The organism is Pantoea phytobeneficialis, assembly GCF_009728735.1.
GTDB classification, from domain to species: Bacteria; Pseudomonadota; Gammaproteobacteria; order Enterobacterales; family Enterobacteriaceae; genus Pantoea; species Pantoea phytobeneficialis.
Window position 1 is genome coordinate 212,051 of sequence record NZ_CP024637.1, and the last position, 47,968, is coordinate 260,018.

A 47,968-nucleotide genomic window follows, 5' to 3' on the forward strand; every position below is an offset into this window, starting at 1 on the left:
TACAGATCGGGCTGCGCCACAGGCCGCGACGACCTTTGAATTTTTCGGCGTTCCAGAAATCAACCCAGTTCTGCGGGCCATTGTTGCTGGCGAAGGTATCCGTGCGGTAGCCGAGCGCCAGCGCGAAGATGCTGACGCCGCCAAATTGTTTGGTGATGGAACCCGGCACATAGTCCTGCGGATTGCTCACCGTCACATTGATATCTTCCAGATAAGTTTTTGGCTCTTTATTGAGACGCACCAGATGTTCCGGATTAAGCAGTGCCACATCAAACAGATAATTTTTGGTATCGACCATCATCTGGAACTGCGGCACCGGATCGGGGCCGAGCACGGTATTGATGATTTTGATACCGGTGGCTTCCTCGAACGGTTGGTAAAATGCCTTGCTGAAGCCGGTGCCGTAAGCACCGCCCACGTCGGCCACCGTCAGGGTTTTCACCTCAGCAGCTCGCGCCGGACGGGTGATGATCATCGGTGCCAGCGATGCGACGGCCGCGGCCCCCAGACCCAGTTTCAGCGCGTCACGCCGGGTGTACTGACCTTTCTCTGCCATCTTTTTCATTAGTACCCTCTGCATAGCTTGTTGTTATGTTTATTGCCCGCGCCAGGCGGGCCTTTTTCCTGGTGCTGACCGGTTATTCCTGTTCTGCCTGAAGCATTGCCTCGTTCACTTGTGCGACCAGCGCATCCATCGCTGCTGCATCAAAACGCTGACGGAAGCGGCGATCAAAGGTGGTGAAGAGACCAAAGAAAGAGTTGGCGCAATGCTCCAGCATCCTCTCGGCATCCGGCTGAGAGATGCTGAGTTGCTGTTGTAAAAAGCGATTGAAGTAGCTTCGCGCCAACGGGTTTTCCAGTATGAATACGGGCTGGGTATCGCGGGCAATCAGACGGTAGCGTGCCACCTTGTTCAGTGCGGTGACATTGGCCTGCAACGGCAGGTCGCGCGAATGTGGACCGACGCACAACTGCATCGCACCTTCTTCCAGAATCCACTGCTGACGGGCGGTGTCGTAGTAGCGCAAATCATCCACCGGGACGGTAAGGCTGATACGGCGCGACTCACCGGGTTGCAGCTCCACTTTGCTGAAGGCGCGCAGCTCCTGCAACGGACGTTTCTGACGTGAGTGCAGGTAACGGCTGTAAAGCTGGCACACTTCTTTGCCGCTGCGTTCGCCGGTGTTGGTTAAGGTAAAACTTACCGTGACGTTGTCACCGGTTTTGAGGTTGTCGCGATCAACCGCGATATCGCTGTAAGCGAAGCAGGTGTAGCTCAGACCGAAACCGAACGGGAACAACGGCGCAATACCGCGAACGTCATACCAGCGATAGCCAACAAATACCCCTTCGCTATACAGATGACGACCATTCTCTCCCGGATAGCTGTGCCAGCCAGGAATGTCTTCAATCTGCTGCGGGAAAGTTACGGTCAGTTTGCCGCTGGGATTGACCACGCCAAACAGCACATCAGCCAACCCGCCGCCCATCGCCTGACCGGCGTAGAAGGTTTCCACCACGGCGGCAACCTCGTTTAGCCACGGCATCACCACCGCGTCCGGGTTCGCCAGCACCACAATCACCTTGTTATTCACCGCCGCGAGGGCGCTGATTAAGGCATCCTGGCCGGCCTGTAAGTTAAGGGTGCGCCGATCGGATCCTTCACCGTCATAACCATCTTCGCTGTTGGCAAACACGATAACGCGATCGGCCTCGCGTGCTGCCGCACAGGCTTCATCACGCAGTGCAACGGCCTGTTGTTGATCCAGTGAATCGCCCTGGCACCAGCTCAATGTCACGCCACCCGCAGCAAGCTTTTCCATTTCATCCCACGGGATATCAACCCGAGTAGGTAGCGTGGTGGCACAGCCCGACCCCTGAATCACCGGGGTTTTGGCACCGCTGCCGACCACCAGCAGACGCTCACCGCTGCGGCCATCGAGCGGCAACGCCTGGTGGTCGTTTTTCAGCAGCACGATGGATTCTGCCACCATGCGACGCGCAAGCAGATGGTGCTCCGCGTGATCAACCTGGGTGGCACGTTGTTCGCTGTGCAGCGCGCGGTGCACCATCTCCAGCACGCGCACGGCTGAGGTTTCGGCCTCGGCACGCGGTACGCGCTGTTCTTCAATGGCGGCCACCAGGGCGGCTTTACGCGTTTCGCTCTCTGGCATATCGAGGTCGTTCCCCGCCAGCAGGGATTGGGGGCGATCTTTCACGCCGTGCCAGTCAGCCACTACCACACCCTTAAAGCCCCACTCATGACGCAATACATCGGTCAGCAACCAGCGATGTTCGGCGGTCTGGATACCATTAAGGCGGTTATACGAACTCATCACCGTCCAGGGTTGCGCTTGTTTAATCGCACGTTCAAAACCCCGCAGGTAGATTTCGCGCAGCGCACGTTCATCGACCACCGAGTCCATGCTGGTGCGTTCAATTTCGGAGTTGTTACAGGCGAAGTGTTTCAGCGAAGCACCGACACCGCGCTGTTGCAGGCCATTGATCACGCCGCTGGCGATTTCACCGGAGATCAGCGGATCTTCCGAATAGTATTCATAGCTACGGCCACCCAGCGGGGTACGACGGATGTTAATACCAGGACCCAGTAACAGGTGGACGCCCATCTGCTGGCACTCTTTACCCAAGGCATCACCCAGTGTCTGGGCCAGTGCGCTATCCCAGCTACAGGCGAAGCTGGAACCATTGGGAAAGCAGGTAGCGGGTTTCATGGTGCCCCACGCCACTTCAACATCTTTGGCGCGCTGGTTGACGACGTTGAGAAAACCGGCGAAGTCCTGGCCGCCTTTCTCGTCCTGATCAATCTGTTGGATCGAATAGCGCACGCCGTAGGTACCATCCGTCATCACCATGCGTGGGATGCCCAGTCGTTCATTGGCTTCTGTTTTCCACATCCCGTGTCCACTGAGAATATCGCCCAACTCTGCCGGGGTCATGGCGTGGACCAGAGAGATAAAGTCTCCATTTTCGAACCGTTCTGAACGCATAGTGTTATTCCAAAGTTAGAGGAGGGTGACTGCCTGTTATCAAATTGTCAGACACTATGGCGGCAGGCTAAGGCATGAGGCAATTATTAAATTTGTGGCCTTTAAATTGAAAAAAACTATTTAGTCGCTGGCGGGAAGTGAAGCCGATGAAATAGCGGAAAAGCATAACTGGCCTGCACTATTCAGGAGCGTTAAGCGCTTTAATCTGGCGCAGGATGCTAAATAATGGTGCGGTCGGCTGCATTAATTTCCCCCCGGGCTCGTTACTGAACAAATTATTCCTGCCCCCCCAGGTTGTTAAGCTAACCAATGATTGCTGCGCAGATCGCATTTTAATGGCATGGAGTTTGCTTTATATACCCTGGATAGTTTAAAACTATTCAACACCTGCATCAGTAAATATTATTTAAATGGTTTTGATATGACGCATTTCACGCTTAAGCAACTCAAATACTTTGTCACCGTGGTGGAAACCGAAAGCATCGCCGAGGCCTCACGGCAGTTACATATCGCCCAGCCTTCGATTTCGGTTGCGATTAAAAATCTCGAAGATGCCTTTGAACAACAGCTATTTATTCGCCACCATGCCCAGGGGGTTTCCCTCACTTCCAGTGGCCGGCGTTTTTACGATAAGGCGAAGGAGTTGTTGCGGTTATCCTATGAATTTGAACAAAGTTCGCGCGCAGAAAATGAATTAGTGAGCGGAACCATCGCCGTTGGCTGTTTTGAGTCCGCCGCACCGTTATACATGCCGAAATTGATCGCCGGTTTCAAAAAACTCTACCCTGAGATCAATATTCAACTCTATGACGGTGAACAACATGAGTTGATGCATGGTCTGCATCGCGGTCGCTTTGACATGGCCTTTCTGTATGATCTGGATCTGGATAATGTGATTAAAAAAGAACCCCTTAACGCCCCGCATAAGCCCTATGCGTTGCTGCCTGCGGCACATCCGCTGGCGCAGAAAAGTGCGGTAACGTTACAGGAACTGGCGCGTGAACCCATGATTTTGCTGGATGCCGTCCCCAGTAAAAATTACTTCATTAATATTTTCAAAGAGAATGGCTATCATCCTGAAGTCGCCTACAGTTCACCTTCTATCGAAATGGTACGCTGCATGGTGGGGCAAGGATTGGGTTTTTCAGTACTGGTAACACGTCCCTGTTCTGATATTACTTACGACGGGGAACGGTTGGTACAACTGGATATTATTGATGAAATGGCCGATTCAACGCTGATTATGGCGTATCTGCAAAATAATGAACCGACACGACCCACGCGTTTATTTATGGACTATTGCCGGAGTGTGGAGTTAACTCCAGTAAGCCATGCGCATTAATAACGTGTTTATACCCGACAGGCTGATCGGGTATAAACAGCACTGAAGATTAGCGTAATTCGATCCAGGTGGTTTTTAGTTGCGTGAATTTATCAAAAGCATGCAAAGATAAATCGCGACCAAAACCTGACTGTCGATTGCCACCAAAAGGAACGGTCACATCCAGCGCATCAACGGTATTTATCGATACGGTGCCGGCATGCAGTTTTCGGGCAACCCGATGCGCCTGGTTGAGATCATCGGTCCACACCGAGGCAGCAAGGGCATAAATATGATTATTTGCCAACGCGATAGCCTCTGACTCGTCATCAAACACCTTCACCGCCAGAACCGGGCCAAATACTTCATCGCGCCACAGCGAAATATTTTCTCCTGCCACTTCAATCACCGTCGGCTGAATGTAATTAGCCACCTGTTCAATAGTGAGCGATGCTCCGCCAGCGCGTAATATGCCACCATCATCAAGTGCGGCCTGAATAAAACGCTGCACTTTCTCTTTATGTGCTGCTGAAACCATTGCGCCCATTTTGGCGTCTGGATTCAGTGGGTGATCCGGTTGCCAGTCAGAGAGTTTATCGAGCAACTTTGCCATAAACTGGGGATAGATGGCACGTTCAACCAATAAGCGGGAGTTGGCAGAACAGACTTCGCCCTGATTAAAACAGATGCCAAAAGCCGCTTTTTCCGCCGCTAAGTCGAGATCTTTGCAATCGGCGAAGATGATATTGGCGCTCTTGCCCCCGCACTCCAGCCAGACCTGCTTCAGATTCGATTCCCCGGCGTAGGACATAAACGCTTTCCCGACCGTGGTTGAACCGGTAAAGGTGATGACATCGACATCCCTATGTTTTCCCAGTGCCGCGCCAGCGTCTACGCCCAAACCGGTGACCACATTCAACACCCCCGCAGGCAGACCCGCTTCCAGCGCCAGCTCAGCTAAGCGGATAGCGGTAAAAGGGGCATTCTCGGACGGCTTAAGAATCACGCTGTTACCCGCCGCCAATGCCGGGCCAATTTTCCACGCGGCGATATCCAGCGGGAAGTTCCACGGCACAATTGCGGCGACAACCCCGATCGGTTCACGGGTGATGGTTGCCAGCGTGCCCGGTCGGGTAGGGGCGACCTCATCATAGATTTTATCGATGCTTTCAGCGTACCAGGCGATGACATGCGCCGCGCCAGGAATATCGATGTTGTAGGCATCCAGTACCGGTTTACCCATGCTGGCGCTCTCCAGCAGGGCCAGTTCTTCACGATGTTCCAGTATCAAGGCGGATAACTTCAGCAACACCGCCTTGCGTTCCTGCAAAGGACGTTCTGACCAGATGCCAGAGCTGAAGGCCTGACGGGCCGACTGCACGGCAATGTCGATGTCCTCGGTCTGACAGGCTGTCACTTCGGCAAGGGCGGTGTCGGTGGCGGGATTTATCACGCCATAGGTGTTTGCGCTGCGCGCAACATAGCGTTTGCCATCAATAAGCGCGTAGTCACAAAAAGCCTGCCGTTGCAGCAGCGTTTCCCAATATTGTCGGTTATGCATACGCACGTTCCTTGTTTGACGTTGTACTGGCGAGCGTGCCACCGCGCAGGATCATCTCTGCGGCACGTTCACCGATCATAATGGAAGGGGCATTGGTGTTGCCGCTAATCAAGGTCGGCATGATTGAGGCATCGGCAACGCGCAGATTATCAATACCATGCACCTTCAGCGTATCCGGGGCGACCACGCTCATCGCATCCCGCCCCATTTTGCAGGTACCGACCGGATGGAACACCGTGGCGCAATACTCCTTCACGTATTGGTGCAACTGTTCGTCGCTCTGCACCTGTTTACCCGGCAGCATCTCCTCACCGCGAAGTGCTGCGAATTCAGGCTGGGCCAAAATTTTTCTGGCCGTTTTTATCCCTTCGACCAGCACCCTGGCGTCATACGGGTCAGCAAGAAAATTGAAATCAATCTCCAGTTGTTTTCCTGCTCCGAGGCGCAGACTGCCAATCGATTTGGGACGCAACACGCAGGTATGGATGGCATAACCGTGCCCCCATTCGAACAGGCGTCCACGGTGGCTGCGATAACCTGGCACGAAATGGAACTGGATATCCGGCTCCCCGGTCGCGAGTGGGGTTGAGGCAAAACCACCGGCTTCGACATAGTTGGTGGTCAACCATCCTTTGCGTGCGAACAGATACCTGAAGGGTGCCGTCAGAATCGGTTTCCAGGCCGCCAGAGAGAACCCCAGCGTCAGCGCAGATTTGCTGCGCACCGTCACCAGTCCATCCAGGTGATCCTGAAGGTTTTGTCCGACGCCAGGCAGGTCATGCACCACGGCAACGTCTGCCGCGGCCAGTGCTGCGCGGGGACCAACCCCGGATTTCATCAGGATATGCGGCGAGCCAATCGACCCGGCAGCCAGAATCACTTCTTTACGGCATCGCAGGGCGGTCGCGTGGGTTTCTCCAGCTGCGATCACCCGCACCCCTTGCACCGTTTTCCCGTCCATGATTAAGGTTTCCACCTGGCAATCGGTCATGACGGTCAGGTTGCTTCTGCCAAGATGAGGGTGCAGAAAAGCGCGGTAACTCGACAGGCGCTGACCCTCCTTCTGCGTCACGTTGTAGATCCCCACGCCGGAGAGCGCAGGACCATTGAAATCGTGGTTTTCAGGCAGACCAGCCCGGACGCCTGCGGCGACAAACAGGGCAGATACCGGATTAGGATCGCGCGGTTTATCGACCAACAGCTCACCCTCAACGCCATGATAAGCCGCATCCTGTTGCAGAAGATTTTTCTCCGAGCGTTTGAACCAGGGCAAGACATCTTGCCATCCCCAGCCTTCGCAACCTGCCTGCTCCCAGAGATCATAATCCGAAGGTAAGCCACGGATATAAATCATGCTGTTCATTGAAGAGGAGCCGCCCAGCGCTTTGCCGCGCGGAACATGTATGTGTCGATTGCCCAGCCGTGGTTGCGGGGTGGAGTAATAATTCCAGCTAAACTTCTGACTTTTATACAGCGTGATGGTCCCGGCGGGTGTCTGAATGCGGGGTGTCTCGTCACTACTGCCAGCCTCAATCAGACAAACCTGGATATTTTCCTGTTCAGACAGACGCGCGGCCAGCACGGAACCCGCCGATCCCCCGCCAATAACGATGTAGTCGAATGCGTTGGTGTTATTCATGGTTGTCTCACTTAACCATTGAGGTTTGGGCAACCGGCTGGCTACGACTCAGCAGATAATAAACCGGCGAGACGATGGCTAAACCAACAATCCAGGAGATGTCGGCTCCGCCTAACATATTCGCCGCCGGACCGGTATAAATGGCGGTCGACATAAACGGAATCTCCACCACAATTCCCAGCAGATAACAGAAAATGGCTTTGGTATTGAAGTAACCATAAATACCGCCGTCACGACGGAAAAATGACGCCACATCATAATTACCGTGCGCAACCAGGTAATAATCCACCAGGTTGATGGCAGTCCAGGGAACTAATACATACAACAGCATCAGAATGAAGTTGGTGTAATTCACCAGGAAGTTTTCCTGACCGTACACGGCAATCGCCACTTCGATAAGGATGGTGATAATCGAGACAACAATACGCGCACCGGAAAGGGGTGACCATTTCGGCAGGAATGTTTGCCCCAGCGTCAGGGTACAGAGCACGCCACAATAAAGATTCATGGCATTGGTCGCCGCGATACCGATGGCAAAAACAATAATGACGGTTGAGGAGAGCCCGCCGGTCATATTCACAATCCCGGCAATTAAATCGCCATCCACAATACAAACCGACACCAGAATGCCGAGAATCATCGGAAACAGTGAACCAAGCACGCAACCGAGATAACTGCACCAGAAAACACTTTTTTCGCTGATATCTTTCGGCATGTAGCGCGAATAATCGGACACATAAGGGGCATAGGCCAATTGCCATAAAGCTGCAATTGAGATGGCACCGAGGAAGCCACTCAGGTTAAAGCCATTGCGAGCGAGAAAATCGCCTGGCAGGCCATGCACAAAAACAATCCAGACAAAGGCGGCGATCAGTACAATCCCCGATACCCAGGACATGATTTTGGTATAGGCATGAATCAGGTTGTAACCAAAGGCACAGGCAATCAGGCTGAGAATGGCCGAAACCAGAATCCCGGTATTGGTTGAAACCGGGGCGTAAATCGCATGCAGCGATTGGCCACCCAGTACCAGGTTAGAGGCGAGAAAGCCGATATACATAATGACCACCAGCGCGACAACCAGCACGGAACCATAAGAACCGAACTGACCACGCGTCTGTACCATTTGCGGCACACCGAGTTGTGGCCCTTGTGCTGAATGCAGTGCCATAAACAAGCCACCGGCAAGGTTACCAATCAATACGGCGAGGGTGGCCCACATAAATGACAGGTGGAAAATGCTGACCGCCAGCGCCCCGGTGATCACCGTGAGTAACATGATGTTGGAACCAAACCAGATAGTAAAAAGATCCCGTGGTTTGCCGTGACGCTCATTTAGGGGAATGGGCTGAATGGTGCTCAACTCAATGGATGCTGCATTCGCATTATCTTTAGGATTGTTTGTCATCATCGTTATCTCAACAATTTTATCCGCAGGTTTTGGCTCCACCCGAAAATCCGGGTCGAAGTAACAGTAAGGTTGACTGGATGTTGCAACAGGAGGCTATTGAGAGAAATGACGAAAAACCGAGGCAAACCCTATAAAAAAAAGAGGCAACGTTGTCCGGCGATGTATTGCACCATAAAGCGTCAAATGGGGCTGGCTGAATAAAAACGATTTTAGCGAAATAAATTAATGATTGTTATCAGATAATTTACCAGAGGGTATTGGCGTGCACCAACAGGGTGTGATGTGTGCCTGTCAATGGTGCATTGAGGCGATTAAAAATATTTGCAAAATAATCCACCGATAAGTTTTTTCCTGCCTGTTATCGACTGGTTAAATATTTTCTATTCAGACACTCACTTTATAATATTTTACCGTCATCATCCGCTCCCCTAGTCTTGGGTCCTTCTTAAGTAGTTAATTCCCGTCACCATGCGGGACGAAGGACATCAAAATGACGCCATTAAAAACTGAGATAGACACGCTTATTATTGGTGCGGGTCAGGCCGGGGTTGCCATGAGCGAGCACCTGACGCGCCTCGATATTCCGCATCTGGTACTGGAGAAAAATCGTATTGCTGAATCCTGGCGCAGCCGCCGCTGGGATTCGCTGGTTGCCAATGGTCCGGCATGGCATGACCGCTTTCCGGGCATGGAGTTTCCCGGTTGCTCGCCAGACAGTTTTGTGGCGAAAGAACAGGTCGCCGATTATTTTGTCAGCTATGCCGCTATGAATCAGTCACCGATTCGCACTGGTGTTGAAGTGCTGAGCGTAGAACGTAATCAGGGGCAGGCCGGTTTCACCGTGACCACTTCTGAAGGCGTGATTAATGCACAACGTGTGGTGGCTGCCACCGGCCCGTTCCAGCGCCCGGTGATCCCGGCGATTGCGCCGCAGCTCAGCCGGGTGCAGCAGTTGCATTCAGCCGATTACAAAAATCCGCAGCAACTACCGGAAGGTGGGGTGTTGGTCATTGGTGCCGGATCGTCCGGGGTGCAGATCGCGGATGAACTGCAACGTGCCGGAAAACCGGTGTGGCTGTCGGTTGGGCCGCACGATCGTCCACCGCGTGCCTATCGTGGCCGCGATTTCTGCTGGTGGCTGGGGGTGTTGGGATTGTGGGACGCCGCAGCCAGCCAGCCGGGTAAAGAGCACGTCACCATCGCAGTCAGCGGGGCGCGCGGTGGTCATACCGTGGATTTCCGCCGTCTGGCGGCGCAGGGTGTTAACCTGGTTGGTCTGACCGAAAGTTTTGACGATGAGACGGTACGTTTCCAGAACGATCTTGCTGTGAACATCCAACGCGGTGATGAAAACTATCTGGCGCTGCTTGACGCCGCTGATGCGTACATCGCCCGTAACGGCCTGGATTTACCGCCAGAACCGGCAGCGCGTGAGTTCCTCGCAGATCCCGCCTGCGTCACGCATCCTCAGTTATCGCTGAATCTTACTGACGCCGGGATCACCAGCATTATCTGGGCCACGGGCTATGTTACCGATTACAGCTGGCTGAAGGTTAATGCCTTCAACGAACAGGGTAAACCGCAGCATCAGCGCGGCGTTTCCAGTGAGCCGGGCGTCTACTTCCTTGGCTTACCCTGGTTGTCGCGCCGGGGATCCACCTTTATCTGGGGCGTCTGGCACGATGCCAAATTTATCGCCGACCAGATTGCTATTCAGCGCCAGTATCAACAATACCGCGCACCTTCAGACTCGCTTTGATATCGACAGGAACCGTTATGCCAACTCATCAACGTATTCGTATGTTTAACACCAAAGAAACCTATCCCAATCAGACGCTGGACAACGACCTGTGTCAGGCGGTGCGCGCGGGTAACACCGTCTACGTGCGCGGTCAGGTCGGCACCGATTTTGAAGGCAACCTGGTGGGGCTGGGCGATCCGCGTGCGCAAACCGAGCAGGCGATGAAAAACCTCAAGCAACTGCTGGAGGAGGCGGGCAGCGATCTCAGCCATATCGTTAAAACCACCACCTACATCATCGACCCGCGTTATCGTGAGCCGGTTTACCAGGAAGTGGGTAAATGGTTGAAAGGAGTGTTCCCGATCTCCACCGGGCTGGTGGTTTCGGCACTGGCACAGCCGCAGTGGCTGATGGAAATTGACGTGATCGCGGTGATCCCGGACGACTGGGAGGCAAAATGACCTTATCGATTGCCGCCCGTTGCACCGAGTCTGGTCAGTTGGGTATCGCCATCAGTTCGTCCAGCATCGCTGTGGGCGCACGCTGCCCGTGGCTGGTGGCTGGCATTGGTGCCGTCTCCAGTCAGAACATCACGCTGCCCGCGCTCGGGCAGCAGATCCTCGCGCATCTGGAAGCGGGCCAGGCACCGGAACAGGCGCTGAAAAGTGCGCTGGCGGAAGACCGCTTTAGCGAATATCGCCAGGTGACGGTGATTGACGCCAGCGGCAAGATCGCGGCTTTCAGCGGCGATAAAACCCTTGGCATTTATAACGTGGCGCAGGGTGACAATTGCGTGGCTGCGGGGAATATGCTGGCGGATAAGGCGGTGATTAACGCCATGATAACCGCATTTGAAGCGGCGACCGGCGAACTCACCAGCCGACTGATTGCGGCATTGCAGGCCGGGATCAACGCCGGGGGCGAAGCCGGGCCGGTGCATTCAGCGGCGGTGAAGGTGGTGGATGATTACACCTGGCCGTTGGTGGATCTGCGCGTTGACTGGGCGGAACAGGACCCGCTGGCGCAACTGAATGCGTTGTGGCTGGCCTATGAGCCGCAGATGCAGGCCTATGTGACGCGCGCGCTCGATCCGCGTGATGCCCCAAGTTACGGCGTACCCGGCGATGAGTAATGCCGTTCGCGAGATCCTGACGGCGTTGCTGGCGTTTGATACCACCAGCCGCGAATCTAACCTGGCCTTAATTAGCTGGATTGAGGACTTTCTCGCCCGGCGCGGTATCGCGTCTCAGCGCATCATGGATGACAGCGGGCGCAAAGCTAATCTGTATGCACGGCTCGGACCGGCGGGTGCGGGCGGGGTGATGCTCTCCGGTCATACCGATGTGGTGCCGGTCGACGGGCAGAACTGGTCCGTGCCACCCTTTGCCCTGACCGAACAACACGAACGTTATTACGGGCGCGGCAGTGCCGATATGAAGGGATTCCTCGCCTGCGTGCTGGCATCGCTGGATGGGTTTCTGGCGCAACCCTTGCGCATGCCGTTGCACCTGGCCTTCTCCTATGACGAGGAGGTCGGATGCCTTGGGGTGCGCAGCATGGTGGATTACCTGCGCGCTTCGGCAGAGAAACCCTTGATGTGTATCATCGGCGAACCGACGGAAATGCGCCCGGTGTATGGACACAAAGGCAAGATTGGGTTGCGTTGTCAGGTGCAGGGCCACGCCTGTCACTCCGCCTATGCGCCATCCGGGGTGAATGCCATCGAGTATGCAGCAAAGCTGATTAATCGTCTGGGTGAAGCGGCGCAGCAGCTCAAACAGCGCCAGGACACGCGTTTTGATCCGCCTTTCAGTACCTTACAAACCGGGGTGATTAAGGGGGGCAGTGCGTTAAATATTGTGCCGCAGGATTGTCAGTTTGATTTTGAGATCCGTTATCTGCCGGATGACGATGTGCAGGGGGTGATTGCCGAGGTTGAACAGTTTGCCCGGCAGGAATTGTTACCGCAGATGCAGGCGGTGGCGTTGGCAAGCGCAATCCGTTTTCTGCCAATCAGCCAGTATCCGGGGTTGCTGACCGATCCCCGGTCGCAATTCGCACAATGGCTGGCGCAGTGGAGCGGCAGCGATGAATTCTCCACGGTGGCGTTTGGCACCGAAGGGGGATTGTTTGATGAAGCAGGGATCGCCACGCTGATCTGTGGGCCAGGCAGTATGGATCAGGGCCACAAGCCGGATGAGTTTATCGCGGTTGAACAGATTGAGCGTTGTATGGCGATGTTGGCTAATTTGTGTCAATGGATGCAATAAGATAAAAATGCGCGATAAATCGCGCTGCTACGAAACCGTGCACCTCTTTGTAGCGGCGCGATTTATCGCGCGAGACAACAAGTCATGAAGATCTCCCTGACTTAGTGTTTACCCCCCGCGCACCGACCCACGCCACACGACATCCGGCTGATACAGGCGGGTGTCGTGCTGTTGTACCTCCAGCGACTCCTCCCGTTCGGCCTGCATCAGCCAGTCCACCGCATCGCGGGCAAATTGTTCCACCGGCTGGGCAAAGGTGGTGAGGTGGTACGAAGACCAGCCCGCCTGCGCAATATTATCGAAGCCGATCAGGCACAAATCCTGTGGTACACGTAAGCCAAAACGATGGCGGGCTTCGTCCATCAATCCACAGGCGACCAGGTCAGTGACACAGAATATGGCGTCCGGGCGCTGAGGGCGCGTCAGTAGGCGATGCGCCAGAATCTGACCGCTTTCATAGGAAGTGGTACCAAAGCGCTCAACCATCACCGGTAACCCGGCAGCCTGCGCTGCGGTAAGAAAATCACTCTCGCGTTTCATCAGGCTGGGTGTCCCGGCCAGTGAGTTAGCAAACGCCAGGCGGCGACACCCGGCGCGGGCAAATGCCATCACCGCCGTTGCAGCAGCGGCCGCCGAATCGAGATTGATGCAGAGGGAGCCGGGCACTGCCTCATCCCGGTTAATCAATATGATGCGCTGACCGTGTTTGTAGCATTGCCGGGTAATGGCGCTGTCGGGCATGCCGGACAAGATGATTGACGCATCGGCGCGGAAATTAATCGCCTGTTGCAGTGCGCCGGAGACGCTGTTGTCGGAACGATCGGTGTTGATCAGCATCGCCACTTTGCCCGCTTCCTGCAAAAACTGCGTTAACCAGCGCACCAGACTGGCGCGGTAGGGCGTGGCAAGTTCTGAGACGACCAGGCAGACAATACCGCTGCGATTACGTACCAGGCCGCGAGCCAGATGATTGACGTGATAACCCAGCTCCTCAGCGGCTTTCATCACCCGAGCGCGGGTGGTGGCTGAAACGCTGGCGCCTGGCGTAAAAGCGCGGGATACCGCAGAGCGGGAGACACCGGCGCGATCCGCCACATCCTGGGCGCTAATCACTGTTTTCTCATTTTGCATCGCTCACCTCCCGCCCTTAACTGGTTGCAAAGCAGTCTGCCCGATTTTGCAAAGGTGTGCAAAATGATTCACGTCATAATTGTTTCAATTTTGTGACATGACCTGTCAATTGCTCAGCAAGGCGATTGACAGGTTATTTTATGTTCTCTACAAATTTGCACACATGTGCAAATAACAAGGTGCCAGTGAAGCACCACCCTGCAAACCAAGGAGAACATCATGCGCTACACCCCTCTGTACGTCGCACTATCCGTCTGTTGCACTGCACTGCCGTTCACCGCCGCTGCGGCGGGTAATCTCAATATGATCTGTTCTGCGGATGTGGTGGTGTGTGAACACATGACGCGCATCTTCAGCCAGTCGCACCCGGATGTTCAGGTCAATATGGTGCGGCTCTCGGCGGGCGAAGCCTATGCCCGCATCCGCAGTGAAGCACGTAATCCGCGCACCGATATCTGGTGGGCGGGAACGGGTGATCCCCATATGCAGGCCGCCGATGAGGGATTGACGCAGGTCTACAAATCACCGCTGCTCGACCAGCAACAGCCCTGGGCGCAGAAGCAGGCAGAAAACTCCGGTTATCGCACTGTGGGTATTTATGCGGGCGCACTTGGCTGGGGTTACAACACCAAATTGCTGGCGGATAAAAAATTGCCCGCTCCGGCCTGCTGGAAAGATTTGCTCAACCCGGCCTTTAAAGGGGAGATCCAGATTGCCAACCCAAACTCCTCCGGCACGGCCTACAACACGCTGGCAACGCTGGTGCAAATCATGGGTGAGGATCAGGCATTCGACTACCTGAAAAAACTCAACGCCAATATCTCGCAATACACCAAATCGGGTTCTGCGCCGGTTAAAGCGGCGGCGCGTGGTGAAACCACGGTCGGCATTGTGTTTATGCACGATGCGGTGGCGATGCAGGTGGATGGCTTCCCAATTAAAACCGTTGCGCCGTGCGAGGGCACCGGCTACGAAATCGGTTCGATGTCGATTGTTAAAGGCGCGCGCAATCTGGCGAACGCCAAAGTCTGGTACGACTGGGCGTTAAGCGCCGAGGCGCAATCGCATATGAAAGAAGCCAAATCCTTCCAGCTGCCGTCCAATCGCAACGCAGAAATCTCTGAATACGCGCCACGTTTTGAAAATATCAAACTGATCGATTACGACTTCAAAACCTACGGCGACTCCGCCAAACGCAAAGCACTGCTCAGCCGCTGGGACAAAGAGATCGGCGCCAGCGCGCAGTAACATCCATGCTGAGATGCGGTGGCTCCGGCCTGCTGTCCGCTTCAGCCTGAATTTTCAGGTCGAGGTGATTTATGAATGCGAACAATCGTCGTTTAGTCGGCGCGTTGCTTGCCGGTGCGCTAGCCCTGACGCTGCTCCCCTGGTACAGCCTCGAAAGCGGTTTCTTTTCCGGCGGCTGGATTCTCTCGCTGTGGAGCGATGCGGCTAATGCCCCGGCGCTCTGGCAGATGGTGGCTTTTCAGCATCCGTGGCTGGCGGTGACAGTGGCGCTTTATCTGCTGTGCGCCGCCTGTGGCTTATTGGCACCCGGTGGCATTCGTAGCCGTTTGTTGCTGTTGTTTAGCGCGCTCGGCGTCCTGTTTCTGATTGTTGAAGGGCACGCCATTGGCTATAGCGGCTGGAGTTGGCTGTGGCTGGAAAACCAGTTTGGTGCGCTACAGCAGGGGCAACCGGCGATGGGGGCCGGAGCGTTGCTGATGCTGACGACCTTTCTGCTGCTGTTCTCTTTCGCGCTGGCCGAGCGGGGGGTCTTGAAGGGGGACGCGTTTGTGGTTGCTTCGCTGGTGCTGCTGACGGCGCTGGTCAGCGTGTTTGTGCTTTATCCGGTGCTGAGTATGTTTGTGGTGTCGGTGCAGGACGTTGACGGCAGCTTCAATCCCAATGGTTTGATCAGCAATATCCAGGATCCCTCCATCTGGAGTTTCGGCTGCCTGACCGGCGGCACCTGTGGCACCGCGTGGCGCACGCTGTGGCTGGCGCTGATGACCGCCAGCGGTGCGACGCTGCTCGGACTGGCTTTTGCGCTGGCCGCGACACGCACGCCATTGCCGATGAAAAAAGCGCTGCGTATGCTGACCATCCTGCCGATCATTACGCCACCGTTTGTTATTGGTCTGGCGCTGATCTTGTTGTTTGGCCGCTCCGGCGTGGTCACGGAACATCTGGCGGCGTTATTTGGCATCGAACCGGGACGCTGGCTGTACGGCCTTACTGGCATCTGGATCGCCCAGGTGCTGTCGTTCACCCCGATCGCTTTTCTGGTGTTGATTGGGGTGGTGGAGGGCGTCAGCCCCTCGCTGGAAGAGGCATCGCAGACGCTACGTGCTGATCGCTGGCGTACCTTCACCCATATTTCGCTCCCGTTGATGGCGCCCGGCCTGGCAAACGCGTTTCTCATCAGTTTTATCGAAAGCATGGCCGACTTCGGCAATCCGATGGTATTGGGCGGTAGCCACGGCGTGTTGTCGACAGAGATCTTCTTCTCGGTGGTCGGGGCGCAGAACGATCCCAGCCGCGCCGCGGTGTTGGCCATGATTTTGCTGTGCTTCACGTTGGCGGCATTTATCCTGCAACGCCTGTGGCTGGGCGGGAAAAATTTCGCCACCGTCACCGGTAAAGGCGATGGCGGCAACCACGGTCAGCTACCGCGTGCGCTGCGCTATGGCGTCTACGGCATGGTGCTGCCGTGGGGCCTGTTCACGCTGGTGATCTACGGCATGATCCTGGTGGGAGGCTTTGTGCAGTCGTGGGGGCTGAACGATACGCTGACGCTGGAACATTACATCCGCGCATTCCGCATCACCTTCACGGACGGCCATCTGTTGTGGAGCGGGGTGGCGTGGAACTCCTTCTGGACCACGCTGGAAATCGCGTTGATTGCCGCCCCCTTGACCGCCATTGTTGGTCTGCTTACCGCCTGGCTGATTGTGCGGCAGAAGTTTGCGGGTCGGCAGACCTTCGAGTTTCTGTTGATGCTCAGTTTCGCCATTCCTGGCACGGTGATTGGCGTCAGCTACGTCATGGCCTACAACCTGCCGCCGCTGGAGATCACCGGTACCGCAATGATCCTGATTGCCTGCTTTGTGTTCCGTAATATGCCGGTTGGGGTGCGCGGCGGTATCGCGGCCATGAGTCAACTGGATAAAAGCCTCGATGAAGCCTCGTTAACGTTGGGGGCCAACAGTTTCCGCACGTTGCGCAAAGTGGTGCTGCCGTTGCTGAAACCGGCGATCAGCGCGGCGCTGGTCTATGCCTTCGTACGTGCCATCACCTCCATCAGCGCGGTGATCTTCCTGGTCTCTGCCCAGTACAACATGGCGACCTCCTACATCGTCGGCTTGGTGGAGAACGGTGAATACGGTGTGGCGATCGCCTATTCAACGGTATTGATCGTGGTGATGTTGCTGGTCATCGGCGTATTTCAGTGGCTGGTGGGTGAACGTCGTCTGCGCCGTGTGGCGCGCCCGGTGGAGGCGGCCACGCCGCCTGCTGCTCCCTCATTAACTCAGGAAGGTGTCGTATGAACACAGGTTCCGTGGTGTTTGAACACGTCTCGAAACGTTTTGCCGGATTTACCGCGCTGCCGGATCTGTCGCTAACCGTGGAACCCGGCACCCTGGTGACGCTGCTCGGTCCTTCCGGTTGCGGTAAAACCACCACCCTGCGCCTGCTGGCGGGGTTGGAACATCCCACTTCCGGGCGGATTCTGATTGGCGGCAAAGATGTCACGCATCTGCCCGCCAACGAACGCGATGTGGCGATGGTTTTTCAATCTTATGCGTTGTTTCCGCATATGACCGCGCTCGACAACATTATGTATGGCCTGCTGTCGTCAGGCATCAACAAGCGCGAGGCGCAGGACCGTGCGCGTAACGGGTTGAAACTGGTCGGGCTGGAACATCAGGGGGCGCGACTGCCGTCGGAGCTGTCGGGTGGTCAGCAGCAGCGTATTGCGGTGGCACGGGCATTGGTACTGGAACCGCAGGTCCTGCTGCTGGATGAACCGTTGTCGAATCTCGATGAACGCCTGCGCCGTCGGGTACGGACCGATATTCGAGATTTGCAGCAGCGCCTGGGTTTTACGGCGGTGTATGTCACTCATGATCAGGAAGAGGCGCTGGCGGTATCCGATAAAATTATTGTCATGAAAGAAGGGGATATTGCCCAGCAGGGCGCGCCGGAAAGTCTCTACCTGACGCCCAATTCGGTGTTTATCGCCGACTTTATGGGCGAGGCGAATATCTTGCCATGCGAAGTAGAGCAGGTGGAGGGCAGCGAGGCGCTGGTGCGTCTCGGCAGTCAGCGCTACCGCGTGCGCCATACTGCCGCCAAAACCGGCAGCGCGCAGCTTTCGGTACGGCCGCAATTTATTACGCTGTGCCAGCAAAACGGTGGCGCGCTGCGTGGAGAAGTCACGCACAGCACCTGGCTGGGCGACCATATCGAATACGAAGTGGCGACCGAATTAGGTTCGTTGTTTATCGTCGATGCGCAGATGGAACAGCAGCACCCGCTGGCGACCCCGGTCGCGATTGATTTTAAACCCCAGGGACTTGCCCTGATTGCCGGATAACAAGGAGCGACAATGAGTAACGTGGAACATAACGCCCTGCTGACGCGGCTGGCGCTGGCAGAAGAGGTGGCGCGCGCGGGTGGTGCAGCAGCGCTACGCTGGTTTGAACAGCGTGACAGCCTGGTGGTGGAAACCAAGCACGATTTACAGGATGTGGTATCGCGCGCTGACCGTGAGGTGGAACAGATGATCGGACAGCGTATGCGCGAAAACTTCCCCGATGACGGTTTTCTCGGTGAGGAGTATGGCTTGCAGGCGGGATCGTCCGGCTATACCTGGGTGGTGGACCCGATTGACGGCACCAGCCCGTTCCTCAACGGTATGCCGAACTGGTGTGTCTCGGTGGCGGTGCTGCACGAGGGTGTGCCAGTGATTGGTGTGATTTTTGCCCCGACCTATCAGGAGTGCTATGTCGCCGCGCTGGGCCACGGGGCAACACTTAACGGTAAGCGTTTGCAGGTTGACCCGTCCCGTACGCTACAAAACCATGTCACCGGTTTTGGTGCCAACAGCTATGTCAGCCCGGAAAAGGTCGGTGAAATCCTTGCCGCGTTGCTGGCAGCCGGCGGTAACTTTATCCGCATTGGATCGGGGGCATTAATGCTGGCGTGGGTAGCGGCCGGCCGGGTGGTGGGTTACTACGAACCCTATATGCATGCCTGGGATTGCCTCGCCGGATATTGCCTGGTGAAGGAAGCGGGCGGCTGGTATCACCCATTCGACACAACGGGTGAACGGTTATTGAAAGGGGCACAGGTGCTGGCGGTGGCACCTGGCGCGGAAGCAGATTTAAAACGCATTGCCGGATTGTAATCTTTATGTCGCGGCGCGATTTTTCGCGCTGCATTTCTTTCTGCTATCAAAAAGTTGTGAAAGTATCCTGATTTATTTCTTAGAGTTATTAATTTCCCTGGCCCACAGGCGGTATTTAATCAGATGATATAAACACTAAGGTTGAATTCGCAAAGGGAGAGTTATGATGTCGGACCTGTCTGTTTCCGCAGCTTCACATTCAACATGTTCATCAGATAATAATCACGGGGCATCACCCGTCAGAGTTACCGTTCGGAATGTTTATGATATAAATCCGAACTCTTTAAATCCTCCCTCTGATGTCAATTATAAGCGAGTGTCAGTAGAGGATTTTAAGGTATTCTCCAAAGAATATATGGGAAGTGTTGATAATAATATCAAAAAAAATTTTGTAAATTTGGTCATTTCTTCTGTTGAGAATCAATATTTCATTTTGCAAAAGGATGATGCATTTTATTTTAATGGCCATCTGTTTACGAACTTAACTTTCCGCCTTCTAAATCATAAGGGTATGCATCTGAGATGCTGTACTCTTGTGTGCAATGGAAGGCCGTTGCATTGGAATCATGTTATCATTTCCAATGCCAATTTTGAAAATCTGAGAATATATGGCCTGGGAAATGGTAAGTCTTCGGAATTTATGGGGTTTACATTATGTGATGTGAATTTGCGTGGGGCTGAGATTAATGATGTTCATTTTCTCGCGGGAGATGATAATTATCTGCGTGGATTGATTTTTTGTAACACCAAATTGAATAACGTTGCATTTCTGGGGCATGCAAGTGTTCGATATGATATTAGCGCAACTGATTTCTCTGAAGCTGTATTACACATTCCACAGCTCGCCTATGTTTGCTTCAGCTCCAATGTGAACATTTCTCAAAGCAAATGGCTGGGATTGAAAATAACAGGGCCTGTTGATGGTGCTGGGATAATTTGTGAAAACTATCAAGAGGATGATATCACCTGGCACCCTGATATGTTCCAAAAGATTGAAAGTTTAAGATGCTCGGTGTGCCCTGAGAAAGGGGCGTTTTTTATCCTTATGATGAGGAGCATGAAAGAAAAAAACAGCCGCATTGTAGTGGATGCTGTCAATCAAATGGTAAGGCATATCAAGCAATCTACACCGGCGTTAACGGCCTGCTTGCGGGATAAGTCGATACGGCGTGCATTAATTGCAGAGCTGCGCGATCCTCTCTATTCAGCTTGTACGGCAATACAACTTTTCAGAGAAAATCTGTTATTTCAGCACTACCAATATGAGTTATTACGCCCCGATGATGCTGAGAAGAATGATCTCAGCATGTTGCTGGAGACATTGCCCGTTGAGAGAGTTATGCGCCTTCAAGTGGTGATCAATCAGCTGGCTGCCAGCAAGGAGATCTTATTCGGCTCTATGATGAAAAGTGCACGGTTTGCCGAACTTATAGCGTATGCAGAACAGCACTTATCTGAATGCCCTTATCTGTTTATCAACGAAGAAAAGAGCGAAATTGTCTGTCTTTCGGAAAAGGATTTTGGTCGTTTACTTGAGGCAGAAGCTGCCCCGAAACACCCCCAGCTAATCCGCTATCATAAACAAACCGGAGAGATTGAGAAGGTCATCACATCCGCAGAGGCAGTGGCTGATATTCGCCATAAAAACCCTTTGCTCAATACGCTGTGGCGTCATGCTGAATACGCTCCCCGGCCAATGATTAGCTTACTCTTCAGCTATCGTGATACATTGTCAACGACGGAAGTAAACGATGTGAATGATATTGTCGAGCATATTCATTCTTTGCTGCTTCACCGCAGTGTGAAAAAAGATACCCTGTTTCGCCACAGAAAATTATTGCCAAAGCTGTTATCACCTTTTTGCGGTTCTTCTTATCGGGAAAATTGCCAGAAATTGATTGATCAGGTATGCAAGCAGTTTTCCAACCATCCTGTTTACTCATCTTATACGACAGAACAACAGCAATCAGTTGCAGTCATTGCATTAATAAAGCTATTCGTTGAACTGTCAACTCAGCAATATTTAGGGACAAGCATGGATCTGGCAAAATGGTTGGTGGAGCCGATAAAGAAAATGTTTATGTATGCTTGCGAAAGCTTCTCTCCATTGTTTAGCAAATATGAAAGAGAACGGTGGGAAAAAGCGTTAATAACGAAGGGGTTAGAGACGGAACGCGATGCGCAAACATTCTTATCAACAATAAAGAACTATAAATTTCCATTTTTGGCGGAGCAGGAAACCCAAAACATACTCAATGAGTTATATCCCCTGGTTGCATTTGGTGACGACTGATGCTGTTATACCACGCGTTATCCGCAACCGGATGGTTCTTGTGCCGTTATTTGCTTCTGAATGGTTTGCCCGCAACGGGATAGAGTGTTCGCGTGTCACTGCCAGCGACAGCGCTTTTCCACGCCATTTGCACGATGAATATGTGGTTTGCGCCAATCTGAGTGGCCGTGAGGCGATCTGGCTGGATGGTAAGTCATACGAGGCGCAGGCCGGGCAAGTGACGGTGTACAATCCGACCTCTGTTCAGGCGTCACAGTTCAGCGTGGAACCGGTCAGTTTTATCAGCGTGCATCTGCCTCAGTCGGTCCTGGCCGGGACACCCGCCCTACGCGAAGGAGCGTTCCATCACTCGCCGCTGTTCGCGGCCATCTGCGATTATGCTGACGCAACGCGTCAGCACGATGAAGGGTTGCAGGAACAACAACTGATGTGGTTGTGTGGCGAATTGTTGGATGATTCCGCCAGTCGCCATCAGGGGGATGCTCAGCTGATGGTACAGGTAAAAGAGTATCTGCGTGCCAACCTGAGCAGCAAACCGCAACTGGCAACGCTGGCACAGCAGGTGGGGCTGAGCAAATACCATCTGGTCCGGCGTTTCACCCAACTGACCGGCATGCCGCCGCTGCAATATCATATGCAGCTGCGGTTGCATCATGCGCGCGAGCTATTGCGGCGGGGTGTGCATGCACAGGATGCCGCGCTGCAACTCGGCTTTTATGACCAAAGCCATTTTATCAATGCTTTCCGCAAAGTGATGGGCACCACGCCGCATCATTATGCGCATCAGCTAAGAATAAATTCGCGATAGCCCGAACCGATTACGTAAACTGCGAAGTAACAAAAGATCAGCGCTGAGGCGAGATAAGAATATTTCAGCAGGCGCTGCCCCAGCAGTTTCCCGCCCATGCTGCCTACCAGACACAATACGCATGTCCAGAACACCCCGGCGATAAAGAAGCCGCTCAGGAACCATGATGTCGATCCGGCATTACCATGTCCCATGCGTGAAATCAGCGCGCCGCCGACGCTGGCAAACCACAAAATGGCGGTGGGCGATGACATCGCCAGCATGACTCCACGGCTGAACTCACGCAGCAGCGAACGTTGCGGCTGCTGTTCTGACATATTGATGGCGGTGACGGAACGATACGCGGCCAGCAGCATTTTCACCGCAAACCAGATCAACAACGCGCCGCCGCCAATCCATAACACCCAGCGCACGGCGGCAAATTGCAGCACCACCGCCATCCCTGCCAACGCCAGCAGCGCGTAGATTAAATCACCAATGCAGGTGCCAATTCCCAGCCAGAAACCGTGGAAATAACCGCGCTGCATCGCCAGGGTGATCATGGCGATATTCGCCAGCCCGATGTCGAGGCACAACGATAAACTCAACAGAAAACCATTTGAAAACTGCAACATAAGTAAACACGCATCCCGCGTTGGTAAGAGTGGCGCTATTAAACCATGTTGCGGCGGGCGGGTATTGGAAAGAATTGCGCGATAAATCGCGCCGCTACGAATGAGTGCAATCTTGTGGTGCTGAATGCTGCTAAAAAGTGCACCGCAGGTCTGACTGGTTGTGTTAAAGCGCGAATATTCTGAGCCTGGCTGGAAAATTAAATCTGGCCCGCTTATTGCTTGCTAAATCTTATTGCCCCAGCGTTGTGGCAATCACTTCTTTTTATGCAGACAGCGTTGTCTGCCAGCTGCTGGTTTCACCCTGTCCGGATCTCACCGGAAATCCATTCTTTCTAACTCATCACTTCTTTAAGAGGGTGCTATGGCTATTAGTCGTCGTTCATTTCTTCAGGGATCTGCATTATCGGCATTAGGTCTGGCTGCGGGCGTTGCGCCGAAAATGAGTTTTGCGGCAGACAATAAAGACGCGATTAAAGTGGCGACCATTCTTGACCTGTCGGGTGGCCTGGATATTTACGGTAAACCGATGTCGAACGCCATCAATCTGGCGGCGGATGATATCAATGCCGCAGGCGGCTTGCTGGGCCGCCCGCTTCAGATGATCAACTACGATGCGCAATCCAATATGCAGCTTTACGCGCAGTATGCGCAGCAGGCGGCGTTGAAAGATAAGGTTGCGGTGGTGCAGGGCGGCATTACCTCCGCCTCGCGTGAGGTTATCCGTCCGGTGCTGGACCGTTTCCGTTCACTCTACTTTTATCCGGCACAGTACGAAGGCGGCGTGTGTGACCGCAACTACTTCTCCTCTGGCTCCACGCCGGCGCAGACCGTGGAAAAGCTGGTGCCTTACGCCATGAAAAAGTGGGGCAAGAAAATCTACGTCGTGGCGGCGGATTACAACTACGGTCAAATCGTCTCCGCGTGGGTGAAAAAGTCGGTACATGACAACGGCGGTGAAGTGGTAACGGTGGAGTTCTTCCCACTTGATGTGACCGATTTTGGTGCCGCTATCTCGAAAATCCAGAGCGCAAAACCCGATATCGTCTGGTCGGCGCTGGTGGGCGGCGCGCATATCTCCTTCTATCGCCAGTGGCACGCGGCGGGCATGAGCGGCAAGATTCCGATTGCCTCGACGGTGTTTGGTGGTGGTAACGAACATATCATCCTCTCGCCGGAGGAAAGCAACGGCATTCTGGTGGCCGCAAACTATATGCAGGAAATCCCGACGCCAGAAAACCAGGCCTTTGTGCAGAAATTCCACGCCAAATATGGCACCAGCACGCCGTATATCAGCGATCTGGCGATGGGTGCCTATCAGGGCATGTTGATTTGGGCGGAAGGGGTGCGCAAAGCCGGTTCGGTGGACCGCATGAAGGTGATTGAAGCGCTGGAATCCGGCATCACCGTGGCGTCGCCGAGCGGCAAAGTCACGGTCGATCCTGCCACCCATCACTGCACGCTGGATGTGCATATCGCCGAAGTGGAAAACCATCAGATGAAGATTCTGGAAACCTTCACCGATCAGGCACCGAGTGATACCGCGATGGTGTGCGATCTGAAGAAAAATCCACGCGACACCAAACAGTATCAAATCGAGCTGTAACAGGAGCCACTATGGATCTGTTGATTATCTATGGCATTGAGGTGCTCAATGCCATCGCGGTGCTGATTATCATGAGCCTCGGCCTGGCGGTGGTGTTTGGCATGATGAAGATCGTCAATATGGCGCATGGCGAATTTATGATGCTCGGCGGCTACAGCGCGATTCTCGCCACCAACCATCTCGGTGTCCCCATCTGGATCGCCATGCTGGTGATTGCTCCGCTGGTGGTGGGGGTGTTTGGCATCGTGATTGAACGCGTGATTATCCGCCATCTCTATGGCCGGATGATTGACACCATGCTGGCGACCTGGGGACTGAGTCTGGCGCTGATCGGGGCGGCAACTATGGTGTTTGGCAACACCACGCTGGGTATCAGTTCGCCGCTGCCGAGCGTCACGGTTGGCAGCTACAGTACCAGCGGCTATTCGCTGTTTACCATCCTGTTTGCGCTGTGTCTGGTGGGGGCGTTGTGGTTGCTGTTGCGCTACACCACCCTCGGGTTGTGCGCGCGTGCCACCATGCAGAATGCGCGCATGGCGGCGGCACTCGGCACCAATCCTGGCAAAATCTATAGCCTGACGTTCGGACTGGGGGCGGCGCTTTCGGGCCTCGGCGGGGCATTGCTGGCCCCCATTACCGGGGTCATCCCGACCATTGGCATCAGTTTTATCGCCAAGGCATTTATTACGGTGATTGGCGGCGGTAGTGCGATCATCGCCGGAACCCTCTCTTCTTCCACCCTGTTTGGCACCATCTCGCAACTGGCGACCTACGCCTGGACGCCGGTATTTGGCGCGGTGGCGTTGCTGTTAAGCGCCATTGTGTTGTTGCGACTGTTGCCGCAGGGCATCACCGGACGCTTTTTCAGGAGGTCGCTGTGATGAAACTGTTTTCCGAACGCGTACAAATCATTGTGGTGGCGCTGGTGGTGATGCTGGGGGCGTTGTGGCTCTCCGGCACGCTGGAGTTGTATACGCTGCTGTCGGTCACGGTGTTTCTGGTGATGGGGTTGCTGTCGCTGAGTCTGGCGTTTATCTGGGGTTACGGCGGCATTTTGTGTTTTGGCCAGGCGGCGTTTTTCGGCCTCGGAGCCTATACCTACGCCATCTGCGCCATCAACTGGGGTGATTCCACCTGGGCGGTGGTGTTGGCGGTGCTGCTGCCGACCTTGTTCTCGCTGCTGCTCGGTTATGTGATCTTTTACGGCGGTGTCAGCGATGTCTATCTCGGTGCCATCACCCTGGCGGTGAGCCTGGTGCTGTTTAACTGGGTCAACTCGACGGCGGGCAGTGAATACCATATCGGCCAGGCGCTGTTGGGCGGCTTCAACGGTATTCCGTCGGTGCCAACGCTGAATATGCCGTTCCAGCCCGATGCGATCTTATCGCCAGAGGCGATCTTTATGGTGACGGCAGGGTGTCTGGCGCTGTGCTACGTGCTGCTGAAATTCACCTTACTCAGCCGTTTTGGCAAAACCGTGGTCGCGATTCGTGAAAATGAACAGCGTGCCGGTTTGCTGGGCTATAACGTCCCGGCGCATAAGCTGGCGACCTTCGCCATCGGCGCGGCGATTGCCGGACTTGCGGGTTGTTTGTACGTCAACTGGGGCGCGTTTGTCAGCCCTGGCGTGTTCAGCATCAGCCAGTCGGCGCAGATCATTATCTGGGTGATCGTTGGCGGGCGCGGCACGCTGATTGGCCCGGTGATCAGCTGCATTTTGTTGCAATGGATGGTCACCCGCCTCGGCGCGCAGCAGACGGTGGACGTCAATCTGGTGTTGGGGGTGATTCTGGCGGTCTTCGTGTTGTTAATCCCCGGCGGTATCCTGCCAACGCTGCAACGTTTGTGGCGGCGTAAACGTCAGCCGACGGTGCAGGCAGCCACGCCACAGGTGAGCGAGGTGAAACAATGAGCGCGGCAGTCCTGTTACAAACCAAAAAAATGGGGGTCAGCTTTGGCGGCGTTCATGCGGTGAAAGAGGTCGATTTCACCCTGCACGAGGGCGAGTTGCGCTGCCTGATCGGCCCGAACGGTGCGGGAAAAAGTACCTTCTTTAAGATGTTGAGTGGTCAGGTGACGCCCAGTCGTGGCGAATGCCGCTATCGTGACCGGGTGATTTCCGGGTTGCGGCCGTGGGAGATTGCCCGTCTTGGTATCGGTATCAAGACTCAGGTTCCCAGCGTGTTTGAAGGCTTAAGCGTGCGCGAAAATCTGTGGCAGGCGGCAGCGAATAAAATGGCGAAATCCGCCGTGCCCGCTGCCATTGCACAGGTGTTGCAGGATATTGGCCTGCTGCATCTTGCTGACGCCACTTTGTCCGAGCTGGCGCACGGTCAGCGGCAGTGGGTGGAGCTGGGCATGATCCTGATTTCGCGCCCACAACTGGTGCTGCTGGATGAGCCTGCCGCCGGGATGACACATCACGAAGTCCGCAAAACCGCTGAACTGATCAAAGCTATCAACCAGCAAAGCACCGTGGTGGTGGTGGAACACGATATGGAGTTCATCAGCATGATTGCGCAGCAGGTGACGGTGTTTAATCAGGGGGCGGTACTGGCGGAGGGCAGCTTTCGCGACGTGACCAGCAACCCACTGGTCAAAGAGGCCTATCTCGGCAACGTGGAGATTAAACATGCTTGAAATCAAAGAGATGGTTTCTGGGTATAACAAAATTCCAGTGTTACATCTGTCCGAACTCTTTGTCGGGGCAAAATCCTTTACCGGCGTGCTGGGACGTAACGGCATGGGTAAAACCACACTGCTGCGTACCATTATGGGTGAACTGCCCGCCTGGCAGGGCCGCATTGCGCTTAACGGCATCGATATCACCGCGTATCAGGCACATCAGCGGGCAGCGGCAGGCATCGGTTTTGTGCCACAGGGGCGGCAAATCTTCCCGTTGCTGACGGTAGAGGAAAATCTGCGCATGGGCTGCGTGAAGCACTTTTCCCGGGCCGGGCAGATTATCGAACAGATGCTGGAGATCTTCCCGCGTCTGAAACGCCTGCTGGCGCAGCCGGGGGGATCTTTGTCCGGTGGTGAACAGCAATTGCTGGCGCTGGCCCGCTGTTTATGTGGTCAGCCGCAACTGGTGCTGCTGGATGAACCCACTGAGGGGATCCAGCCGAATATCTGTGAGGAGATTATTGAGACGTTGCAACGACTCAGGCATGAGATGGATATCTCCATCATCCTGGTGGAACAGGATATTGAGTTTCTCTATGCGCTGTCGGACCAGATCCATGTGATTGAAAAGGGGGAAATTATTCAACATATCGATCCGCTAACCACCTCCAGTGCCAGCATTGCCGAACAGTTTTTGGGTTTTCATGCCTGATGGTCGTCCTTTAACGTAGCGGCGCGATTTATCGCGCAATGTCGTGCGCGATAAATCGCGCCGCTACGGATCGTGCTGTTGTCTCAACTGACACACTTCCCGACCGCCACAACACAGCAGGCGCTTCCACACTTGCTTAGTGTAAAGCTTCACACTCCATTAACCCAGGGTGAAGCATGACTGAGCAATCCTTACTGGCCAGACTGTCGGGCGTCCGGCTGCATCTCTTCCATCCCGATGCGCAGAGCGTGCGCGCCTTCTGTGCGTCGTTGACGCAGCTCGGCTGTCAGGCGCAGCACAGCTGGCCATTACCGACACAGGCTCCCACTGACGTCCATCTGGTCATTGTGGCGGTTGAACCTCACTATCAGCAGACCCTGCTACCGTTATTACGCGCCTGGCGTCAGGCCAATATTCCGGTGATCGCGCTGGCCGATTGTCAAAATGCGCGCCTGTTTCCCCTGTTAATTGAACTGCAACCGACTGCCATCGCCGAACGCACCTTGAATCCCTTTGCATTGATTGTGCAGGTCATCGGCACCCTCCAGGCGACACGCCAGCACGCCCGGCAGCGGGTTAAAGTTAAAAGCGAGCGTCTGGCGCAGGCCAAGGGCATGCTGATGCGCGAATATGGACTGGATGAATCCGGGGCGTACCGCTTTATGCGCAGTGAAGCGATGAACACCCGCAGCAGCATGGAATATACCGCTGAACGGGTGATCAACAGCCTGCAAAAATAATCAGTTTTGCGGCTGGCGGATCAGGCTGCTGGGGGTGTAACCAAAGGCCTTGCGGAACGCGAGGCTGAAATGCGACATATCGCTAAACCCGTGATCCATCGCTACCTGGGTGATATTGCGCGCTTTACCTTCGGCCAGCACTTTGTGGCTCGCCAGCAGGCGCTCCTGCCAGACAAAATTCATCGGCGTGGTGCCATGAGCGGCAAACACCCGGCTGACGGTACGCGGGGAGACATGATGTGCGTTGGCAATTTGCGCCACTGACAATTCATGCTGATGCAGGTTTTGCCGCAGATAACTCACCACGCGCGAAAACAGGTCTGGCTTCAGCGCGGCATCGCTTTTCTGCAAATTCAGGCTGACCGAAATCATATTCAGCAGCGTGTTGGCAAACTGCTCCGTCAGAAACGCATTTTCGCGTTCGGCATTAAAGGTAAACGCCTCGGTCAGCATGTGTTTCAGCGAAGTCATACCCGGACGGCTAAGGTCCAGCGTTTTTCCTGCCAGCCGGGCGATAGCCGGTGCCTCTTTCTCAATCATCTGACGCGGCAGATGGACGATATTGATGGCGACATTCTCCATGGCAAAATCAAATGGGGTGGCGGCATCATAAATCACCACATCACCGGCATGGACGCGGGAATGGTTGTCATTCTGGCTTAAGGTGCCGGAACCGGCGCAAATATAGCCCAGATAGAAATCATGATTGGGATGGCGGCGAATGCACTCAGCCGTGCGTTGCCACACCAGCGCGGTACGCGAGATATGATTGGCGATATCCACATGCCCCAGCATCGAATAGCCGAAACTGCCAGAGAACTCTCCGGCGTGGGTTTGGCGTGCCTCGGCTTTGATCAAACGCGAGCAGACCGCGTCACGCCAGGCATCAAAGCGATGACGATTTTCCAGGTTATCGGTGGTGAAATTTTCTTTCATGACAACGTCCCCTAAACATGGCGAAAAGGGCGGAAGTGGAAAAAATAAAGCAATTATTGGGCCATGAAAGCGACAAAAGGCCGCCGCAGCGGCCAGTGAGGAGGTTACAGCGTCGGGTGTTGTTTATGCCAGTCGGTAACGTGCTGGTAGGCCCAGGCACCCTGAATCATGGTGGCTTCGGCAAAGTGCGCCGCCACCAGTTGGAAGCCAATCGGCGCACCAGCAGCGGTCATGCCACAGGGCAGAGTGATAGTGGGATGGCCGCTGGCATCGAATGCACTGGTATAGCGCAGCACGCCGTTAAACAGTGCCTGATCAGTACCAAAACGGGTCATGGTGTCCCAGGTTAAACCGGCAAAAGCGGTGGCCGGGGCCAGCAGCAAATCGACTTTGCTGAACAGGGCGGAGATGTCACCACGCAGCGCCGCCCGACTGAGCAGCAGGCGTTGATACTCCAGCGCCGTGACGCGATGGCCGAGATCGAGTAAACCCGCCAGCCCCGGACCGTATTGATCTTTTTGAGCCGGGTAGGTTGCTTCGTGCGCCAGTGCGGTTTCGACGGCACACAACGCGCTCCACTCCTCGGCGGCTTTTTCGGTCTCCGGCATGGTGATATCCACAAAGGTGGCACCCAACTCGCTCAGGGTCGCAATCGTCGCTTGCAATGCGGCGCGAGTCTCATCATCCACTTTGTCCAACGCCCAGCTTTTATCGAGGCCGATGCGCAGGTGGCTGACGCCGCGCGTCATCAGTGCCAGATAGTCCGGCACTGGCTCGCTGCTGGAGGTGGGATCTTTCTCGTCGCGCCCGGCAATGGCCTGCAACATGGCGGCAGCATCGGCGGCGGAACGCGCCATCGGGCCAATATGATCGAGCGAAGCTGCCAGTTCACAGGCACCGTGACGGGTGACGCGGCTCCAGGTGGGTTTGATGCCCGTCAAACCATTAGCGTTAGACGGAAAACGGATCGAGCCGCCGGTATCGGTACCGATGGCCCCGAAACACAGGCCCGCCGCCGTGGCGACGCCGGAGCCGCTGGAGGAGACGCCGGTCCACAGCGCGCTACCCCACGGGTTGGTCGGGCGGGTAATCTCTGGGTGGTGATCGGCGAAGGCGCTTTCGGTTTGCGCCAGTTTGCCGAGAATGACCGCCCCTGCCGCGCGGAAGCGCTCCACCACCGTCGAATCCTCCGCCGGATAGTGATCCTTATGAATGATCATGCCGTGAGTGGTGGGGGCGTCTTTGGTCCAGATCAGGTCTTTCAGCGCAATCGGCACCCCATGCAGCGGGCCACGAAGGATCCCACTGGCGATCTCCTGGTCGGCTTGGGCCGCCTGTTGCAGCGCGCTGTCGCGCATCACATAAAAATAGCTATGCAGTTGCTTATCCAGCGTATCAATTCGCGCCAGCAGGGCGTTGGTGACCTCTACCGAGGTGATGTCACGCGACTGAATCAGGCGGCCAATTTCCAGCAAACTTTTGTAATGCAGGTTGTTCATCGTGCGCTTACCTCACAGAGAAAGTGTTAAAGAACAACCTAAAGCAGACGTGATGGACGGGCTTTGTTAAGCCGGACAATCGTTGTGTCGGGAGTGACAAGGCAAATTAAGCCACCCCGGCCTGCTGGTGTCGCCACTCCTGAGTCCGTCCACCGTAGCCATAGGCGGCCGCGCGGGCGTCGATCAGGTGGATATAGCTGACCTCATGCAGATCCGGACGTAGCACCGCCAGTGCCTGATACAGCTCACGTACAAAACGCGCTTTCTCTGCCTTGGTGTTAGTTTCATCGGTGATGCTGATATCCAGATGAAAAGCGCTGCGTGCCAGGGTTTTCAGCGTTTCACCACCGATAAACCACTGGTCATCTGCAATGAACTGTACGGAGGTGGCCATTACCGGGCGATCTTTTCCCAGAACGGTTGCGGTCAGATCCTGAATGACCTGGACGGCTTGATGCATCAGCGGGGCGTTGTGCTCGCCTGATAACTGTAAAACGATATGCGGCATGTTTTCTTCCTCGTCATGTGAACTGAGAGGGAGTATTCCGCTTTCCTTTCCACCATAAAAGCAGGAAGATTGATTATCATCCATTAATAAAACCGTTGGATAAGATGAACACCTTCGATATGGAACAGTTGCGCAGCTTTGTGGCTGCGGTAGACGCCGGTAGTCTGACAGCCGCTGCACCGCAGCGTTGTCTGTCACAATCAGCACTGAGCGAGCAGTTGCGTAAACTGGAGCAACGGGCCAATCAAACTTTGCTGGTGCGCAGTAAAAGCGGCGTGACGCCAACCGCAGCCGGAGAGAAACTGTTGCATCATGCCCGCCATCTGCTGGCGCTGGCAGATTTGGCGTGGCGCGATTTGCAGGGAGTAACACTCAGCGGGGAGATTCGTCTGGGGATCACCGATTATTGCCGACCAGATGCTATCGTCGCGCTACTGGCACGTTATGCGCGTGACTATCCTCAACTTCGCTTGCGCACTACGATGGGCAAAAGTGCCGAAATCGATGCTGCATGGCAGCGTGGCGAGCTCGATCTGGCGGTGGTGATGCGGGTGCCTGGCTTTAGCCGGGCAGGGGACGCCAGACAGGAAAAGCGACTTTTTCGTGAACCGCTGCTATGGGTGGGGGCCGCCGGATTGTCGTTGGCGCAACCGCTGCCGCTGGTGTTGCTGCCGGAAGGGTGCATGCTGCACCGTGCAGCCTGTCAGGCGTTAAGTCGCGAGCATCAGGCCTGGTTTATCCGTCACATCTCCTCGGGCGTGCGTGGATTACAGGATGCGGTGGCGGCGGGGCTGGGTGTCGCGTGTCTGAATCGTTCGGCAATGCCGCGCGAAGGCGTAGTGGTGCTGCAACAACCTGTGTTACCGAGCCTGCCTGAAGCGGAATTTGTGCTGCTGAGTCGACCCGCAGAACACCGTGAGCAGGGGCAAATCTGCGTTGCCTTTGGTGAGATTTTGCAACAAACGCTGGCTTACTGATTAATCTGCCCCGAGGAGTAAAAATAATGATTGCGCGATTTCCCCTGGTCCTTATTAATAAAATAACATTGGATTGCGATATTTCTTCTTAGGAAAATGAGCACGCTGAAATACCTGCTTTCAGCGTGCTTTCTTTATCCGTATCTATTTATCTGAATAACAAAAAACCTTGTGCAGATATAGCATAACCTCACTATTTACTTGCTTCAGACCGCCTGATTATTATCCCTGCCAATCCGTTATTTCTGTTGTGAAATAAACCATGACGCAAACCTTAAGCAAAGATAACCCTGCTGCGGCGGTGTTAACCCATGATGCTGACGCGATCAATGCTGCCCGCCATCTGGCGGAGCAGGCCAAAGTCGGGGCAGTCGAGCGCGATCAGCAACGTATTTATCCGCGTGAACTCCTTAATCAATTTACGCAACTGGGCCTGGGCAGTATTAGCGTGCCGCGCCAGTTTGGTGGGGGAGGATTGTCATTCCAGACGGTGGCTGAAGTTTTTCGCCTTATTTCTGCCAGCGATCCTTCACTGGGACAAATTCCGCAAAATCATTTTGGTTTGATTCAGTTCATCCTTGGCGAAGGAACGTCGCACCAGCAGCAGCAATTATTGCGCGCGGTGGTCAACGGGCAACGCCTGGGTAACGGTGGCCCGGAGAAAAATACCCGGCATACCCGTGATGTGCAGGCGCAACTGGTGACAACGTCACAGGGGCTGCGCCTCACCGGCGAAAAATTCTACTCAACCGGTGCGTTGTTCGCCGACATTCTGGTGACCACGGCGCTTCAGGATCAACAGCAGCCGGTGATGGCGTTTATCCCACTGCCGGCGGCGGGGGTGGAGATTGTTGATGACTGGTCCGGTATCGGTCAGCGCACCACCGCCAGCGGCACCGTACGTTTGCAGCAAGTGGCAGTGGATGTGCAATGGGTCATCCCGCTGCCCGCGTCAGACAAACCCACGTTGCGCGGCGCGGTGTCGCAGTTGATTCAGGCCGCAATTGATGCCGGTATCGCCCAGGGGGCGCTGGATGATGCGCTGGAGTTTGTGCGCAGTAGCTCGCGTCCGTGGGTGGATGCGGGCGTCAGCCGTAATGCGGATGACCCCTACATTCTGGCCGATATTGGTCGTATCAGCACCGAACTGACGGCGGCCAATGCGCTGCTGGCGCACGCGGCGCGCGTGCTGGACGCTATCGATCAACCGTCACTGAACGCGGAAAACGGTGCACGGGCGTCGATTGCGGTGGCGGAAGCCAAGGTGCTGACCACGGAGGTGGCGCTGCGTGCCAGCGAGAAGCTGCTCGAATGGGGAGGCAGTCGCGCCACCTTGCTGCGGCATGGTCTGGATCGTCACTGGCGTAATGCGCGCACCCATACCCTGCACGATCCGGTGCGCTGGAAAACCCATGCCATCGGCAATTACTACCTCAATGATGCGCTGCCCGCGCGCCATGCCTGGATTTAAGGAGCGAACATGACGCAGGTTCAGCCTAAACTGCCCGCCACGCGGATTAACGATGCGCAGCAGGCGCTGGCGGTGGCACAGCAGCTGGCGGAGCAATTCCGACGTGATGCCGCGCTGCGCGATCGCGAACGTCAACTGCCGCATCATGAGCTGGCACAGTTTTTCGCCTCGGGTCTGGGGGCGATTACCGTGCCTCGGGCATTCGGTGGGATAGCCATCCCCTCGGCACAGTTGGCGGCGATTGTGGCCATCCTCAGTGAAGCGGATGCTGCTATCGGTCAGGTGCCACAAAACCATTTCTACGCGCTGGAAGTATTACGGGTTAACGGCAGCCCGGCGCAGCAGCAGCGGCTGTATGACGAAGTGCTGGCCGGGGTACATCTGGGCAATGCGCTGGCAGAGTTCAACTCGCCATCGGCGCACCAGCGCAGCACCCGTGTGACAGCGGGACGGCTTACCGGTAGCAAGTTTTACGCTACCGGCGCGTTGTTTGCTGACCGCATCCCCACCGCCGCGCGCGGTGATGACGACAAAGAACAGCTGGTCTTTGTCCCGCGCCATCAGGCGGGTGTCAGCGTGATTGATGACTGGAGCGGCTTTGGTCAGCGCACCACCGGCAGCGGCAGCGTGCAGTTTGTCGATGTCATCGTTAGCGATGAAGATGTGGTGCCATTTCAGACCGCGTTTGAACGGCCCACTGCCGTTGGTCCTTTTGCACAGATTCTGCATGCGGCAATCGATCAGGGTATCGCCCGTGCGGCCTTCAATGACATGCTCGATTTTCTGCGTAACCGCGCCCGTCCGTGGCCGGACAGCGGGGTTGAGCGCGCCAGCGACGATCCCTTGACGCTGGATCGTACCGGTCGTCTGGCCGCACGGTTATCCGCCGGAGATGCCCTGCTGGCGCTGGCGGGTGATGCGGTGGATCGGGCCCAGCAACACGCCACGGCAGAAAACGTGGCGGCGGCCTCAGTCACCGTGGCGCAAGCGCGTGCCTGGACCACCGAAGTCTCGCTGGAGGCGGGCAACCTGTTGTTTGAGTTGGGTGGATCGCGCGCCAGCCTGCGCGAACATAACTTCGACCGCCACTGGCGCAATGCACGCACCCATACCTTGCACGATCCGGTGCGCTGGAAATACCCGGCGATTGGTAACTACCTGTTGAACGGCGTGTTACCGCCGCGCCGGGGGACGCTATGAGTCAGCAGCATATCCTGCTTAACGCCTTCAATATGAATTGCGTCGGTCATATCCATCACGGCATGTGGACGCATCCGCAGGACAAATCGGTGGATTTCAACTCACTGGCCTACTGGACCGAGCTGGCGCAACTGCTGGAGCGCGGCCTGTTCGATGGCCTGTTTATCGCCGATATTCTGGGCGTGTATGACGTCTATCAGCAGGGTATCAACCTGACAGCCAGTGAGTCGATTCAGCTTCCGGTCAACGATCCGCTGATGCTGGTTTCGGCGATGGCGGGCGTCACGCAGCATCTGGGCTTCGGCGTCACCGCGAATCTGAGCTACGAAGCGCCGTATCCCTTTGCGCGTCGTCTGTCCACTCTCGACCATCTGACTGAGGGACGTATCGGCTGGAATATCGTGACCGGCTACCTCGACAGCGCGGCGCGTGCCGTGGGGCAGCGCGAACTGCTGGCACACGATCGTCGTTACGATCAGGCTGATGAGTTTCTGGATGTCAGTTATCAATTGTGGGAGGGCAGTTGGCAGGATGACGCGCTGGTGGTGGACCGCCAGCGGCGCTTATATGCCGATGCGCAGAAAATTCATCACATCAATCATCAGGGCGAATTTTACCAGGTGCAGGGTTATCACCTCAGCAGCCCGTCACCGCAACGCACGCCACTGCTGTTTCAGGCGGGTAGCTCGCCACGCGGTATCCAATTTGCGGCGCGTCATGCCGAATGCAGCTTTGTCAACGCCAGCTCCCCGGCACTGATGCGCCAGCAGACTCAGCGTCTGCGCCAGGCCGCAGTCGATGCCGGGCGGCGCGCCGACGATTTGCGCATCTTTATGGGTGTCAGCGTGATTGTTGCTCCCAGCGAACGCGAGGCGCAGGAGAAGCATCGCAGCTACCTCGAATACGCCAGCCCGGAAGCGGGCATCGCTCATTTCTCCAGCTCAATTGGGCTGGATTTGGCGGCTTTCGGACTCGATGAACCCATTACCAGCGATGACACGCGGGCGATTGAATCGGTAAGCAAAGCCTATAGCGGTTGGACGCGGCGGCGCTTGTTGGAACAGCACGCGATGGGTAGTCGCTACCCCCTGATTGTGGGGAACCCGTCGCAGGTGGCGGATCAACTGATCCACTGGATCGACGAGGGCGATATTGATGGATTTAACCTGACGCGCATTCTCAACCCGCAAAGTTACCGTGACTTTATCGATTTGGTCGTGCCGGAACTGCAACAACGTGGACGCTTTAAGACCGCCTACCAGCCCGGCTCACTGCGTAAAAAGATTTTTCAGCAACAGGATCGTCTGCCTGACCGCCATCCGGCGGCGCAGTGGCGACCTGCCGCCAACCGTCGTTAATCCATTTACCTCAGGGAATTATCATGAAAATTTCATTAAAACTGGCAGCCGCGTTGCTGGCCGTAAGCGCACTGGCGCATGCCGCCAATTACAGCGGGCCGCTGAAAGTCGGCACCACCGCCGCCTTTGCGCCACCGCTCGAAACTGCCGTGGCAGAGGCGAAAAAACAGGGACTGGAGGTCCAACTGGTGGAGTTTACCGACTGGACCGCGCCTAATGTCAGCGTGGAAAATGGTGACATCGACGTTAACCTGTTCCAGCACAAACCTTTCCTTGAGAACGCCAATAAAGAGGGCGGTTTCCACCTGGTGCCTTATGCGCCAGCCATTATTAATAACATCGGCCTGTACTCGAAAAAACATACCTCGCTGGACCAGATTCCCCAGGGCGGTACGGTGGCGATTGCCAATGACCCGATTAACGGCGCGCGTGGTCTGCTGCTGTTGCAGAAGGCCGGGTTGATCACCCTGAAGCCTGGCGTGGGGCTGAAAGCCACCGTCGATGATATTGCCAGCAACCCGAAAGATTTGAAGATTATTGAGGTGGAAGCGGTACAACTGTCGCGTTCACTGGACGAGGTCGATTTGGCGCAGGGCTACCCGCATTATCTGCGTCTGGCAAAAACCATTGATCCGGAAAAAGCGCTGCTGTTTGACGGGCTGGAACACCCGGAATATGTGATCCAGTTTGTGATTCGTGACGGTCATCAGGACGACCCGCGTCTGGCGAAGTTTGTGGATATCTATCAGCATTCGCCAGTGGTGCGCGCCAAACTGGATAGCTTTTACGGCAAACTGTATCAGCCGGGCTGGAGCCAGTAATCATGGTGAGCCTGACGTTACCCGGTGAGCAGGATGCTGTGCTGGAGCCTGCGCACGAAGGATCGGGTAAGGCGCATGTACAGATACTGGGCCTGAGCAAACGCTATGCCGGACAGACGCAGGACGCGTTAAAAAACATTAACTTGCAGGTTAAACGCGGCGAGATTTTCGGCATTATCGGACGTAGCGGTGCCGGTAAATCGACCTTGATCCGCTGCCTCAATCGGCTTGAAGCACCGAGTGCCGGGCAGGTGGTGATAGATGGCATCGACATCGGTACTTTGCGTGACCGGGAGCTGGTGCAGTGGCGACGCCGCACCGGCATGATTTTTCAGCACTTCAATCTGCTGTCGGCGAAGACGGTGCGGGAAAACATTGAGCTGCCAATGAAAGTCGCCGGGGTGCCTGCCGCCGAGCGTCAGCGCAAAGTCGATGAACTGCTGGCGCTGGTGGGGCTGGAGCAGCGTCAGCACGCCTGGCCTGCTCAGCTCTCTGGCGGCCAAAAGCAACGGGTCGGTATCGCACGCGCGCTGGTACATGACCCGGAATTGTTGTTGTGTGATGAGGCTACATCGGCACTTGACCCGGAAACCACCCGCGCCATTCTCGCGCTGCTGAAGAAGATCAATCAGCAGCGCCATATCACCATTGTGTTGATCACCCATGAGATGGATGTCGTGCATGACTTATGTCATCAGGTGGCGGTGATTGATCAAGGCGAAATCATCGAACGTGGCCCGGTGTGGCGTGTGTATAGCGACCCGCAACAGGAGACGACCCGACAGCTCCTTAACCCACAACATCAGGCATTACCGGAATATCTTGTGCCGTTGCTGACGTCGCAACGCCAGAATACGCAGTCGCGCCTGCTGGTTCGGTTGCGCTACACCGGTCAGGGGGCTTCGCCGGATCTTGGTGCACTCAGCCGTCGGCTCGCAGGTGAGGTTACGTTGCTGTTCAGCGCGATTGAATGGGTGGAAAACAAAGCGACCGGCCAGCTGTTGTTGTTGCTGGATACCAGCCATGACCGCGCGGCGACACAGCAGGCATTAAACGGCATCGCCGACCAACTGGAGATTGCAGGATATGTCACTGGGCTTTGAACGTTTGTGGACCGGATTGTTGGACACGCTGTTGATGGTTGGCGTGTCGTCGCTGTTTGCGCTGGCGCTGGGATTGCCGATGGCGGTGATCCTTGTGGTGACCGGACGTGGCGATCTGTTCCCCAATCCCTTGTTGAACCGGTTGTTGGGCTGGGTGGTGAATCTGTTTCGCTCCATCCCGTTTCTGATCCTGATGGTGGCGCTGATCCCTTTTACCCGCTGGGTCGTTGGCACCACCTACGGCGTATGGGCGGCAACGGTGCCACTGACCCTGGCGGCCACGCCGTTTTTCGCGCGTATTGCCGAGGTGAGTTTACGCGAAGTGGACAAAGGATTGACCGAAGCAGCGCAGGCGATGGGGTTCCACCGCTGGCATATCGTCTGGCATGTGTTGCTGCCGGAAGCGCGACCAGGCATCGTCAGCGGTTTTACCATCACGTTAGTCACAATGATCAACGCCTCTGCTATGGCCGGAGCGATTGGCGCGGGTGGACTGGGTGACCTGGCATATCGCTACGGTTATCAGCGCTTTGATATGCAGGTGATGCTGACGGTGATTGTGGTGCTGGTGGCACTGGTCACGCTGTTGCAATTCTTTGGTGACCGTTTATCGCGTCGTCTCAATCATCGTTAACGAATCGTCAGCTGGCTGAGTGTCTCAAGCAGCGCATCCACTTTTGGCAGCAGTTGCTTGCGGCGCGGCCATACCAGCGTCAGCATCAGGCCATCAGGTTGATGGGCGGGCAGGATAATCTCCAGTTCGCCGCGCGCCAGCGGTTCGCGTATTAGCCAGGAGGGCATCTGCGCAACGCCCAGTCCGGCGCACACCGCCTGAACCTGTGCATCCACATCTCCCATCGCCATACGGTGCGGTACGCTGCGCCATTGCACATGACCATCCTCCGCTTGCAGCAACCAGGGTTTGGTACTGCCATCGATGCGCTCGTATAAAATCGCCGGATGTTGCAACAGGGCGTGGCTGTTGGTGGGACGACCGGCGCGCGCCAGATAATCCGGTGCAGCGCAGAACACCATGCGTTCGCGCCCCATCTGACGGCAGGCGAGTGAGACCGGAATATTCGGCGTATCGCCAATACGCACCGCCACATCAATCCCTTCATCGAACAGATCCACCATCCGATCGGAAAAACGCAGGCTCAGTTCCAGTTCAGGATGTTGCTGGCAAAACGGCACCAGCAGAGGCATCACTGCCAGACGACCATAAGTGTTGGGCACCGCCAGCCGTAATTTGCCAGAGGGTATGCTGCGCTGAGCCGCCAGCACTGCCTCGGCCTCTGCCAGTTCTTCCATAATGCGGAGACAGGTCTGGTAGTAAGCATTACCGGCATCGGTCAGCTTCAGACTGCGCGTGGTACGTTCCAGCAGTCGGGAGCCGAGGCGTGTTTCCAGCCGGGTGACGCTTTTGCTCACCGCCGAGCCGGTGATATGCAGGCGTTCTGCCGCCGCTGCAAAGCTGCCGCATTCGATGCTGGCAACAAAGGGGACGATATCTTTCAGACGTTGATCGTGCATCTATTCATGAACTCAGGTTGTGAATGATGTGAATTAATGCCAGAGATGAGAATTCAATTCTTCATTACGCTAATGATTACGCAAACTGAGGAGAAATGAAATGCAGAAGCAGGCGTTAATTGTTGGTATCAGCGGCGTGATTGGTCGTGCGCTGGCCGAGAAACTGTTACGTGAAGGTTGGCAGGTGACCGGGTTGTCGCGTGGGCGTGGCGCAGTGCCAGAAGGATGCCACAGCCTGACCGCAGATCTGACCGATGCCGTAGCAGTACGTCAGGCATTGGCTGGAGTGAAGCCGGATGCGGTGTTCTTCAGCGTCTGGGCGCGGCAGGCAAATGAGAAAGAGAACATTCGCGTTAACGGTGCGATGGTGCGCAACGTCATTGAGGCGCTGGGCGAGCGGTTGCACGGTGCACATGTGGCGCTGGTGACCGGGTTGAAACACTATCTCGGGCCATTCGAAGCCTATGGCAAAGGGGCGGTGCCGGTTACGCCGTTCCGCGAGGAGCAGGGGCGTCAGCCGGTCGATAATTTCTATTACGCGCAGGAGGATGAGATCTTTGCCGGTGCGGAGAAATACGGTTACCGCTGGAGCGTGCACCGTCCTCATACCATTATCGGTTATGCCCTCGGCAACGCGATGAACATGGGCCAGACGCTGGCGGTGTATGCCACGTTGTGTCGCGAAAAGGGCTGGCCGTTTATTTTTCCCGGCTCACCGGAACAGTGGCACGGCGTATCGGATGTCACCGATGCCGGTTTGCTAGCTGAGCAACTGGTATGGGCGGCGACCGCACCGACGGCAGCCAATCAGGACTTCAACGCGGTGAACGGCGACGTTTTCCGCTGGAACTGGCTGTGGCCGCGTCTGGCGGCGTATTTTGGTATTGAAGCCGCCGACTATCCGCCACAGATGATGCCGTTGGAAGGACGTATGCAGGCAGCAACTGACGCATGGCGCGAGATTGCGCAGCGTGACGGATTGCGCGAGGCGGATATCGATAAGTTGGTTTCATGGTGGCATACCGATGCCGATTTAGGCCGTCCGATGGAAGCTTTTACCGATATGAGCAAGAGTCGCAAAGCCGGGTTTATTGGCTATCAAAGTACGCTGGATGCGTTTGTTCAGTTGTTCGAAAAGCTCAAAGCGGAGCGGGTAATTCCATAACGTTACATAAGAAGTTGTCACGGATCGCATAACTGGAAAAAAAGCACGAGTTAGCGCAGCGGCATGGACAAAAATTTGGGATAAGTCAGACGGTTGGATTAAAATCGCGGCGGGTGCTTGAGGCTTTCTGCCTTAAGCATTTGCCAACGGCAGAAAGAGAAAAGCCCCAGTTAACATAGGACGTCTTGCAGGACGTTTTACATTAAACTGAGGCCACTTCCAAATCCCAGACGCATTTAAAGTAGCCTCTTACGGACCCTCGGGTCAAGGAGACGTAGGCTATGAAGCAGCATATGGCGCGGATTGTCGCCCTGATCGTTATCTGTACCGCCGTTGTAATGGCGGTGCTGGTTTTGAGGAAAGACCTTTGTGAGGTCCGCATCCGAACTGGCGATACGGAGGTTGCTGTTTTCACAGCTTGTGAATCTGTCAAGTAAGAGAGCCGGCGGGGAGCGATCCCCGCCAACTCTTTAGGTTGTTACGGCTGGCCTCAATGCACCCGCTCCTCAACATTTACCTTATCGCCACCCAACGTTTCCCCACCAGTACCGTCAGGACCACAATGCTGGCAATCGCTGCCAGATGCATAAAAAAATCCACCTTATGCAGGTGCACCGGATGGCAAAACGCCAGCAGCGTTACCGCCATGCAGGCGACCCCGAATCCGGCCATTGCCAGGCTGCGAACCGGATTTAGCGCCCGGGTGCGCCGCAGGCTGGCAATCATCATCACCATCATCGGCGTGCTGACCACCAGCAGAAAGGTATAACAGTTGGTGCCGTCCCCGACATGCAGCGGCGGCTCGACGCGGGGAATATTCAGGATACTGAGTGCCAGCCACAGCAAACCCAGCGGCAGCAAGGCTTTCCAGCTGATGCTACGGCGTCCGGCAATGCTCATATTAAAGGCGCTACTGATCGCCAGCCAACCGAGCAGGAACGCCAGCGCCAGTTGCACCATTGCCCAGTGCGCACCGGGTTGTGACCAGTCCGTCAGGCTGCGTTGTACCAGCAGGCTGGCGAGCACGCCGCATGGCCATGCAATCGCCAGCCAGACCAGCACGCGCCACCGGGTGGGTAACGGGCGCTTCACCGGCTGTGCGGCCTGGCTGAGTTTTTCTATCAACAGGTTGTGGTCAGTCATGATGTGCTCCAAAGCGGCGTAAATTGGTCAGCGCGCGATGCAGTAACGATTTCACTGCGGCGACGCTCAGGTTGTTATGTGCAGCCGCTTCCATCAGGCTCATTTCGCGTAAATGGACATGTTCGACAATCTCCCGCTGGCGTGAAGGCAGTTGGCGCAAATAGCCGGCCAGCTCCTCCTGTGAATCCTGACGCGGTGGCGTCGTAGGGGCAGGCACGTCAGCCAGATGATCGTCGGCCACCTCCCAGCGTTGATGCCGTCCACGACGGCGCAACGCATCCACGGCGCGTGCCGAAATAATCGCCATCAGCCAGGGTAAGAACGGATACGCGGGATCGTAGGTATGACGTACCCGATGCACCGTTAGCAGCACATCCTGAATGACGTCTTCGATCAGCGCGTCGTCAGCGAGCTGTTTTCGTACCTGCGATCGAATCACCGGCACCAGCGCTTTCAGCAGTCGGGTATATGCCGACTGGTCGCCCGCCTGCGCCCGTTCCATCAGTGCAGGCCAGTTGTCGCGCTCGGTATCGCTTGTATCCATATTCCGCCTTGTTGGGTCAGGCTTTTTTGTTCGCCGCCTGAGTCAGCGCATCAACCACAATGCCGGGGGTAAGCACCTGCGGCAGTACTTTTGGCGGCCCGCCATTGGCCGGATATACCAGATACATCGGCAGACCGCCCTGGCCGAACTCACCCAGTGCGTCATCGACATCGGGGTTAAATTTGGTGGAATCAGCCACCATGTAGACGGTGCCGGTTTTTGCCAGCGCCTCTTTCACGGCCTGGGTTGATAGCGAGGTTTTCTCGTTAACCTGACAGGTTATACACCAGGATGCGGTGAAATCGACAAAAATGGCTTTACCGTGCCCGCGCTGCTCGGCGAGGGTTTGCGGCGTCCATTTTTCTTTGGTCAGGGTGGCGGCAACCTGATCGCCTGGCAATGCGGCTCCTGGCTTAATCATCCCCGGCAGAGGGGCCAGTACCGCCATCACCAGCACGGCGGTGATGGCAAACAGCACCTTATGGCCTTTGCCGGTAAAACGGCGTTTCTGCGCCATGCCGTATAACCATCCGGCAAAACTCAACACCACCGAACCGGCCAGCAAGGTTGCCAACGCGCCACTGCCTGCCTGCTGTGCCAGGATCCACACCAGCCAGGCATAAGCGCCAAACATTGGAAAGGCGAGGCCGCGTTTCAGAATATCCATCCAGGCGCCAGGACGCGGCAGGAATTTTGCCAGCGCCGGAAACAACGACACCAGGGTAAAAGGGGCAGCAAACCCGAGCGCCAACGCAAAGAAGATCACCAGCGCTATGGCCGGGGGCTGGACCAGTGCATAGCCGATGGCACTCGCCATAAACGGCGCAGCACAAGGGGTGGCGACGATGATCGCCAGCGCACCGGTCAGGGCTGAGCGCACAAAGGCACCGCGTCCGATATCGATCGCGCCGACCTGCTGTACCGACAGACCCACTTCAAACACGCCCAACAGATTGAGGGCTGCCGCGAGAATCACCAACGCCAGCAGAGCGATCACCAGGGGGGATTGCAGCTGGAAACCCCAGCCCACAGCCGCACCACCGGCGCGCGCTGCCAGCAAGATACCTGCCAGTGCCATCATGGTCACCACCACACCGAGCAAAAACGCCAGTCCTTCACGGCGGGCGCTGGCGCTGTTATCGGCATGGCGTAGCAGACCCAGTGCTTTCAGCGAAACCACCGGGAAAACGCAGGGCATAAAGTTAAGAATAATGCCGCCAATAAAGGCGGCCAGCATGGCGGTTAACATCGCTGGCCTCGTCGATTAGTTAGTCGCGGTTTGCGGGTGGGCGTCGCTGTACTGCTTCACGGCTGCAAGGGCTTTCTCGATATGGGTATCGGGGTTTCTGTCAGTATAACTCAGCAAAATGTCGCCATTTGGTGCGATCACGTAGGAGGTTCTGTCAGACAGCGTCTTGCCCTTCATCTGCATGGTGGTCTGATATTCCGCCGCCACTTTGGCTCCCGGATCGGCCGCTACCGTGAATTTATCGCGACACTCCAGTTTCGAGAAGTCGCTGACCTGGTCGGTATTTCCGGCAGTGACGCCCACCACCGTCGCCCCCATTTTTTTGAAGCTATCGGTAGCTTCAGCAAAATCATGGGCTTCGAGGGTACAACCTTTACTGAACGCGGCCGGGAAGAAGTAAAGCACCACCGGACCTTTCTGCAACGCCTGTTGCAGTGAGAAGGTCAGCGGTTTACCCGCCAGCGCGCCTTGCAGTTCAAAGTTGGGGGCTTTGGCTCCGACCGGCAGCGCGGCCAGCGCCGAGCTGGAGAGGCCCAACGCGGCAGCCATAGTCAGGGTACAAACGAGATGTTTCATGCGTTTCATTATCTGCTCCTGCGGGGTTGAGGGTATTCCGGTTGTGTGACGCTGTTAATTCAGTTCGCTGGAGCTGTCAGGAAAGTTTCGGTGTGAATAAATTTTTTTTGCGGGTGGGTCAATCTGCGGAAAAAAGTGCCGATAACAGGGCTGTGATTTTTTATGCGGGTAGAAAAGGGAGAAAATTTCAATGCGTGTTACACATAAAATCAGCCTGGTGGCGCTGATGTTGTTTTCATCATCAACCTTCGCGGCACCCATAGACGGGGTGGTTAGCGAGCCATTTAAAGTCGACAACGAAGTTATCTGTCTGAAGGAAATTCAGCAGCAGATGACGCCGTATCTTAAATCCTTCGAAGAAGAGAAGGGCGTTAAATATAAATTTATCGTCAAATCCGGGCTGAGTTATCAAGAGATGGCGGGTTTACGTCTGGAAGTTAAACGTATTGATGGCGGATTGAACGATCACATCGCCGATATGGATTATTACTGGGTGCAGGAGCGTGGCAGCATGTGCCAGCCCGCTTATCTTATTCTCGACAGAACAGAGAAATAACTATCCACGGCTGTGACTGGCGCGTGGTTGTTGGCAGAACGTTTATTGCTGCAATCGCGCCAGCATGCGCAGGCTATTGGAAAACAATGCGTCGGCGATACGTGGTGGAAAATCAGCCGGTAAAATACGCTCTACCTGGTGGATCGCGGTGGGTAATTGCGCAATAAAGAAATCAATAATGTCCACCATCCGGTTTGGGTCGAAATTCACCGCTTTGGCGGTTGCGATAAAGTGACGCGGGAATATTTTATCGATCTCCATTTTTTTGCCTTTCGTCGCTTTCAGTCCCATCGCCAGTTTCAGGTCACGGATATTTAATCCCGTACCGCCCAGCACAGGATAAGCAGAGATGACATCATAGAAAGGCGTCAACCGATAGCTACCGCCTCTTTCAATAAATACCGAGAAGTTTTTCGCATGTCCGTCTGTGGCGCCAATCAGCCATTGGAAGACCTGGAATTTCATAAATGCATCACGATCTTCCAGTGCCTGGCTCGATCCCATCAGGAACGCCATGATATCGGCAATGCCTGGACCACCATCAGATTCATACTTCAGAGCAGAAGGCAGCCCAAAGGTTTGGCACATGTCCTCCTGGGGTAAACGCAGGAGTTGTGTTTTGTGGGCATTCCAACGGCGATCAAAACGCTCCACCGCCAGGGCACGGATATTACCGGCATGAATAATGGTGGCCGCAGGCACATTGAAACCGAGCGCACGGGCAAGGGCCAGACAGGCATATTCATTCTCAACACTTTCGCGCATATCCAACGTGGCGAAGGGTTGTTTAATCTCGCCAATTGGTAATTTAATGATATGTGAGGTGGGGGTGGAGCCGTGCGGGATACTCCAGCCTTCGGCAGTTTTCAACAATGCCGTTTTTTCCTGGGCACCCGCCACCGAAATGCGAAAATCTTCTTCATCCCGGATCATACCGAGCGGTATATCCGCCTGGTATGCCGATAAAACGCGGATCAGTTTCTCTTCATTGAGCGTTTCATACTGTAAACCCTGGTTCGAAGGGAAACTGTCTGTGGGGAGTAACATCACGGCACCCACGCTGTCTTTGCCAACTTCACGCAACAGGTCAAAAGGTTGGCGTGATTTTGCCCTGTAACGGGCAACAATCCGGTCGCGAATTAAGGGACTATCTGGCAGCAGGTTATCAAAATAGTTGATAACGCTCTCTGAAGTGATAACAGGCAATTGCAGCGGCAGGGACAATGAAAGTGGGCGTGCGAGCCGGTTATCCAGCCAACTCTCGGCATACTGGAAGGTATGCGCACCATTGCTTTGTCGGGTGAACACGCCAACACGTTCACCATTCATCCATGCCATCAACGCCTGTTTCACCAGTCATTCTCCTGATCGTAAATCGCTGGTGTTTCGTTTGCCTCAAGCTTCTCGTAGATATCCAGCTTCAGTTCGAGGGATTGCAGGATCTTAAATAGCGTCGCCAGGGTTGTCAGGTCGGGATTATTTTCAAAATGGGAGATGGTGGCTTGTTTCAACCCCACTTTTTTGGCGAGTTGCGTCTGCGTCCACTGATTTTTCTGCCGTATCAACCGGACGTGGTTAGCAAGTTGTTTTGGACTATAAATCATCGTGAATCCTTACAGTATTCAGGATCGGGCTGGGCAGATAACGGATTATCCCCTGGTCAGGATATCATCCAAACTATCCCTCCTGGAGGATAAAGTCAAGATTATCCCCTTTGGAGGATAATGATATATTTATCCCCTAAAGGGGATAGGCGCAGTGAGCACCTTTTACTTATAACCCCAACTAAACTCCCTATGTCCTGTGCAGCGGGGCGCTCTGCTATAACAACACCCGTTATGTTAATGAGCACGGACCCCGTTTATGGATATTCGTAAAATCAAAAAACTGATCGAGCTGGTGGAAGAGTCCGGCATTGCTGAGCTGGAAATCGCGGAGGGTGAAGAGTCGGTTCGCATCAGCCGTTCACCTGCCAATATCAGCTACCCGGTGCAGCAGCAGGCCTATGCTGCGCCTGTGATGCAACCCGCCGCCGCTGTCCCCGTTACCGCTCCGGTAGCGGAAGTCGCTAAACCTGACATCAGCGGTCATATCGTACGCTCACCGATGGTCGGCACCTTCTATCGTACCCCAAGCCCGGACGCGAAAGCCTTTATCGAAGTCGGCCAGAAAGTTAACGTCGGCGACACCCTGTGCATCGTTGAAGCGATGAAAATGATGAACCAGATCGAAGCCGATAAATCCGGCGTGGTGAAAGCGATTCTGGTGGAAAGTGGCCAGCCGGTTGAATTTGACGAGCCGCTGGTTGTCATCGAATAACGAGGCGAACCATGCTGGATAAAATTGTCATTGCTAACCGCGGTGAGATCGCGCTGCGCATTCTGCGTGCCTGTAAAGAGCTGGGCATCAAGACTGTGGCGGTTCACTCCACGGCAGACC

The 47,968-nt window shown here is 55.4% G+C and carries 46 protein-coding genes (1 of these 46 only partly in view); 29 read left to right on the top strand and 17 right to left on the bottom strand.

Going from position 1 to position 47,968, the window contains the following annotated elements:
- Both CTZ24_RS21210 and CTZ24_RS21215 read right to left on the bottom strand, forming a co-directional pair.
- Window positions 1-565: the 5' portion of an extracellular solute-binding protein gene (locus CTZ24_RS21210; RefSeq protein WP_208726344.1), read on the bottom strand. 530 nt of this gene lie to the left of the window's left edge; 565 of the gene's 1,095 nt are visible here — the first part of the coding sequence; the start codon lies at window positions 563-565; the stop codon falls past the left edge of the window.
- Window positions 566-638: 73 nt separating this feature from the next.
- Entirely contained in the window at window positions 639-3,008 is a 2,370-nt protein-coding gene (locus tag CTZ24_RS21215; protein WP_208726346.1) for a glycoside hydrolase family 3 C-terminal domain-containing protein, read from the bottom strand.
- Window positions 3,009-3,429: 421 nt separating this feature from the next.
- Between CTZ24_RS21215 and CTZ24_RS21220 the strand changes: the two genes are divergently transcribed.
- Entirely contained in the window at window positions 3,430-4,350 is a 921-nt protein-coding gene (locus CTZ24_RS21220; protein ID WP_208726348.1) for a LysR substrate-binding domain-containing protein, read from the top strand.
- A 49-nt stretch (window positions 4,351-4,399) separates the two neighbouring features.
- On the opposite strand, the gene CTZ24_RS21225 is transcribed toward CTZ24_RS21220, so the two are convergent.
- From CTZ24_RS21225 to CTZ24_RS21235, 3 genes are read right to left on the bottom strand one after another with little or no spacing between them, the layout of a single operon-like run.
- On the bottom strand, window positions 4,400-5,890 hold the full coding sequence (locus CTZ24_RS21225; RefSeq protein ID WP_208726350.1) for an aldehyde dehydrogenase: 1,491 nt from the start codon (window positions 5,888-5,890) through the stop codon (window positions 4,400-4,402).
- The gene (locus tag CTZ24_RS21230; protein ID WP_208726352.1) at window positions 5,883-7,529 is read right to left on the bottom strand and encodes a GMC family oxidoreductase; all 1,647 of its coding nucleotides are present in this window, start codon (window positions 7,527-7,529) and stop codon (window positions 5,883-5,885) included. The genes CTZ24_RS21225 and CTZ24_RS21230 overlap by 8 nt, the downstream gene beginning before the upstream one ends.
- A 7-nt stretch (window positions 7,530-7,536) precedes the next feature.
- On the bottom strand, window positions 7,537-8,940 hold the full coding sequence (locus CTZ24_RS21235) for a purine-cytosine permease family protein (RefSeq protein ID WP_208726354.1): 1,404 nt from the start codon (window positions 8,938-8,940) through the stop codon (window positions 7,537-7,539).
- Window positions 8,941-9,430: 490 nt separating this feature from the next.
- Here CTZ24_RS21235 and CTZ24_RS21240 point away from each other — a divergent pair, with 490 nt between their 5' ends.
- The 4 genes from CTZ24_RS21240 to argE are packed head-to-tail and all read left to right on the top strand — an operon-like array spanning window position 9,431 to window position 12,951.
- A complete protein-coding gene (locus CTZ24_RS21240; RefSeq protein ID WP_208726356.1) occupies window positions 9,431-10,699 on the top strand; it encodes a flavin-containing monooxygenase in 1,269 nt (422 codons plus the stop codon).
- 17 nt (window positions 10,700-10,716) lie between these two features.
- On the top strand, window positions 10,717-11,142 hold the full coding sequence (locus CTZ24_RS21245) for a RidA family protein (protein WP_013511436.1): 426 nt from the start codon (window positions 10,717-10,719) through the stop codon (window positions 11,140-11,142).
- Window positions 11,139-11,813, top strand: a complete 675-nt coding sequence (locus CTZ24_RS21250) for a DUF1028 domain-containing protein (RefSeq protein WP_208726357.1) — start codon at window positions 11,139-11,141, stop codon at window positions 11,811-11,813. Before CTZ24_RS21245 ends, CTZ24_RS21250 begins: the two co-directional genes overlap by 4 nt.
- Window positions 11,806-12,951 carry an acetylornithine deacetylase gene (gene argE, locus CTZ24_RS21255; RefSeq protein ID WP_208726359.1) on the top strand — a complete coding sequence of 382 codons (1,146 nt, stop codon included), beginning with the start codon at window positions 11,806-11,808 and terminating at the stop codon, window positions 12,949-12,951. Before CTZ24_RS21250 ends, argE begins: the two co-directional genes overlap by 8 nt.
- Before the next feature lie 108 nt (window positions 12,952-13,059).
- Here argE and CTZ24_RS21260 read toward each other — a convergent pair whose 3' ends face one another.
- Window positions 13,060-14,082, bottom strand: a complete 1,023-nt coding sequence (locus CTZ24_RS21260; protein WP_208726361.1) for a LacI family DNA-binding transcriptional regulator — start codon at window positions 14,080-14,082, stop codon at window positions 13,060-13,062.
- A 219-nt stretch (window positions 14,083-14,301) separates the two neighbouring features.
- On the opposite strand from CTZ24_RS21260, the gene CTZ24_RS21265 reads away from it, so the two are divergent.
- The 6 genes from CTZ24_RS21265 (at window position 14,302) to CTZ24_RS21290 (ending at window position 22,596) form a co-directional block, all read left to right on the top strand.
- Window positions 14,302-15,330 (top strand): ABC transporter substrate-binding protein, encoded by a 1,029-nt coding sequence (locus CTZ24_RS21265; protein ID WP_208726363.1) that lies wholly within the window; start codon window positions 14,302-14,304, stop codon window positions 15,328-15,330.
- Window positions 15,331-15,401: 71 nt separating this feature from the next.
- Window positions 15,402-17,633, top strand: a complete 2,232-nt coding sequence (locus CTZ24_RS21270) for an ABC transporter permease (RefSeq protein ID WP_208726365.1) — start codon at window positions 15,402-15,404, stop codon at window positions 17,631-17,633.
- On the top strand, window positions 17,630-18,682 hold the full coding sequence (locus CTZ24_RS21275) for an ABC transporter ATP-binding protein (RefSeq protein ID WP_208726367.1): 1,053 nt from the start codon (window positions 17,630-17,632) through the stop codon (window positions 18,680-18,682). Before CTZ24_RS21270 ends, CTZ24_RS21275 begins: the two co-directional genes overlap by 4 nt.
- Window positions 18,683-18,694: 12 nt before the next feature.
- Window positions 18,695-19,495, top strand: coding sequence for an inositol monophosphatase family protein (locus CTZ24_RS21280; RefSeq protein WP_208726369.1), 801 nt, complete (start codon window positions 18,695-18,697; stop codon window positions 19,493-19,495).
- 163 nt (window positions 19,496-19,658) lie between these two features.
- Window positions 19,659-21,788, top strand: coding sequence for a pentapeptide repeat-containing protein (locus CTZ24_RS21285; RefSeq protein ID WP_208726371.1), 2,130 nt, complete (start codon window positions 19,659-19,661; stop codon window positions 21,786-21,788).
- Window positions 21,789-21,819: 31 nt separating this feature from the next.
- Window positions 21,820-22,596 (top strand): helix-turn-helix transcriptional regulator, encoded by a 777-nt coding sequence (locus CTZ24_RS21290; RefSeq protein WP_437180286.1) that lies wholly within the window; start codon window positions 21,820-21,822, stop codon window positions 22,594-22,596.
- Here CTZ24_RS21290 and CTZ24_RS21295 read toward each other — a convergent pair.
- Complete coding sequence (locus CTZ24_RS21295; protein WP_208726381.1) at window positions 22,572-23,210, bottom strand: LysE family translocator; 639 nt, start codon at window positions 23,208-23,210, stop codon at window positions 22,572-22,574. The genes CTZ24_RS21290 and CTZ24_RS21295 overlap by 25 nt on opposite strands.
- Window positions 23,211-23,571: 361 nt before the next feature.
- Between CTZ24_RS21295 and CTZ24_RS21300 the strand changes: the two genes are divergently transcribed.
- From CTZ24_RS21300 to CTZ24_RS21325, 6 genes are all read left to right on the top strand, one after another.
- The gene (locus CTZ24_RS21300; protein WP_208726383.1) at window positions 23,572-24,813 is read left to right on the top strand and encodes an urea ABC transporter substrate-binding protein; all 1,242 of its coding nucleotides are present in this window, start codon (window positions 23,572-23,574) and stop codon (window positions 24,811-24,813) included.
- Between the two features lie 11 nt (window positions 24,814-24,824).
- Window positions 24,825-25,694, top strand: a complete 870-nt coding sequence (locus tag CTZ24_RS21305; protein WP_208726385.1) for a branched-chain amino acid ABC transporter permease — start codon at window positions 24,825-24,827, stop codon at window positions 25,692-25,694.
- Window positions 25,694-26,725 (top strand): branched-chain amino acid ABC transporter permease, encoded by a 1,032-nt coding sequence (locus CTZ24_RS21310; RefSeq protein WP_208726386.1) that lies wholly within the window; start codon window positions 25,694-25,696, stop codon window positions 26,723-26,725. The genes CTZ24_RS21305 and CTZ24_RS21310 overlap by 1 nt, the downstream gene beginning before the upstream one ends.
- A complete protein-coding gene (locus CTZ24_RS21315) occupies window positions 26,722-27,453 on the top strand; it encodes an ATP-binding cassette domain-containing protein (protein ID WP_208726388.1) in 732 nt (243 codons plus the stop codon). Before CTZ24_RS21310 ends, CTZ24_RS21315 begins: the two co-directional genes overlap by 4 nt.
- A complete protein-coding gene (locus CTZ24_RS21320; protein ID WP_208726390.1) occupies window positions 27,446-28,150 on the top strand; it encodes an ABC transporter ATP-binding protein in 705 nt (234 codons plus the stop codon). The genes CTZ24_RS21315 and CTZ24_RS21320 overlap by 8 nt, the downstream gene beginning before the upstream one ends.
- A gap of 176 nt (window positions 28,151-28,326) precedes the next feature.
- The gene (locus CTZ24_RS21325) at window positions 28,327-28,890 is read left to right on the top strand and encodes an ANTAR domain-containing response regulator (RefSeq protein WP_208726392.1); all 564 of its coding nucleotides are present in this window, start codon (window positions 28,327-28,329) and stop codon (window positions 28,888-28,890) included.
- On the opposite strand, the gene CTZ24_RS21330 is transcribed toward CTZ24_RS21325, so the two are convergent.
- From CTZ24_RS21330 to CTZ24_RS21340, 3 genes are all read right to left on the bottom strand, one after another.
- Window positions 28,891-29,826, bottom strand: a complete 936-nt coding sequence (locus CTZ24_RS21330) for a helix-turn-helix domain-containing protein (RefSeq protein WP_208726394.1) — start codon at window positions 29,824-29,826, stop codon at window positions 28,891-28,893.
- A 104-nt stretch (window positions 29,827-29,930) separates the two neighbouring features.
- Window positions 29,931-31,325, bottom strand: coding sequence for an amidase (locus CTZ24_RS21335; protein ID WP_208726396.1), 1,395 nt, complete (start codon window positions 31,323-31,325; stop codon window positions 29,931-29,933).
- 106 nt (window positions 31,326-31,431) lie between these two features.
- Window positions 31,432-31,833 carry a tautomerase family protein gene (locus CTZ24_RS21340; RefSeq protein ID WP_208726398.1) on the bottom strand — a complete coding sequence of 134 codons (402 nt, stop codon included), beginning with the start codon at window positions 31,831-31,833 and terminating at the stop codon, window positions 31,432-31,434.
- 104 nt (window positions 31,834-31,937) lie between these two features.
- Between CTZ24_RS21340 and CTZ24_RS21345 the strand changes: the two genes are divergently transcribed.
- From CTZ24_RS21345 to CTZ24_RS21375, 7 genes are all read left to right on the top strand, one after another.
- Window positions 31,938-32,810: a LysR family transcriptional regulator gene (locus CTZ24_RS21345; RefSeq protein WP_208726400.1), complete on the top strand. Its 873-nt coding sequence runs from the start codon at window positions 31,938-31,940 to the stop codon at window positions 32,808-32,810.
- Between the two features lie 262 nt (window positions 32,811-33,072).
- A complete protein-coding gene (locus CTZ24_RS21350; protein WP_208726402.1) occupies window positions 33,073-34,281 on the top strand; it encodes an SfnB family sulfur acquisition oxidoreductase in 1,209 nt (402 codons plus the stop codon).
- Window positions 34,282-34,290: 9 nt separating this feature from the next.
- Window positions 34,291-35,481, top strand: a complete 1,191-nt coding sequence (locus CTZ24_RS21355; protein WP_208726404.1) for an SfnB family sulfur acquisition oxidoreductase — start codon at window positions 34,291-34,293, stop codon at window positions 35,479-35,481.
- Window positions 35,478-36,839, top strand: a complete 1,362-nt coding sequence (locus CTZ24_RS21360; RefSeq protein WP_208726406.1) for an LLM class flavin-dependent oxidoreductase — start codon at window positions 35,478-35,480, stop codon at window positions 36,837-36,839. The genes CTZ24_RS21355 and CTZ24_RS21360 overlap by 4 nt, the downstream gene beginning before the upstream one ends.
- Window positions 36,840-36,862: 23 nt before the next feature.
- The gene (locus tag CTZ24_RS21365) at window positions 36,863-37,660 is read left to right on the top strand and encodes a MetQ/NlpA family ABC transporter substrate-binding protein (protein WP_208726408.1); all 798 of its coding nucleotides are present in this window, start codon (window positions 36,863-36,865) and stop codon (window positions 37,658-37,660) included.
- 2 nt (window positions 37,661-37,662) lie between these two features.
- Entirely contained in the window at window positions 37,663-38,763 is a 1,101-nt protein-coding gene (locus tag CTZ24_RS21370) for a methionine ABC transporter ATP-binding protein (RefSeq protein WP_208726410.1), read from the top strand.
- Window positions 38,747-39,397: a methionine ABC transporter permease gene (locus CTZ24_RS21375; RefSeq protein ID WP_208726411.1), complete on the top strand. Its 651-nt coding sequence runs from the start codon at window positions 38,747-38,749 to the stop codon at window positions 39,395-39,397. Before CTZ24_RS21370 ends, CTZ24_RS21375 begins: the two co-directional genes overlap by 17 nt.
- Here the strand turns inward: CTZ24_RS21375 and CTZ24_RS21380 are convergent.
- A complete protein-coding gene (locus CTZ24_RS21380) occupies window positions 39,394-40,296 on the bottom strand; it encodes a LysR family transcriptional regulator (RefSeq protein WP_208726413.1) in 903 nt (300 codons plus the stop codon). The genes CTZ24_RS21375 and CTZ24_RS21380 overlap by 4 nt on opposite strands.
- Before the next feature lie 100 nt (window positions 40,297-40,396).
- Between CTZ24_RS21380 and CTZ24_RS21385 the strand changes: the two genes are divergently transcribed.
- Both CTZ24_RS21385 and CTZ24_RS21390 read left to right on the top strand, forming a co-directional pair.
- Complete coding sequence (locus tag CTZ24_RS21385; RefSeq protein WP_208726415.1) at window positions 40,397-41,461, top strand: SDR family oxidoreductase; 1,065 nt, start codon at window positions 40,397-40,399, stop codon at window positions 41,459-41,461.
- 281 nt (window positions 41,462-41,742) lie between these two features.
- On the top strand, window positions 41,743-41,898 hold the full coding sequence (locus CTZ24_RS21390) for a Hok/Gef family protein (protein WP_013511466.1): 156 nt from the start codon (window positions 41,743-41,745) through the stop codon (window positions 41,896-41,898).
- 76 nt (window positions 41,899-41,974) lie between these two features.
- On the opposite strand, the gene CTZ24_RS21395 is transcribed toward CTZ24_RS21390, so the two are convergent.
- The 4 genes from CTZ24_RS21395 to CTZ24_RS21410 are packed head-to-tail and all read right to left on the bottom strand — an operon-like array spanning window position 41,975 to window position 44,982.
- Window positions 41,975-42,604 (bottom strand): NrsF family protein, encoded by a 630-nt coding sequence (locus CTZ24_RS21395; protein WP_208726417.1) that lies wholly within the window; start codon window positions 42,602-42,604, stop codon window positions 41,975-41,977.
- Window positions 42,597-43,148: a sigma-70 family RNA polymerase sigma factor gene (locus tag CTZ24_RS21400; RefSeq protein WP_208726420.1), complete on the bottom strand. Its 552-nt coding sequence runs from the start codon at window positions 43,146-43,148 to the stop codon at window positions 42,597-42,599. The genes CTZ24_RS21395 and CTZ24_RS21400 overlap by 8 nt, the downstream gene beginning before the upstream one ends.
- Window positions 43,149-43,164: 16 nt before the next feature.
- Window positions 43,165-44,397 (bottom strand): protein-disulfide reductase DsbD family protein, encoded by a 1,233-nt coding sequence (locus CTZ24_RS21405; protein ID WP_208726423.1) that lies wholly within the window; start codon window positions 44,395-44,397, stop codon window positions 43,165-43,167.
- 15 nt (window positions 44,398-44,412) lie between these two features.
- A complete protein-coding gene (locus tag CTZ24_RS21410; protein ID WP_208726426.1) occupies window positions 44,413-44,982 on the bottom strand; it encodes a peroxiredoxin in 570 nt (189 codons plus the stop codon).
- A 181-nt stretch (window positions 44,983-45,163) separates the two neighbouring features.
- On the opposite strand from CTZ24_RS21410, the gene CTZ24_RS21415 reads away from it, so the two are divergent.
- The gene (locus CTZ24_RS21415) at window positions 45,164-45,529 is read left to right on the top strand and encodes a hypothetical protein (RefSeq protein WP_208726428.1); all 366 of its coding nucleotides are present in this window, start codon (window positions 45,164-45,166) and stop codon (window positions 45,527-45,529) included.
- 42 nt (window positions 45,530-45,571) lie between these two features.
- On the opposite strand, the gene CTZ24_RS21420 is transcribed toward CTZ24_RS21415, so the two are convergent.
- Entirely contained in the window at window positions 45,572-46,867 is a 1,296-nt protein-coding gene (locus CTZ24_RS21420) for a type II toxin-antitoxin system HipA family toxin (protein ID WP_208726578.1), read from the bottom strand.
- An 11-nt stretch (window positions 46,868-46,878) separates the two neighbouring features.
- On the bottom strand, window positions 46,879-47,133 hold the full coding sequence (gene hipB, locus CTZ24_RS21425) for a type II toxin-antitoxin system antitoxin HipB (RefSeq protein ID WP_208726431.1): 255 nt from the start codon (window positions 47,131-47,133) through the stop codon (window positions 46,879-46,881).
- A 259-nt stretch (window positions 47,134-47,392) separates the two neighbouring features.
- On the opposite strand from hipB, the gene accB reads away from it, so the two are divergent.
- Both accB and CTZ24_RS21435 read left to right on the top strand, forming a co-directional pair.
- On the top strand, window positions 47,393-47,848 hold the full coding sequence (accB, locus tag CTZ24_RS21430) for an acetyl-CoA carboxylase biotin carboxyl carrier protein (protein ID WP_208726434.1): 456 nt from the start codon (window positions 47,393-47,395) through the stop codon (window positions 47,846-47,848).
- An 11-nt stretch (window positions 47,849-47,859) separates the two neighbouring features.
- On the top strand, window positions 47,860-47,968 hold a 109-nt coding region (locus tag CTZ24_RS21435), incomplete at its 3' end, for a biotin carboxylase N-terminal domain-containing protein (RefSeq protein ID WP_153070697.1).

Excerpts from the sequence above, each read along its gene's own strand:
- CTZ24_RS21215 (WP_208726346.1), bottom strand. The coding sequence starts at position 3,008 with ATGCGTTCAGAACGGTTCGAAAATGGAGACTTTATCTCTCTGGTCCAC.
- CTZ24_RS21220 (WP_208726348.1), top strand. The coding sequence starts at position 3,430 with ATGACGCATTTCACGCTTAAGCAACTCAAATACTTTGTCACCGTGGTG.
- CTZ24_RS21225 (WP_208726350.1), bottom strand. The coding sequence starts at position 5,890 with ATGCATAACCGACAATATTGGGAAACGCTGCTGCAACGGCAGGCTTTT.
- CTZ24_RS21230 (WP_208726352.1), bottom strand. The coding sequence starts at position 7,529 with ATGAATAACACCAACGCATTCGACTACATCGTTATTGGCGGGGGATCG.
- CTZ24_RS21235 (WP_208726354.1), bottom strand. The coding sequence starts at position 8,940 with ATGATGACAAACAATCCTAAAGATAATGCGAATGCAGCATCCATTGAG.
- CTZ24_RS21240 (WP_208726356.1), top strand. The coding sequence starts at position 9,431 with ATGACGCCATTAAAAACTGAGATAGACACGCTTATTATTGGTGCGGGT.
- CTZ24_RS21245 (WP_013511436.1), top strand. The coding sequence starts at position 10,717 with ATGCCAACTCATCAACGTATTCGTATGTTTAACACCAAAGAAACCTAT.
- CTZ24_RS21250 (WP_208726357.1), top strand. The coding sequence starts at position 11,139 with ATGACCTTATCGATTGCCGCCCGTTGCACCGAGTCTGGTCAGTTGGGT.
- argE (WP_208726359.1), top strand. The coding sequence starts at position 11,806 with ATGAGTAATGCCGTTCGCGAGATCCTGACGGCGTTGCTGGCGTTTGAT.
- CTZ24_RS21260 (WP_208726361.1), bottom strand. The coding sequence starts at position 14,082 with ATGCAAAATGAGAAAACAGTGATTAGCGCCCAGGATGTGGCGGATCGC.
- CTZ24_RS21265 (WP_208726363.1), top strand. The coding sequence starts at position 14,302 with ATGCGCTACACCCCTCTGTACGTCGCACTATCCGTCTGTTGCACTGCA.
- CTZ24_RS21270 (WP_208726365.1), top strand. The coding sequence starts at position 15,402 with ATGAATGCGAACAATCGTCGTTTAGTCGGCGCGTTGCTTGCCGGTGCG.
- CTZ24_RS21275 (WP_208726367.1), top strand. The coding sequence starts at position 17,630 with ATGAACACAGGTTCCGTGGTGTTTGAACACGTCTCGAAACGTTTTGCC.
- CTZ24_RS21280 (WP_208726369.1), top strand. The coding sequence starts at position 18,695 with ATGAGTAACGTGGAACATAACGCCCTGCTGACGCGGCTGGCGCTGGCA.
- CTZ24_RS21285 (WP_208726371.1), top strand. The coding sequence starts at position 19,659 with ATGATGTCGGACCTGTCTGTTTCCGCAGCTTCACATTCAACATGTTCA.
- CTZ24_RS21290 (WP_437180286.1), top strand. The coding sequence starts at position 21,820 with ATGGTTCTTGTGCCGTTATTTGCTTCTGAATGGTTTGCCCGCAACGGG.
- CTZ24_RS21295 (WP_208726381.1), bottom strand. The coding sequence starts at position 23,210 with ATGTTGCAGTTTTCAAATGGTTTTCTGTTGAGTTTATCGTTGTGCCTC.
- CTZ24_RS21300 (WP_208726383.1), top strand. The coding sequence starts at position 23,572 with ATGGCTATTAGTCGTCGTTCATTTCTTCAGGGATCTGCATTATCGGCA.
- CTZ24_RS21305 (WP_208726385.1), top strand. The coding sequence starts at position 24,825 with ATGGATCTGTTGATTATCTATGGCATTGAGGTGCTCAATGCCATCGCG.
- CTZ24_RS21310 (WP_208726386.1), top strand. The coding sequence starts at position 25,694 with ATGAAACTGTTTTCCGAACGCGTACAAATCATTGTGGTGGCGCTGGTG.
- CTZ24_RS21315 (WP_208726388.1), top strand. The coding sequence starts at position 26,722 with ATGAGCGCGGCAGTCCTGTTACAAACCAAAAAAATGGGGGTCAGCTTT.
- CTZ24_RS21320 (WP_208726390.1), top strand. The coding sequence starts at position 27,446 with ATGCTTGAAATCAAAGAGATGGTTTCTGGGTATAACAAAATTCCAGTG.
- CTZ24_RS21325 (WP_208726392.1), top strand. The coding sequence starts at position 28,327 with ATGACTGAGCAATCCTTACTGGCCAGACTGTCGGGCGTCCGGCTGCAT.
- CTZ24_RS21330 (WP_208726394.1), bottom strand. The coding sequence starts at position 29,826 with ATGAAAGAAAATTTCACCACCGATAACCTGGAAAATCGTCATCGCTTT.
- CTZ24_RS21335 (WP_208726396.1), bottom strand. The coding sequence starts at position 31,325 with ATGAACAACCTGCATTACAAAAGTTTGCTGGAAATTGGCCGCCTGATT.
- CTZ24_RS21340 (WP_208726398.1), bottom strand. The coding sequence starts at position 31,833 with ATGCCGCATATCGTTTTACAGTTATCAGGCGAGCACAACGCCCCGCTG.
- CTZ24_RS21345 (WP_208726400.1), top strand. The coding sequence starts at position 31,938 with ATGAACACCTTCGATATGGAACAGTTGCGCAGCTTTGTGGCTGCGGTA.
- CTZ24_RS21350 (WP_208726402.1), top strand. The coding sequence starts at position 33,073 with ATGACGCAAACCTTAAGCAAAGATAACCCTGCTGCGGCGGTGTTAACC.
- CTZ24_RS21355 (WP_208726404.1), top strand. The coding sequence starts at position 34,291 with ATGACGCAGGTTCAGCCTAAACTGCCCGCCACGCGGATTAACGATGCG.
- CTZ24_RS21360 (WP_208726406.1), top strand. The coding sequence starts at position 35,478 with ATGAGTCAGCAGCATATCCTGCTTAACGCCTTCAATATGAATTGCGTC.
- CTZ24_RS21365 (WP_208726408.1), top strand. The coding sequence starts at position 36,863 with ATGAAAATTTCATTAAAACTGGCAGCCGCGTTGCTGGCCGTAAGCGCA.
- CTZ24_RS21370 (WP_208726410.1), top strand. The coding sequence starts at position 37,663 with ATGGTGAGCCTGACGTTACCCGGTGAGCAGGATGCTGTGCTGGAGCCT.
- CTZ24_RS21375 (WP_208726411.1), top strand. The coding sequence starts at position 38,747 with ATGTCACTGGGCTTTGAACGTTTGTGGACCGGATTGTTGGACACGCTG.
- CTZ24_RS21380 (WP_208726413.1), bottom strand. The coding sequence starts at position 40,296 with ATGCACGATCAACGTCTGAAAGATATCGTCCCCTTTGTTGCCAGCATC.
- CTZ24_RS21385 (WP_208726415.1), top strand. The coding sequence starts at position 40,397 with ATGCAGAAGCAGGCGTTAATTGTTGGTATCAGCGGCGTGATTGGTCGT.
- CTZ24_RS21390 (WP_013511466.1), top strand. The coding sequence starts at position 41,743 with ATGAAGCAGCATATGGCGCGGATTGTCGCCCTGATCGTTATCTGTACC.
- CTZ24_RS21395 (WP_208726417.1), bottom strand. The coding sequence starts at position 42,604 with ATGACTGACCACAACCTGTTGATAGAAAAACTCAGCCAGGCCGCACAG.
- CTZ24_RS21400 (WP_208726420.1), bottom strand. The coding sequence starts at position 43,148 with ATGGATACAAGCGATACCGAGCGCGACAACTGGCCTGCACTGATGGAA.
- CTZ24_RS21405 (WP_208726423.1), bottom strand. The coding sequence starts at position 44,397 with ATGTTAACCGCCATGCTGGCCGCCTTTATTGGCGGCATTATTCTTAAC.
- CTZ24_RS21410 (WP_208726426.1), bottom strand. The coding sequence starts at position 44,982 with ATGAAACGCATGAAACATCTCGTTTGTACCCTGACTATGGCTGCCGCG.
- CTZ24_RS21415 (WP_208726428.1), top strand. The coding sequence starts at position 45,164 with ATGCGTGTTACACATAAAATCAGCCTGGTGGCGCTGATGTTGTTTTCA.
- CTZ24_RS21420 (WP_208726578.1), bottom strand. The coding sequence starts at position 46,867 with ATGGCATGGATGAATGGTGAACGTGTTGGCGTGTTCACCCGACAAAGC.
- hipB (WP_208726431.1), bottom strand. The coding sequence starts at position 47,133 with ATGATTTATAGTCCAAAACAACTTGCTAACCACGTCCGGTTGATACGG.
- accB (WP_208726434.1), top strand. The coding sequence starts at position 47,393 with ATGGATATTCGTAAAATCAAAAAACTGATCGAGCTGGTGGAAGAGTCC.